Source organism: Bacillus sp. 105MF (genome assembly GCF_000374885.1).
Lineage (GTDB): Bacteria > Bacillota > Bacilli > Bacillales > Bacillaceae_G > Bacillus_A > Bacillus_A pseudomycoides.
Genome location: NZ_KB895565.1, coordinates 346,030 through 403,700, shown reverse-complemented (window position 1 = coordinate 403,700; position 57,671 = coordinate 346,030). Strand labels below are relative to the sequence as shown.

Annotated in this window: 61 protein-coding genes, 1 pseudogene and 1 riboswitch (2 of these 63 only partly in view); of the genes and pseudogenes, 10 read left to right on the top strand and 52 right to left on the bottom strand. The window is 35.6% G+C overall.

Annotation, left to right across the window (positions count from 1 at the left end):
* From aroB to C564_RS0102125, 17 genes and pseudogenes are all read right to left on the bottom strand, one after another.
* Positions 1-787, bottom strand: the 5' portion of a protein-coding gene (aroB, locus tag C564_RS0102205) for a 3-dehydroquinate synthase (RefSeq protein ID WP_018764276.1). The gene continues 305 nt to the left of window position 1, outside the view; 787 of the gene's 1,092 nt are visible here — the first part of the coding sequence; it begins with the start codon at positions 785-787; its stop codon lies beyond the left edge, outside the window.
* Complete coding sequence (aroC, locus tag C564_RS0102200; RefSeq protein WP_018764275.1) at positions 787-1,959, bottom strand: chorismate synthase; 1,173 nt, start codon at positions 1,957-1,959, stop codon at positions 787-789. Before aroC ends, aroB begins: the two co-directional genes overlap by 1 nt.
* A 517-nt stretch (positions 1,960-2,476) precedes the next feature.
* Positions 2,477-2,923 (bottom strand): nucleoside-diphosphate kinase, encoded by a 447-nt coding sequence (gene ndk / locus C564_RS0102195; protein ID WP_003206516.1) that lies wholly within the window; start codon positions 2,921-2,923, stop codon positions 2,477-2,479.
* Between the two features lie 125 nt (positions 2,924-3,048).
* Positions 3,049-4,011, bottom strand: a complete 963-nt coding sequence (gene hepT, locus C564_RS0102190) for a heptaprenyl diphosphate synthase component II (protein WP_003206518.1) — start codon at positions 4,009-4,011, stop codon at positions 3,049-3,051.
* A 32-nt stretch (positions 4,012-4,043) separates the two neighbouring features.
* Positions 4,044-4,757 carry a demethylmenaquinone methyltransferase gene (locus tag C564_RS0102185; protein WP_018764274.1) on the bottom strand — a complete coding sequence of 238 codons (714 nt, stop codon included), beginning with the start codon at positions 4,755-4,757 and terminating at the stop codon, positions 4,044-4,046.
* 30 nt (positions 4,758-4,787) lie between these two features.
* Positions 4,788-5,543 (bottom strand): heptaprenyl diphosphate synthase component 1, encoded by a 756-nt coding sequence (locus C564_RS0102180; protein WP_018764273.1) that lies wholly within the window; start codon positions 5,541-5,543, stop codon positions 4,788-4,790.
* A gap of 383 nt (positions 5,544-5,926) precedes the next feature.
* A complete protein-coding gene (gene folE, locus C564_RS0102175) occupies positions 5,927-6,496 on the bottom strand; it encodes a GTP cyclohydrolase I FolE (protein WP_003206523.1) in 570 nt (189 codons plus the stop codon).
* 122 nt (positions 6,497-6,618) lie between these two features.
* A complete protein-coding gene (locus C564_RS0102170) occupies positions 6,619-6,891 on the bottom strand; it encodes an HU family DNA-binding protein (protein WP_001043860.1) in 273 nt (90 codons plus the stop codon).
* Positions 6,892-7,243: 352 nt separating this feature from the next.
* A complete protein-coding gene (gene spoIVA / locus C564_RS0102165) occupies positions 7,244-8,722 on the bottom strand; it encodes a stage IV sporulation protein A (RefSeq protein ID WP_016114091.1) in 1,479 nt (492 codons plus the stop codon).
* A gap of 247 nt (positions 8,723-8,969) precedes the next feature.
* On the bottom strand, positions 8,970-9,680 hold the full coding sequence (locus tag C564_RS0102160; protein ID WP_026008435.1) for a hypothetical protein: 711 nt from the start codon (positions 9,678-9,680) through the stop codon (positions 8,970-8,972).
* A gap of 109 nt (positions 9,681-9,789) precedes the next feature.
* Positions 9,790-9,993 carry a DUF2768 domain-containing protein gene (locus C564_RS0102155; protein WP_016114089.1) on the bottom strand — a complete coding sequence of 68 codons (204 nt, stop codon included), beginning with the start codon at positions 9,991-9,993 and terminating at the stop codon, positions 9,790-9,792.
* Positions 9,994-10,374: 381 nt separating this feature from the next.
* A complete protein-coding gene (locus C564_RS0102150) occupies positions 10,375-10,626 on the bottom strand; it encodes a stage VI sporulation protein F (RefSeq protein ID WP_018764271.1) in 252 nt (83 codons plus the stop codon).
* Positions 10,627-10,741: 115 nt separating this feature from the next.
* A complete protein-coding gene (locus C564_RS0102145; RefSeq protein ID WP_003196326.1) occupies positions 10,742-11,764 on the bottom strand; it encodes an NAD(P)H-dependent glycerol-3-phosphate dehydrogenase in 1,023 nt (340 codons plus the stop codon).
* A gap of 18 nt (positions 11,765-11,782) precedes the next feature.
* Positions 11,783-13,093, bottom strand: a complete 1,311-nt coding sequence (gene der / locus C564_RS0102140) for a ribosome biogenesis GTPase Der (RefSeq protein ID WP_018764270.1) — start codon at positions 13,091-13,093, stop codon at positions 11,783-11,785.
* Between the two features lie 124 nt (positions 13,094-13,217).
* Positions 13,218-13,403, bottom strand: a complete 186-nt coding sequence (locus C564_RS0102135; RefSeq protein ID WP_016114087.1) for a capping complex subunit for YIEGIA — start codon at positions 13,401-13,403, stop codon at positions 13,218-13,220.
* Entirely contained in the window at positions 13,400-14,293 is an 894-nt protein-coding gene (locus C564_RS0102130; RefSeq protein ID WP_003196321.1) for a YIEGIA family protein, read from the bottom strand. Before C564_RS0102130 ends, C564_RS0102135 begins: the two co-directional genes overlap by 4 nt.
* A pseudogene (locus C564_RS0102125) lies at positions 14,286-14,896 on the bottom strand (YphA family membrane protein). The gene C564_RS0102130 and the pseudogene C564_RS0102125 overlap by 8 nt, the downstream one beginning before the upstream one ends.
* Positions 14,897-15,014: 118 nt before the next feature.
* Between C564_RS0102125 and C564_RS34265 the strand changes: the two are divergent.
* The gene (locus tag C564_RS34265; protein ID WP_003206535.1) at positions 15,015-15,149 is read left to right on the top strand and encodes a YpzI family protein; all 135 of its coding nucleotides are present in this window, start codon (positions 15,015-15,017) and stop codon (positions 15,147-15,149) included.
* Positions 15,150-15,202: 53 nt separating this feature from the next.
* Here the strand turns inward: C564_RS34265 and C564_RS0102115 are convergent, their stop codons facing one another.
* The 5 genes from C564_RS0102115 to C564_RS36645 form a co-directional block, all read right to left on the bottom strand.
* A complete protein-coding gene (locus C564_RS0102115) occupies positions 15,203-15,394 on the bottom strand; it encodes a response regulator transcription factor (RefSeq protein ID WP_080740238.1) in 192 nt (63 codons plus the stop codon).
* Between the two features lie 226 nt (positions 15,395-15,620).
* Complete coding sequence (gene fni, locus C564_RS0102105; RefSeq protein ID WP_006094255.1) at positions 15,621-16,670, bottom strand: type 2 isopentenyl-diphosphate Delta-isomerase; 1,050 nt, start codon at positions 16,668-16,670, stop codon at positions 15,621-15,623.
* A gap of 12 nt (positions 16,671-16,682) precedes the next feature.
* A complete protein-coding gene (gene rpsA, locus C564_RS0102100) occupies positions 16,683-17,831 on the bottom strand; it encodes a 30S ribosomal protein S1 (protein WP_006094253.1) in 1,149 nt (382 codons plus the stop codon).
* A gap of 355 nt (positions 17,832-18,186) precedes the next feature.
* Positions 18,187-18,864, bottom strand: coding sequence for a (d)CMP kinase (gene cmk, locus C564_RS0102090; protein ID WP_018764267.1), 678 nt, complete (start codon positions 18,862-18,864; stop codon positions 18,187-18,189).
* A 133-nt stretch (positions 18,865-18,997) separates the two neighbouring features.
* A complete protein-coding gene (locus C564_RS36645; RefSeq protein ID WP_003196311.1) occupies positions 18,998-19,171 on the bottom strand; it encodes a DUF5359 family protein in 174 nt (57 codons plus the stop codon).
* Positions 19,172-19,377: 206 nt separating this feature from the next.
* Between C564_RS36645 and C564_RS0102080 the strand changes: the two genes are divergently transcribed.
* Entirely contained in the window at positions 19,378-20,352 is a 975-nt protein-coding gene (locus C564_RS0102080; protein ID WP_003196313.1) for an asparaginase, read from the top strand.
* A 28-nt stretch (positions 20,353-20,380) separates the two neighbouring features.
* On the opposite strand, the gene C564_RS0102075 is transcribed toward C564_RS0102080, so the two are convergent.
* The 11 genes from C564_RS0102075 to C564_RS0102020 all read right to left on the bottom strand — a co-directional run bounded on the left by C564_RS0102075 (position 20,381) and on the right by C564_RS0102020 (position 30,489).
* Positions 20,381-21,364 carry a YpdA family putative bacillithiol disulfide reductase gene (locus C564_RS0102075; RefSeq protein ID WP_003206546.1) on the bottom strand — a complete coding sequence of 328 codons (984 nt, stop codon included), beginning with the start codon at positions 21,362-21,364 and terminating at the stop codon, positions 20,381-20,383.
* A gap of 112 nt (positions 21,365-21,476) precedes the next feature.
* Positions 21,477-22,007, bottom strand: coding sequence for a peptidoglycan recognition protein family protein (locus tag C564_RS0102070; RefSeq protein ID WP_018764266.1), 531 nt, complete (start codon positions 22,005-22,007; stop codon positions 21,477-21,479).
* A gap of 78 nt (positions 22,008-22,085) precedes the next feature.
* Entirely contained in the window at positions 22,086-22,322 is a 237-nt protein-coding gene (locus C564_RS0102065; RefSeq protein ID WP_026008432.1) for a DUF3961 domain-containing protein, read from the bottom strand.
* A gap of 456 nt (positions 22,323-22,778) precedes the next feature.
* The gene (gene gudB / locus C564_RS0102055) at positions 22,779-24,062 is read right to left on the bottom strand and encodes an NAD-specific glutamate dehydrogenase (RefSeq protein WP_003196304.1); all 1,284 of its coding nucleotides are present in this window, start codon (positions 24,060-24,062) and stop codon (positions 22,779-22,781) included.
* A gap of 259 nt (positions 24,063-24,321) precedes the next feature.
* Entirely contained in the window at positions 24,322-24,924 is a 603-nt protein-coding gene (locus C564_RS0102050; RefSeq protein WP_006094247.1) for a genetic competence negative regulator, read from the bottom strand.
* Between the two features lie 77 nt (positions 24,925-25,001).
* Positions 25,002-25,901, bottom strand: coding sequence for a MerR family transcriptional regulator (locus tag C564_RS0102045; protein ID WP_018764264.1), 900 nt, complete (start codon positions 25,899-25,901; stop codon positions 25,002-25,004).
* A gap of 29 nt (positions 25,902-25,930) precedes the next feature.
* On the bottom strand, positions 25,931-26,704 hold the full coding sequence (locus C564_RS0102040; RefSeq protein WP_006094245.1) for a metallophosphoesterase: 774 nt from the start codon (positions 26,702-26,704) through the stop codon (positions 25,931-25,933).
* A gap of 137 nt (positions 26,705-26,841) precedes the next feature.
* The gene (locus C564_RS0102035; protein ID WP_006094243.1) at positions 26,842-27,324 is read right to left on the bottom strand and encodes a LysM peptidoglycan-binding domain-containing protein; all 483 of its coding nucleotides are present in this window, start codon (positions 27,322-27,324) and stop codon (positions 26,842-26,844) included.
* 22 nt (positions 27,325-27,346) lie between these two features.
* Positions 27,347-27,910 carry a CPBP family intramembrane glutamic endopeptidase gene (locus tag C564_RS0102030; protein WP_018764262.1) on the bottom strand — a complete coding sequence of 188 codons (564 nt, stop codon included), beginning with the start codon at positions 27,908-27,910 and terminating at the stop codon, positions 27,347-27,349.
* Positions 27,891-29,438 carry a RecQ family ATP-dependent DNA helicase gene (locus C564_RS0102025; RefSeq protein WP_018764261.1) on the bottom strand — a complete coding sequence of 516 codons (1,548 nt, stop codon included), beginning with the start codon at positions 29,436-29,438 and terminating at the stop codon, positions 27,891-27,893. Before C564_RS0102025 ends, C564_RS0102030 begins: the two co-directional genes overlap by 20 nt.
* On the bottom strand, positions 29,428-30,489 hold the full coding sequence (locus C564_RS0102020; RefSeq protein ID WP_018764260.1) for a helix-turn-helix domain-containing protein: 1,062 nt from the start codon (positions 30,487-30,489) through the stop codon (positions 29,428-29,430). The genes C564_RS0102025 and C564_RS0102020 overlap by 11 nt, the downstream gene beginning before the upstream one ends.
* Positions 30,490-30,808: 319 nt before the next feature.
* Here C564_RS0102020 and C564_RS0102015 point away from each other — a divergent pair, with 319 nt between their 5' ends.
* Positions 30,809-31,057, top strand: a complete 249-nt coding sequence (locus C564_RS0102015) for a ferredoxin (protein WP_003206564.1) — start codon at positions 30,809-30,811, stop codon at positions 31,055-31,057.
* 117 nt (positions 31,058-31,174) lie between these two features.
* On the opposite strand, the gene C564_RS0102010 is transcribed toward C564_RS0102015, so the two are convergent.
* The gene (locus C564_RS0102010) at positions 31,175-31,753 is read right to left on the bottom strand and encodes an ECF transporter S component (RefSeq protein WP_018764259.1); all 579 of its coding nucleotides are present in this window, start codon (positions 31,751-31,753) and stop codon (positions 31,175-31,177) included.
* A 163-nt stretch (positions 31,754-31,916) separates the two neighbouring features.
* Positions 31,917-32,054, bottom strand: a riboswitch (FMN riboswitch).
* 257 nt (positions 32,055-32,311) lie between these two features.
* On the opposite strand from C564_RS0102010, the gene C564_RS0102000 reads away from it, so the two are divergent.
* Positions 32,312-32,995: a hypothetical protein gene (locus tag C564_RS0102000; protein WP_018764257.1), complete on the top strand. Its 684-nt coding sequence runs from the start codon at positions 32,312-32,314 to the stop codon at positions 32,993-32,995.
* A gap of 28 nt (positions 32,996-33,023) precedes the next feature.
* On the opposite strand, the gene C564_RS0101995 is transcribed toward C564_RS0102000, so the two are convergent.
* From C564_RS0101995 to C564_RS0101930, 14 genes are all read right to left on the bottom strand, one after another.
* On the bottom strand, positions 33,024-33,638 hold the full coding sequence (locus C564_RS0101995; RefSeq protein WP_018764256.1) for a peptidoglycan DD-metalloendopeptidase family protein: 615 nt from the start codon (positions 33,636-33,638) through the stop codon (positions 33,024-33,026).
* A gap of 83 nt (positions 33,639-33,721) precedes the next feature.
* A complete protein-coding gene (locus C564_RS0101990; protein WP_018764255.1) occupies positions 33,722-34,294 on the bottom strand; it encodes a cob(I)yrinic acid a,c-diamide adenosyltransferase in 573 nt (190 codons plus the stop codon).
* A 415-nt stretch (positions 34,295-34,709) separates the two neighbouring features.
* The gene (locus C564_RS0101985) at positions 34,710-36,485 is read right to left on the bottom strand and encodes an ATP-binding protein (protein ID WP_018764254.1); all 1,776 of its coding nucleotides are present in this window, start codon (positions 36,483-36,485) and stop codon (positions 34,710-34,712) included.
* The gene (resD, locus tag C564_RS0101980) at positions 36,485-37,201 is read right to left on the bottom strand and encodes a DNA-binding response regulator ResD (protein WP_026008430.1); all 717 of its coding nucleotides are present in this window, start codon (positions 37,199-37,201) and stop codon (positions 36,485-36,487) included. The genes C564_RS0101985 and resD overlap by 1 nt, the downstream gene beginning before the upstream one ends.
* Positions 37,202-37,556: 355 nt before the next feature.
* Positions 37,557-38,714, bottom strand: a complete 1,158-nt coding sequence (gene ccsB, locus C564_RS0101975) for a c-type cytochrome biogenesis protein CcsB (RefSeq protein WP_018764253.1) — start codon at positions 38,712-38,714, stop codon at positions 37,557-37,559.
* Between the two features lie 14 nt (positions 38,715-38,728).
* Positions 38,729-40,354 (bottom strand): cytochrome c biogenesis protein ResB, encoded by a 1,626-nt coding sequence (locus tag C564_RS0101970; RefSeq protein ID WP_026008429.1) that lies wholly within the window; start codon positions 40,352-40,354, stop codon positions 38,729-38,731.
* A 149-nt stretch (positions 40,355-40,503) separates the two neighbouring features.
* Complete coding sequence (gene resA / locus C564_RS0101965) at positions 40,504-41,025, bottom strand: thiol-disulfide oxidoreductase ResA (protein WP_003206580.1); 522 nt, start codon at positions 41,023-41,025, stop codon at positions 40,504-40,506.
* A 186-nt stretch (positions 41,026-41,211) separates the two neighbouring features.
* Positions 41,212-41,940, bottom strand: coding sequence for a 23S rRNA pseudouridine(2605) synthase RluB (rluB, locus tag C564_RS0101960; RefSeq protein WP_018764251.1), 729 nt, complete (start codon positions 41,938-41,940; stop codon positions 41,212-41,214).
* Between the two features lie 288 nt (positions 41,941-42,228).
* Complete coding sequence (spmB, locus tag C564_RS0101955) at positions 42,229-42,759, bottom strand: spore maturation protein SpmB (protein WP_018764250.1); 531 nt, start codon at positions 42,757-42,759, stop codon at positions 42,229-42,231.
* The gene (spmA, locus tag C564_RS0101950) at positions 42,756-43,352 is read right to left on the bottom strand and encodes a spore maturation protein SpmA (RefSeq protein WP_016114058.1); all 597 of its coding nucleotides are present in this window, start codon (positions 43,350-43,352) and stop codon (positions 42,756-42,758) included. The genes spmB and spmA overlap by 4 nt, the downstream gene beginning before the upstream one ends.
* Positions 43,345-44,466: a D-alanyl-D-alanine carboxypeptidase family protein gene (locus C564_RS0101945; RefSeq protein WP_018764249.1), complete on the bottom strand. Its 1,122-nt coding sequence runs from the start codon at positions 44,464-44,466 to the stop codon at positions 43,345-43,347. The genes spmA and C564_RS0101945 overlap by 8 nt, the downstream gene beginning before the upstream one ends.
* Before the next feature lie 109 nt (positions 44,467-44,575).
* Complete coding sequence (locus C564_RS0101940; RefSeq protein ID WP_018764248.1) at positions 44,576-45,490, bottom strand: superoxide dismutase; 915 nt, start codon at positions 45,488-45,490, stop codon at positions 44,576-44,578.
* Positions 45,491-45,840: 350 nt separating this feature from the next.
* Positions 45,841-46,332, bottom strand: coding sequence for a DUF3907 family protein (locus C564_RS0101935; protein ID WP_018764247.1), 492 nt, complete (start codon positions 46,330-46,332; stop codon positions 45,841-45,843).
* 23 nt (positions 46,333-46,355) lie between these two features.
* Complete coding sequence (locus C564_RS0101930) at positions 46,356-46,745, bottom strand: hypothetical protein (protein ID WP_018764246.1); 390 nt, start codon at positions 46,743-46,745, stop codon at positions 46,356-46,358.
* A 218-nt stretch (positions 46,746-46,963) separates the two neighbouring features.
* Between C564_RS0101930 and mprF the strand changes: the two genes are divergently transcribed.
* Positions 46,964-49,546 carry a bifunctional lysylphosphatidylglycerol flippase/synthetase MprF gene (gene mprF / locus C564_RS0101925; RefSeq protein ID WP_003206592.1) on the top strand — a complete coding sequence of 861 codons (2,583 nt, stop codon included), beginning with the start codon at positions 46,964-46,966 and terminating at the stop codon, positions 49,544-49,546.
* Between the two features lie 5 nt (positions 49,547-49,551).
* On the opposite strand, the gene C564_RS0101920 is transcribed toward mprF, so the two are convergent.
* Complete coding sequence (locus C564_RS0101920; protein WP_026008428.1) at positions 49,552-50,334, bottom strand: hypothetical protein; 783 nt, start codon at positions 50,332-50,334, stop codon at positions 49,552-49,554.
* A 429-nt stretch (positions 50,335-50,763) separates the two neighbouring features.
* Here C564_RS0101920 and deoD point away from each other — a divergent pair, with 429 nt between their 5' ends.
* The 4 genes from deoD to C564_RS0101900 all read left to right on the top strand — a co-directional run bounded on the left by deoD (position 50,764) and on the right by C564_RS0101900 (position 54,437).
* Positions 50,764-51,471, top strand: a complete 708-nt coding sequence (deoD, locus tag C564_RS0101915; RefSeq protein ID WP_000110708.1) for a purine-nucleoside phosphorylase — start codon at positions 50,764-50,766, stop codon at positions 51,469-51,471.
* A gap of 187 nt (positions 51,472-51,658) precedes the next feature.
* On the top strand, positions 51,659-53,473 hold the full coding sequence (locus C564_RS0101910) for a sensor histidine kinase (RefSeq protein WP_018764244.1): 1,815 nt from the start codon (positions 51,659-51,661) through the stop codon (positions 53,471-53,473).
* A gap of 107 nt (positions 53,474-53,580) precedes the next feature.
* Complete coding sequence (locus C564_RS0101905) at positions 53,581-54,111, top strand: tyrosine-type recombinase/integrase (protein ID WP_018764243.1); 531 nt, start codon at positions 53,581-53,583, stop codon at positions 54,109-54,111.
* Positions 54,112-54,242: 131 nt separating this feature from the next.
* The gene (locus C564_RS0101900) at positions 54,243-54,437 is read left to right on the top strand and encodes a DUF3924 family protein (RefSeq protein WP_003206602.1); all 195 of its coding nucleotides are present in this window, start codon (positions 54,243-54,245) and stop codon (positions 54,435-54,437) included.
* 156 nt (positions 54,438-54,593) lie between these two features.
* Here C564_RS0101900 and C564_RS36055 read toward each other — a convergent pair whose 3' ends face one another.
* The 3 genes from C564_RS36055 to C564_RS0101880 form a co-directional block, all read right to left on the bottom strand.
* The gene (locus C564_RS36055; RefSeq protein WP_018764242.1) at positions 54,594-54,803 is read right to left on the bottom strand and encodes a hypothetical protein; all 210 of its coding nucleotides are present in this window, start codon (positions 54,801-54,803) and stop codon (positions 54,594-54,596) included.
* A gap of 64 nt (positions 54,804-54,867) precedes the next feature.
* Entirely contained in the window at positions 54,868-56,001 is a 1,134-nt protein-coding gene (locus C564_RS0101890; protein ID WP_026008427.1) for an RNA-guided endonuclease InsQ/TnpB family protein, read from the bottom strand.
* Positions 56,002-56,428: 427 nt separating this feature from the next.
* Positions 56,429-57,274 (bottom strand): DUF72 domain-containing protein, encoded by an 846-nt coding sequence (locus tag C564_RS0101880; RefSeq protein WP_006094213.1) that lies wholly within the window; start codon positions 57,272-57,274, stop codon positions 56,429-56,431.
* A 134-nt stretch (positions 57,275-57,408) separates the two neighbouring features.
* Between C564_RS0101880 and C564_RS0101875 the strand changes: the two genes are divergently transcribed.
* A protein-coding gene (locus tag C564_RS0101875; RefSeq protein WP_006094211.1) for an ATP-binding protein crosses the window boundary here: on the top strand, positions 57,409-57,671 show its beginning. Its footprint extends 991 nt past the window's final position; the window shows 263 of its 1,254 coding nt (coding positions 1-263); the start codon lies at positions 57,409-57,411; its stop codon lies off the right edge, out of view.

Genomic DNA, 57,671 nt, shown 5'->3' with positions numbered 1-57,671 from the left:
TAATTTTCCCATACCCCAACTCTTTTTCAAGAGCATGTCCTAATGTATGTCCAAAATTCAAGTGAGCACGCACACCTTTTTCAGTTTCGTCTTGCGCTACAATATTTGCTTTTACAGGAATTGCTCGCTGTAATATATAAATTAATTTTTCATCCCGTACATCTTCTAATGTTTTCACTTCTCGCTTTAACCAATGATATAATTCAACATCACCGATAAAAGCATGTTTAATCGCTTCAGCAAATCCTGAACGCCACTCTTTTTCCGGTAATGAATTTAAAAATGGTGTATGATATAGAACTGCTTCTGGCTGATGAAACGCTCCGATCATATTTTTTCCTAGAGGGTGATTAATGGCAACTTTTCCACCAACTGCGCTGTCATGTGCCAGTAACGTTGTTGGAACTTGAATAAAGCGAATACCGCGCATAAATGTCGCCGCAACAAAACCAGCTAAATCACCGATCATTCCTCCTCCAAGTGCAACAACTAAAGAATGTCGATCCATCCCATTTTCAAGCGCTGACGTATGAGCCGCATAAAAGTTTTCAAATGATTTTTCTTTCTCTCCACTTGGAACAACAAATGAAAAAACATGTTTTTCTACTTGCAATGCATCCATAACTTCTTCTAAATGAAATGATGCGACAGATTCATCAGAAATGACCATTACATTAGAAACAGTCGGTTCCATATTTCGAACAAGCGCTGTCAAATGTGACAACGCATCTTTTCCTACATATACATCATACTCTTTAGACTGCGTCTGAATATGTATTTTCTCCATTAAAATTCCCTCGCATATTCATTATGTTTCTTAATATTTTCACGAATACAATCCATACGATCCGCTCCAAATTGTTCCACTAAAGCTACTGCTAGTTCCCATGCAACAACTGCTTCCGCCACAACACTAGCTGCTGGTACAGCACAACTATCAGAGCGTTCAATGCTTGCTGAAAAAGATTCTTTCGTATCAATATCAACACTTTGAAGCGGCTTATATAGCGTTGGAATGGGTTTCATGACGCCGCGTACGACAACCGGCATACCTGTTGTCATGCCACCTTCTAATCCACCAGCATGATTTGTTCGTCTCGTATACCCTTTTTCTTGATCCCAAAGAATTTCATCGTGCACTTGACTTCCTGGCTTATGTGCCGCTTCAAATCCAATGCCAATTTCCACACCTTTAAAAGCATTTATACTCATTACTGCCGCTGCTAATTTCGCATCGAGTTTTCGGTCATAATGCACATAACTCCCTACTCCAATTGGCATTCCCTCTACAATCACTTCAACAATTCCACCAATAGAATCTCCACTTGTTTTTGCATCATCAATTGCCTGCATCATCTTTTTAGATGCTTCCTCATCTAAGCAACGAACCGGGGATGCTTCTGTAATTTCTTGTAGTTGTTCTATTGAGTCATATGTAAGCTTTTCTGCCTGCACACCGCCAATTTCAATTACATGTCCAGCAACCTTTACACCTAACTCTGCTAAAAGTCTTTTCGCAACAGCTCCTGCTGCAACTCGAACTGTTGTTTCACGTGCTGAAGAGCGTTCAAGTACATTTCTCATATCACGGTGTCCATATTTAATTGCACCATTTAAATCAGCATGACCAGGTCTCGGTCTTGTAATTTGTCTTTTCATTTCTTTTGCTTCTTGTTCAGTTAACGGATCTACTCCCATAATCTTTGTCCAATGGGAAAAATCTCGATTTTCGACAACGAGTGCAATTGGAGACCCAAGCGTAAGTCCATGTCTAACACCACTGACAATTTGTGCTTGATCTTTTTCAATCTGCATACGTCTGCCACGTCCGTAACCTTTCTGCCTTCTTGCTAATTCTTCATTTATATCATCTGCTACTAAAGATAACCCTGCTGGAATACCTTCTAAAATTGTCGTAAGCTGCGAACCATGAGATTCACCCGCTGTGATGTATCGCATCGGATATTCCCCTTTTCTTGTAATTATTTTATCCCACATTAATGATAGGATGAGGATTTGACCGCTTCTACGCATGAGCGGATGCTCTCTCCCACCTAAAAAGAAAGGTTTTATGTCGTCTTTCAAGTTGTATGTATATATAGTGAAGATATAGGATTTCCCTATTTTCTACTATATAACTCCATTTTGTTTTTTCAACATATAACTCGTTGCTATGAAAAACTAAAGGTGACCCGCACTTCTCGCTTTGTTTTCACTTGGCATGGAGCACAAAGAGGGGCTGACCGCTTCTACGCATGAGCGGATGCTCTCTCCCACCTAAAAAGAAAGATTTTATGTCTTGTTCAAAAGTTATTCTTCCTTCATAGAGGTTTTACTTTATGTATCAATATATCATACCGAGCCTTACTTCGTAACTATTTGAAACTAAAAAAGTGCAAGAAGAGTATTCACACTCTCCTTGCACTTTTCACTATTACCACAGTAATTAAAGCGTTTACAAATTATTTTAAAATAATTAGTAAATCCATTGATTCATTAATTTTGAGTAGTCTACTAATTCTTCTTCTTTAAAGAAAATACCAATCTCACGTTCTGCACTTTCTAGAGAATCAGAACCATGGATAATATTTTTCGCAACTGTTACACCAAAATCGCCACGAATTGTACCTAGTGCTGCTTCATGAGGTCTTGTTTTACCCATCATATTACGAGCAGTATCTACTACACCTTCCCCTTGCCATACCATTGCAAAAACAGGACCAGATGTAATGAAATCTACTAATTCACCAAAGAAAGGTTTTTCTGTGTGCTCAGCGTAATGTTTTCCTGCAATTTCTGGAGTAACTTGCATTAATTTCGCACCAACTAATTGAAAGCCCTTTTTCTCAAAGCGAGCTACAATTTCCCCAATGAAGGCACGTTGTACGCCGTCTGGTTTTACCATTAGAAATGTTTTTTCCATAAAAAATCTCTCCACTTCTGAATTATGTATGTAATTGTATATCCCCACACACATATTAACACCCTTATCACAATTGTGCAATAGTTTTGAAATAGAGAGATTTTTTTATTTGTAAAAGAAAGTCATTAAAATTTTCGTTTTCCAATATACTTTGCAACATTTTGCAACGCATATTTTGCCTGTCCACGTGGCAAAGGTTTTATTACCTCTAACGCTTTATGTAAATAACGTTCACTAAATGCAAATGCCCGATCAATTGCTGGACTTGTTTTAATATCGTGAATAATTTCTTTCATCTCACTTGCAGTTGTATTTTCATGTACGGATACAATTTTTGCACGAAGCTTTGGATCTTCCATTGCATACAAAGCTGGAAGTGTGACATTTCCTTGCAATAAATCTCCACCAGCAGGTTTTCCTAATTTTTCTTCTGTTGAAACGAAATCTAAAATATCATCAATAATTTGATACGACATTCCAACAAAATAACCATACCAAAACAAACGATTTACAGTATCACGACTTGCCCCAGAAGCAATAGCTCCCAACTGACAACTAGCCGCAATCAACAATGCTGTTTTTCTCTTAATCCGTCGTAAATACGTTCTTAAATTTTGATTATAATCATACTTATCCTTAATTTGTTCGATTTCACCCTTACACACTTCCAAAATTGTATACGATAATGCCTGGTGAGCCTCTGGAACTTCTAAATTCGTAATGCACTCTAGAGACTTTGCAAACAAATAATCTCCCGTATACATCGCAATACGATCTCCCCATTTTGCATTTACAGTTGCACTACTTCTTCGTAAGAGCGCTGCGTCAATTACATCATCATGAACAAGCGAAGCCATATGGATGAGCTCTAGAGCAACTGCAACATGTTTAATTGCATCTAACTTGTAGTCTCCGAATTTCCCCGCAAGTAGCACAAATACAGGACGAATTCGTTTACCACCAGCTTCGATAAGCTGTAATGCCGCATCTTCTATTAGTTGTTGCTCTGAGGCAACAACCTTTTTTAATTCTTTTTCTATTACATCAATATCCGATCGTAAAAAAGAGTACATAAGTTGTAACTTCATATTGTTCACCTTAACCTAAAAACGTCTTTTTTCTATTTTAATTTCGGTTTTAATCCTAAGTGCATAGCTGCTACACCAAAAGTAAATGGTTTCACTTGCACATGCTCAAGTCCTGCTGATTCAAACATCTTCACTAATTCTTTCATCCCTGGGAATGTGCTAGCAGACTCCTGAAGCCATGAATATTCCTTATAGCTTTTTGCAAACATTTTGCCAAACAAAGGCATAATGTATTTGAAATACAAAATATACATCTGGCGAAAACCAATCATCGTTGGTTGAGATGTTTCTAAACAAATCACTTTCCCGCCTGGCTTTACTACTCGCGCCATTTCTTTTAATACATGCATATAATCAGGAACATTACGTAATCCAAACCCAATTGTTACATAGTCAAATGTATTATCTTCAAATGGAAGTTCCATTGCATTTCCATGCAGAAGCTCCACTTGCGTCAATCCTAATGCCTTTACCTTTTCTTTACCGACAGATAGCATATTTTCACTGAAGTCTAAACCATGTACCTCTCCGTTTGGACCAACAGCATTAGCAAGTGCAATTGTCCAATCAGCAGTCCCACAACACACATCTAACGCCTTACTTCCAGGTTGTACATCCATAATTCGCATCGTTTCTTTTCGCCATGCTTTATGCCTTTGAAAACTTATAACTGAATTCATTACATCGTATTTATCAGAGATTTTTTCAAATACGTCATGTACTCTTTCTTCTTTTGATTGTTGCATGCGCTTACCCTTCTTCCAATATAAAATTGCTTATGTTTTCAATTTATCTTTTAAAGCGGAAACTATCTCATCAATTTCTTTATGGCTTTGAAGAAATGATTTTTCTTGTTCATCCATTTTTTTCAACCACTCTGTAAAGACCGCTTCCACATTTCTGTCATCATCATTTGATAGAGTTGCTTGAACCGCTTGAAAAACAGGTGCAGTTTTTCTTTTAACATGCAATTGATACTCTTTTTGAAGACGCTTATTCCCTAGCATATATGCTATAAACGGTTTCCAATGTGATAAATGAAAATGATCACATGTTTTTTGTAAAAGTGCCGATTCGATTGTCATAACACTTTTGACTACTTCATCAGCTGTTTCATATGCCCTCTGATATAACATAATTTTATGTTCATTAATTTCTTTAATCCCTTCGGCAAGTGCACGAATTAATACAATATCACAATTCATTGAAAGTAAATAATAATACAGTCCACTATAGTAATCACCTGCAAGTACTGTAAGCTGACGACGCTTATGAAATCCACTTGTTTCTTCATCTGCTTTGTTTGATACTTTTTCATGTGTATCAAGAGCGATTTGTACAAGCATAATCGTTAAAACATAGTGATCAATCTGTTCTTTATGTAAATTTGCATTTTTTAAAGCAGCGTATAAAAGCACTACCTTTTCTTCATCAATAAATGGTTCTTCAATATAGTTTATAAAATAAGGATGGCGCAGTTTTGATAGCAACTGCTCCTTTATATCCGCATACCCTCCGTAGATGTCACACACAAAAAATCACCCTTGTTTTCTAATTCATAAAACCTATTATAACACATACATTCTATTTTCTATAACCAAAACTTGGGGAATCAAGATAAACTATATGTTAGATTTCTATTCATACAATACGCATAAAAAACAAAAACTCATTCACCTATAAGTTTATGGACAGCTATCAAAATATATGTAATTTTTTAAAGACTATATCTCTCACTCCATAAACACACATTAAAATGGAATTCTCATTTCTCCTTGCTCATTATAAGAATTTAGATTTCACAGGCAGTAATCCCCACCTAGTTTTGTTGGATACAGACAGTATTTCCTACAAACAACCGGAATCAAAAGTAAAATAATATAAATAAAAAAGAAAAGCAGTTTCCCGCTTTCCTTTACTTTGCCTTAATAAAAGACAAAATTTCGCTACGTGCCGCTGCATCATTTTCTAACACACCGCGCACTGCTGTAGTTACCGTTTTTGCACCAGGCTTTTTCACACCGCGCATTGTCATACACATATGCTCCGCTTCAACAACTACCATAACACCATGTGGTTCTAGCACTTCCATAATAGAATTAGCCACTGTTGACGTAATACGTTCTTGAAGTTGTGGACGACGTGCAATTGTATCTACAGTACGAGCTAATTTACTTAAACCTGTTACTTTTCCACCACGTGGAATATATGCAACATGAGCAACTCCGTAAAACGGAACAAGATGGTGCTCACACATCGAATAAAATGGAATATCTTTTACTAATACAAGCTCCTCGTGCTCTTCTCCAAACACTTTATGCAAATGCTCCTTTGGATCTTCATGCATACCTGAAAATACTTCTGCATACATTTTCGCAACACGTTTCGGTGTATCAAGTACTCCCTCACGATTTGGATCGTCTCCAATTGCCTCTAGAATAAGACGCACTGCTTGCTCGATTTGTTCTAAGTTAACTTTTGCCATCCGCTTAACCCTCCCGAAAAACCTAAAAGTGATACGAACACATTCTAGCATATTTATGATTTTAAAAGCAAAAAGAAGAGTTTCCAAAAAGGAAACTCTTCTTCCCTGTTAATATGTAAGGATTATTTAACCGCATCTTTTAACGCTTTACCAGGTTTGAATGCAGGTACTTTACTTGCAGCGATTTCAATTTCCTCACCAGTTTGTGGGTTGCGTCCTTTACGAGCCGCACGCTCACGAACTTCGAAGTTACCGAATCCGATCAATTGTACTTTATCACCTTGTTTTAAAGCTTCTAAGATAGAATCAAAAACAGCGTCAACTGCTTTTGTTGCGTCCTTTTTAGAAAGGGAACTTGCTTCTGCAACAGCATTGATTAAATCTGTCTTGTTCATGCCATTCACCTCCTCCCAAAGATAAGACTGTATAATGATCATAAAATGAGTCTTACTTTCATTTGTAGGCAATTTTTACAAATTCTATACTACAAAGATGTAGATAAATCATTATCAACGCCTATATTATACGATTCTCCTGTATAATTCAATATTTTTAAAGAAATTGTTACCTCGAAAATGTGAAAAAACGATGAAACTTGACAATATGCTACAAAATATTAGATAATGGCTATTTCTTTTCTCCTCTCCACCTATCTTCCTCACTTTTCTCTGAATCTTGAGACTGGAGTCTTACAGCCTGCAAATAGCGGGATAAAAAAGCAAAAACCCCCTGCTCGCAGGGGGGTCCTTATAAAATAATGGCAATCAATCCGCCAGATCCTTCGTTAATAATTCTTTCTAGCGTTTCTTTTAATTTGTAACGAGCATTTTCAGGCATTAAAGACAATTTTGCTTGAATTCCTTCTCGAACAATTGAACTAAGCGAGCGTCCAAAGATATCAGAATTCCATATAGAAAGCGGATCATCCTCAAAATCTTGCATTAAATAGCGGACAAGCTCTTCACTTTGCTTTTCAGTACCAATAATTGGCTCAAATGTAGATTCAACATCAACTTTAATCATATGAATAGACGGTGCAACCGCCTTTAATTTCACACCGAATCGCGATCCATGACGAATAATTTCTGGCTCATCTAGGCTCATATCAGCTAAGGCCGGCGCAGCTACGCCATATCCTGTTTGTTTGACCATTCTTAAAGCCTCTGAAACTTGATCATACTCCGTTTTTGCATGAGAAAAATCAAGCATAAGCTTTAATAAATGATCTTTCCCTCTAATTTCTACACCTACAACTTCTTTTAATATTTGATCGTACAATTCATCTGGTGCATATAAATCAATCTCTGCAACGCCTTGCCCCATATCAATCCCAGCTAAACTCGCTCGATCAATAAACTCATATTGACTAAATTGCCAAACAACACGATCTACATCACGAAGCCTTTTTATATCTTTAACTGTCTCTTGAACAGCTTCTTGATAACTTTGACGTAACCAATGTCCCTCATTTAATACCATAACCCAGCTTGGTAGATTCACATTCACTTCCAAAACAGGGAATTCAAATAAAGCTTCACGAAGTACATTGTAAACATCTGTTTCTCTTAAACTCTCCACACTCATTGCTAATACAGGAATATCATGCTCCTCTGATAAACTTTGACGTAACTGTTCTGTATCTGGATGATACGGCTGTACTGTATTAATAATCATGATAAACGGTTTACCCACTTCTTTTAACTCATTGATAACACGTTCTTCTGCTTCTATATAATCTCGTCTTGGAATTTCTCCAATCGTTCCATCAGTTGTAATGACAACCCCAATAGTAGAATGTTCTTGAATCACCTTACGCGTTCCAATTTCAGCAGCCTCATGAAACGGGATGGGTTCTTCATACCAAGGTGTATTAATCATGCGTGGGCCATTCTCATCTTCATAACCTTTCGCTCCAGGAACCGTATAACCAACACAATCTACTAATCGAATATTTACTTCAAGACCGTCATCAACATGGATGGAAACCGCTTGGTTTGGAACAAATTTCGGTTCTGTTGTCATAATTGTACGTCCAGCAGCACTTTGAGGTAATTCATCTTGTGCTCGCTGACGATCTGAATCATTTTCGATATTTGGAATAACAACAAGCTCCATAAATTTTTTAATAAACGTTGATTTTCCTGTTCGAACAGCTCCTACAACCCCTAAATAAATATCACCGCCTGTGCGCTCAGCAATATCTTTAAAAATATCGACCTTTTCCAAGTGATTCCCTCCCTCAAAATTTTTGGGAATAATCCAATTTGTATTCACATACAATATCCTTCACTGATGTCTCCTATCATATGAAATAACATAAAAATATTCTAGAAGTGTGGACAATATATCATATGATTTTGTCCTAAATTCATATGACTATTTAAAAAAAACTTTTTGTTTGCATCATAAGTTGTAATACATGAAAAAACCTTTCTTCTAGAACTTATTCGCTAGAAGAAAGGTTCATGACTTATCATTTAAAAAAAATTGGTTCTCCGTTTCTTACTGTATACGGTAAAGAGTATGCGGGCACAAATGGTGTATCTTTTAAAAGCATATTACGAATATCTTCCCCCTCTTTCAACTTTTCTCCGTTTTTTTGTAACATTTCATATAAATCCATTCGATAATCAACAAAAATTTCCCCTTTTTCATTAATTACAAGCGGTAATCCTTTTCCAGAATATGGGCTTGTCACTTGAGGCACATCTTTATATCCCATCTTTTTGAAATCTAGCTCATAAACACCATCTGCAATAACCTTTTTAAAGGGAGGATATTGATGTTCATCACGATACATTTGCAATTTCAACTTAACATCCCGAATTTGTTCTGCCATTCTTACATCGATTAATTTTACCGTTGGATTTGTTTCTACATCTACTAATACATATTGATATACACCACCACTTTCATATGCATTTCCAGGTGCTTCTTGTATATAACGTGGTGCAATTTTTTGAAAATCAATTGGATATTTTTGATAAATTGGTGTGCTCATATCACGCGTTTTAATTGGCAATAAACCATTATTTTGTTCCTTATATGTATTGACTGCCTTTTGTACAGCTTGCAGCTGATCTTCATAAGGGACAGCATTCTGTTTCATATTTTCTCTAGGATACATACATCCTGACAAAAGGCTTATACAACAAAATATTAAAATAATATAGTTTTTTTTCACAGTCAATCCATCCTTTATTTTCTCGCTCATATCTATTAAATCTTGTTTATTCATTTCCACCTACCTCCCCACAATCTATTTGAAAACAAAGAGTGGCGATTATTCATTCTTATTGTTCGACTGGCCCACTAAATACAACGAGGAAAATAACAATCCCAGATACAACCATAAGTGTATAAGCAACCAGCGCTGTAATACCTTTCAAAATTTTATTCTTTATTTTATGCCTACTTAATAAAATAAAAGCTACTGCAATAAACATGAATCCCATTGCTCCTAAAGAAAACCACATTTTTATAAGTCCTTCAGACATATACCCACCCCTTAATTATCAATCTATTTTTATACTATTTTAACAAATTAAAAATTTTAAACAAATAGAAAAATAATATAAGACCATTCTTTTTAGCTGGTAGAGAGCATCCGGCCATACATAGAAACGGTTAGATCCTTTTCCTGCCCCATGCCAATTGAAAACAAATAAATAAAATGAGTGTAGGTCACCTTTCGTTCTTCATAATGGCGAATTATATATTCGAAAATCAAAATGGATAAATGTAAATAAAAAACAAAAATAAAACCGAAGCGAATGTATCATCTTCGCTTCGGTTGACCAAATACGCCCACAAACAGCTCCAATCCCATTTCTTCATAGCTATCGTATGCAATCCTCGAACCCTTTGTTTCTCATGCTTTATTTTTTAAACATTTTACTTAACGAGCTAAAGTCTGTTGGCATATTATTATTAATAATCGCTTTTACAATTTGATCTTCTTGCTCTTTTGGTACCTCTCGCCCTGCCATTACTGCGACCTGATGGATTAATTGGCGTAGTATTTTCTCATCGCGTAAATTTGCATTTTGTACAGATGATGCTAATTTAAAAATATCGTCTTTATTTACTTTCGCTTCTTTTTCAATATTATTGAAAATGTTATTATCCATTTTCTTCACCCTCTCTTCAAGTTACAATCCATCGTATGCAAAAAGAAATAAATGGTGAAAAAACCCAGAAAAATAAAAAGCTGTATACGTGTTTTTTCACGCATACAGCTTTTATTTACAATAAATCAGGTATCGCTTCAACTTCATGTTTACGAACACGCCCCATCAATGACCCTACTGCATCTTTCACATTATTTCCATTGAATAGTACATCATATAAGGCTGCCGTAATTGGCATTTCAACTTTCATTTTCTCAGCCATCTCATATGCAGCTTTCGTTGTTCGTACACCTTCAACTACCATACCCATACTATCTAATACTTCTTCTAATGAATATCCTTTTCCAAGCATATTTCCCGCACGCCAATTTCGACTATGGACACTTGTACAAGTTACAATCAAGTCACCCATTCCCGTTAAACCAGCAAATGTTAACGGATTACCACCCATCTTTCTTCCTAAACGAGCAATTTCCGTTAAACCACGTGTCATAAGAGCTGCTTTTGCATTATCACCTAATCCAAGGCCATCCGTTATACCCGCGGCTAGTGCAATAATATTTTTTAATGCCCCACCGAGCTCTACTCCGACAATATCAGGATTCGTATATACTCGGAAATAACTATTCATAAACAAGTCTTGTACTTCTTCAGCTGCTTCCATACGTTTAGCAGCTGAAGTAACAGTTGTCGCTTGACGAAGCCCTACCTCTTCCGCATGGCTTGGTCCTGATAGGACAACAACATCACGAATAAGATGCGCTGGAATTTCTTCTTCAATCATTTCTGAAATACGTTTTGAAGTTCCCGGTTCAATCCCTTTACTTGCATGAATCCAAGTAATTGGCTGTGAAACAATATCTTTCATATTTTTCAATACTTCTCGATACGCTTTCGTTGGCACGACTAAAAGTACTATATCTACATCTACTAATGCCTCTTCTAAAGAAGAGTAGGCTACGATTGTGCTTGGCAATGTAATTCCTGGGAGATACCGGCTGTTCTCATGTTTCATATTGATTTCATCCATGAGCTCCGAACGATTTCCCCAAATACGTACATCATGACCATTGTCAGCTAATACCATCGCTAACGCTGTGCCCCAGCTACCTGCTCCTACTACTGTGATTTTTTTCATAAAATCACATCCTCTCCATTAGTCTCTTGCTCTAGAAATAATTCGAATTGGCGTTCCTACGAAGCCAAACGACTCACGCAAACGATTCTTTAAGAAGCGCTCATATGAAAAGTGCATTAATTCTGGATCATTTACAAATACAACAAATGTTGGTGGTTTCACCGCGACTTGCGTTGCGTAGAAGATTTTCAAACGTTGTCCATTATGCGTTGGTGTTGGATTCATTGCAACAGCATCCATAATCACGTCGTTTAATACGTTTGTTTGTACACGAATACTATGACTTTCATTAACTTCATTAATAACTGGTAATAATGTCTGTGTACGTTTTTTCGTTTTCGCAGATAAGAATACAACCGGTGCATAATCCAAGAATTGGAAATGCGCACGAATATTTTCTTCAAATGCTTTCATTGTCTTTTCATCTTTTTTAACTGCATCCCATTTATTCACAACAATAATTACTGCTCTTCCTGAGTCATGTGCATAACCAGCAATTTTTTTATCTTGTTCAATAATTCCTTCTTCACCATCTAAAACGACTAAAACAACGTCAGATCGTTCAATCGCTCTCAATGCACGAAGTACACTATACTTTTCAGTACTCTCGTATACTTTCCCTTTTTTACGCATCCCCGCTGTATCAATAATAACGTAATCTTGACCATCTTTACTATATGGTGTATCAACAGCATCACGGGTCGTTCCTGCTACGTTACTTACAATTACACGCTCTTGACCAAGCAATGCATTTACAAGTGATGATTTCCCTACATTTGGACGCCCAATTAATGAGAAACGAATTGTTTCGTCATCATATGCCTCTTCTTCAATCTTAGGGAAATGCTTTGCTGCTTCATCTAATAAATCACCTAAACCTAATCCGTGTGTACCTGAAATTGGGAATGGCTCACCAAATCCTAATGCATAGAAATCATAAATATCATTACGCATCTCTGGATTATCAACCTTATTCACCGCTAGTACAACCGGCTTTTTAGAACGATATAAAATCTTTGCTACTTCTTCATCTGCAGCTGTTACACCATCACGGCCATTTGTCATAAAAATGATAACATCCGCTTCATCAATCGCAACTTCTGCTTGTTGACGAATTTGTGTCAAAAACGGCTCGTCTCCAATATCAATTCCACCTGTATCAATAATGTTAAATTCATGATTTAACCATTCTCCCGCACTATAAATACGATCTCGCGTTACGCCTGGGATATCTTCTACAATTGAAACTCTCTCTCCAACAATTCTATTGAAAATAGTAGATTTCCCTACGTTCGGGCGTCCTACTATTGCCACTACTGGTTTCGGCATATAATTTCATCCTTTCAACTTGCTTCTGTTTATTATGTAAAAAACCCTTCTTTGTGCAAGAAGGGATTTGCATTCCAGAATATTTCTCATCGTATCAAAACATCTCATATTATAGCACACGTTACTAATGTTTCACAATAATATATACATTCTCTTGTAAGCGGTGTGCGATACCGTCTAAAATCGCTTCTAAATTATTTGCTACAAATTCCATTTCTTCTTTTGAGTCACAAGTAAATAAAGGTGCCCCCCCAGCAAACTTTTCTGGCGTCGTTGTAATTACAGCAAGAATATAGCTTTCTAACATCATCGTATATCTCCCCTTCCTTTTGGGGCCTCTGATGACATATGAACCGCACTTTCTAATGTTGGTACATTCCCTATTACTGCAATCGCTTTTTTTACATCTTGATCTTGCGGGAGTACAAATACCCCTACTCTTCCATCTTCTAAATCGCGCTTAGCTAAGGGGACTAACGCCGGGGTTCCAGAATCTCTAAATATGCCTAATGCAACCGATACATCATGTAAGATTGCTTGTCGTTGTCCAAGATTGGAAATTGTTATTCTTGCGTCAATAGACTTAGGCTTTAAAATAAAGCCCATTCCATACTTCATAATTTCTTCTTGCCTTGCGGGCAATCCAATATTCATAATATAAATATTATCAATATATAGTCCTGCTCCCTCAAAGCGGAGAGGGACATGCTCAATGTCTACAAGATCACGTAACCTTTTACCAGACATCAATATTTTGGCAATAAAGAATCCCGCTGTGCCAGCAACTACACCAGCTATCCACGAATGAAACCCTATATATGTAAATGTTGTCACAAATGCTGTTAACATCGCTAAATAGTTGCGACTTTCAAATACAAGAGCTATTCCCTCAATATATGTGTTTCCACGCGGTACAAGCTCATACCCATCTAATTGCTGCAGTGTATTCCTTTCCATATTTCGAACATCTCGAAATTGAGACGCAGCTAATGTTAAGAAAGTAATCGCTGAAAAATCCTTCTTCAAAATGGATGGAATAGCAATTGCTCCTAAAGCTGCTGCAATTAATCCCATAGCAATGTGAATAATTTTTCCATGTAAACGTGTCGGATACTGCCTCGTATCTGTACGAAGCATCAAAATTCGCGTTACTGTTCCAGCAATGACGCCACATAAAATGGCTGGTGTATATTCAGTCATGTATTACCCTTGCCTTTCTTTTACATGTTTTTTTCTAAATTGTCCTCTATACGCCGATAATTTTGCGATATAAGACATCATCATAACCAGTAGTGTAGAAACAGCAATGATATCAAAGAATGTCAAACCACCAAATTCGTATGGAAAATGAAGCCTGCGAAAAATAAATGTTACCAATATTTCTCCTTGTAGTGCTCCGGCATATAAAGAACATAGACGCAATAAACGATCTCGATGTAATAAAATTGATGCATATACAAGAGCACCGCTTAACATAAAAATCCGATCAATAACAATCCAAATCGGATCATACACCTCTAATAAATGAAAGCTTGTATATAGCATAGCAATGATAAGTGCCGACAATAAGGCATACATTTTTTCCCACACAGAATATAGAGCAATCCCCAAAAAGGAAATAATACCGAGTATAAGAGCGTTTAATGATACAGTGAAAGAAGCAATAGATACCGTTATCTGTGAACAAATAATAAATATTAATATAGCAGCACTAACTTTCCAACGAATTTCATCTTTTTTCAAAAAAAACGTTGTAACAACCCAGCCCACCCACGCTAAAAAATAAAAATAACTTCCATCCATATTTTCTCCTCCTATCATTTCCATTATGGGAACTTTTTATGAAAACTAATCCTTTTCTTCTTTTTGCATAGTTTTTCTTATAACAGCAACACTTTCTATTAAGGAGGTGTAGATAACGATGGGAAAAGACCGCCAAGAAAAGAAACTAAAACAATCGCGCCGTGTCGAGTCTGACCGCGACCAATCGCTGCAATATCCTGGAGCAACTGGGCTTGATACACCAGAGCAAGCTCGCAAGCAAAATCAGCATTAAACAAAATGAAAAAACAGCCGACATCGGCTGTTTTTTCATTTTCCCACAATTCATTATGTTATTAATCCATGCTCCAACGCTTTCTTTATTGCTTCTACACGATTAGAAACTTGGAGCTTAGTATATATATTAATAATGTGTGTTTTAACCGTTGAAATTGAAATAAAGAGTTTCTCACCAATCTCTTTATTTGTCGCTCCAGTAGCTAGAACAATTAACACCTCTAATTCTCTCTGACTTAGCACTGTATTTGTTACTTCTTCACTTTTAAAGATAGTGCTTTAAAAGTTTCATAGCACTTCGTTACTTTATCCACTTCAATAATCTTATTCATTTCATCTTCCCCTTTCCTCTTCATTGTACGAGGCGGGTACATAAAAAAAATCAACCGAACGGTTGATTCTTTCGGTTGATTTTTTATTCTTATCTTATTCTGATTTATAAATAACCTGCAAAAAAACTTAAAAAACATTACCTATTGCTATAGCACGTCGTATCAATCCCGCGTTGCGATAACCAATGATACGTGTCACCCTTCACAATAAGCGGCACTCGCTGAAGCTCAGAGAGTGTTCTCGCTCCAAGAGCCGTCATTATAAATTGTAAATCCGTATGTAAAAGTTCTATTTCATCCATTAATTTCTGGGTACCATCATTCATCAATATACGTAAAAAATACCCAGCAAAAGCAGTCGCCCGTGCCCCTAATGCAATTGCTTTTGCTACATCAAGCGCAGTTTGTATACCGCCAGATGCAATAAGAGAGAGGTTTTTATTTGTAGAGGATGCTTCTATGATCGAAGCTACCGTCTGAATGCCCCAATCATTAAAATAAGAAAGCATTCGCTTCCTTCGCTCATTTTCAACTGCAGCAAAATTTGTGCCACCATAACCACCAACATCTACAGCCGTAACACCAACATTAGTTAGCTGCTGTACCGTTTCTTTACTCATACCAAAACCTACTTCTTTTACTATAACTGGAACCGGAGAACTTGTAACAATTTGTTCAATCCGCTCTAATACGCCTGTAAAATCCCGATCACCTTCTGGCATCGTTAGTTCTTGAATGACATTCAAATGAATTTGCAAAGCATTCGCTTCAATCATATCAACCGCTCGTTTTGCCTGTTCAACGCTCGCTTCACTACCCAAATTTGCAAAAACGATTCCATTTGGATTTACCTTTCGAACAATTCGATAAGAAGATGCTTCTTTTTCATCTTTTAACGCAGCCATTTGAGAACCGACAGCCATCGCAAGGTTATGCTGCTTAGCCACGTGTGCTAACTGTTCATTAATATGTAATGTGTGATCTCCACCACCACCAGTCATCGCATTGATAAAAATCGGCGAACTTAATGAAAGTTCGCCGATTTCCGTTTCAAATGTAATGCTTTCATAACTTGAATTTGGCAAGCTTTGATGGACAAAAGCAATGTCATGAAAGCCATGTATACGAGACTGTCCGGTGGAAAGAGCGTATTCAATATGTTCTAATTTTCGTTTTGCCCTTACCACTTGTACCCCTCTTTATTTCTTTAATTTTTTCAGTTGTTCACCAATAATATCACTAAATTGGAAAGTTGCAGACTCAGAAGTCGGCTCATATTGGCTATAATCTTCTGTTTCATTATTTTCTTCAACAGCTTCTTTTATACTTAAAGAAATACGTTTTTCTGCTGCATGTACTTCAAGTACTTTCACTTTCACTTCTTGTCCCATTTCTAATACTTCATTTGGATTTTTCACGTGACGATTTGCAATTTGCGATACATGCACAAGTCCTTCTACACCTGGTAAAATTTCAACGAAAGCACCAAATGTAACAATTCGTTTCACTATACCTTCTCGAATATCACCCGCTTTAACTTCAGCAGAAACGTTTTCCCAAGGTCCTGGCTGAGCCGCTTTAATCGATAAAGAAATACGCTGCGTATCTGCATCAACCGATAATACTTTGACTTTTACACTTTGTCCTTGTGTTAACACATCAGAAGGCTGTTCAACGCGGTCATGAGAAATTTGTGAAATGTGTACTAAACCATCTACATTACCAACATTCACAAAAGCACCAAAGTCAGTTAATCGTTGAACTGTACCTTCCACAACGTCTCCTTCTTTTAAAGAAGAAATCGCTTCTTTTTTCTTTGATTCTAATTCCTGTTCTACAACTGCTTTATGTGAAAGAATAACACGATTTTTTTCACGATCTAATTCAACAATTTTCACCGCTAATGTTTTTCCTTTATAATCAGTAAAATCTTCTACATAGTGCATTTCTACAAGTGAAGCTGGAATAAATCCACGGACACCAAGATCCACAACTAAACCACCATTCACAATATCTTTTACAGTAACATCAAAAACTTCACCTGAAGTGAATTTTTCTTGCAACTCTACCCATGCTTTTTCTGCATCAACAGCACGTTTCGATAATACAAGATCATCATCTTCTAATTTAATAACTTTTAATTCAAGATTTTGATCTAATTTTACAACATCGCTCGCTTTTTCAATATGAACGTTAGCTAATTCACTAATCGGAATAACGCCATCTGTTTTGTATCCAACATTTACAAGAACTTGTTTTTCTTCAACCTTTGTTACAGAACCTGTAACAACGTCACCCACTTGTAATGCTTTTGAATCCACAACTTCTTCATTCATTTTTTCTACCATGGAAATACCTCCCTACAGAATTGACAAAGCTTTTTTATGTATATACGAAATGAAAACAAATGTTTTCATTTGCATGTTATAAGAAATTTTTAGCATATACTCGCTTCCAATACATACAATAACCTATTTTTTGCTATACACTTCATAGAAGATATAGAAGCCTATATAAATAGTATACAGCAAAATCTCCTTGAATAAAGTATGTTTTAAAATATAATAGCGAATATATTCTGACAGTTTCTCTTCTTTTACTAACTTCTTACAAATTGACTTATTTGTCAAGGGAAGTGTTTCACTATTCTCTGTTATACTAATATTTTTAAAATAAAAAAAAGAAAGAGGATTCCCTCTTTCTTTATTTTGCAAACGCTCCAGAAACAATATCCATGATTTTTTGGACAACTTCTTCAATTGATAAAGAAGTTGTGTCTAACTCCAATGCATCATCCGCTTTTTTTAACGGAGAAACTTCGCGCTCTGAATCTAATTTATCACGCTTGGCAATTTCTTTTTTCAATTGCTCCAAACTAGAAGCGAAGCCTTTCTTCGCATTTTCAAGGTGTCTACGCTCCGCTCTCTCTTGAACAGAAGCAAGCATAAAAATCTTCACTTCCGCATTAGGTAGCACATGCGTACCAATATCACGACCATCCATTACCACCCCGCCCTTTTCTGCTAGAGCTTGTTGGCGGCGCACCATCTCTTCGCGAACAAGACGATGCTTGGCAACAATTGATACGCGATTTGTTACATTCGGTGTACGAATCGCTTCAGATACATCCTTGCCGTTTAAGAAAACTAGTTGTGTATTTTCACCTTGCTGAAAATCAATATTCAGATTTTTTAAAACTTCCATTAAACTTTCTTCATTTTCAATATCTACATTTTGTTCCAGAGCAGCGTATGTAAGCGTACGATACATTGCACCTGTGTCAATATAGACATAAGAAAGTTCTTTCGCAACAACCTTTGCAACTGTGCTTTTTCCAGCAGCTGCTGGACCATCTATCGCAATTGAAATTCGTTTATCCACTGTAACACCTCATTTTTTTCACTTATAAAACAAAATGAAAAGCAGGTACAAATCCCCTGCTTCTCTACGCTTGTTTCATACCGATTAAACCCTCAATTATTGTAGCACAATCCTTACTAGAAGAAAATGAAAACTACTTATTGACTTGTAAAATATCAGTTATATTTTCACTTGTAACTCCTTCATAATAAACGATTTTTGATAAATATTTCACTGTGGATTCTTGCATGAAAAGCAATTGAATAATGCAGAGACAAATAAATTGAATCAATAATATACGAATTAAAGCTCCCTCAATTTTTTTCAAAGAAATATCCTCTTTTCATTTTTCTCACTCATTCTAACAACTCACGATAAAAAAATTAAGAATCCATTCCCTTCAATTATTTCCAAAATAAAGTAGTCAACTTTATTTTCATTTCTAATACAAACTTTTATACATTTCCATTGTCGAATCTAGTAAAAACATGGTATGTTCTAAATGTATTTTTTGACTAGAAAGGGGTATAAGCATTGAAAAAAATCCTAGTTTTACACACAGGTGGAACAATCGCAATGGAAGAAGATAAAGAAACTGGGGTTGTACAACCAGGGGAACAAAATCCTCTTTTAAAATTCATTCCAAATTTAGCGGATGATATTGATTTAATCGTTGAAGATGTCTTTCATCTTCCATCTCCTCATATGACTCCTAGCGAGATGTTACAATTACAAATCATCATTGACGAAAGAGTAAAACATGAAGATATCCATGGCGTTGTCATTACACATGGTACAGATACATTAGAGGAAACTGCATACTTTTTAGATTTAACTGTACAAGCGAACATTCCAATCGTTGTAACAGGTGCAATGCGCTCTAGCAATGAATTGGGTGCTGACGGTTTATATAACTTTTTATCAGCTGTAAAGGTTGCAAGTAGCAGCGAAGCGCTTGGAAAAGGTGTTCTTGTCGTGTTAAACGACGAAATTCACTGTGCAACAAATGTAACAAAAACACATACAAGTAATGTTGCAACATTCCAAAGCCCTCAATACGGACCAATCGGTATGGTGACAAAACGCGGCGTTGTCTTCCATCACGCTCTCGTAAATCATGAAACATACATGATTGGGCAAATTTCTAAAAATGTTGTTGTGTTAAAGGCATACGCTGGTATGGATGATACATTATTAGCAGCAATTGAAAACCTACCGGTCGATGGGATTGTAATCGAAGCACTTGGTCAAGGTAATTTACCACCACGAACGCTTTCTAGTTTACAACGCTTAATAATTAAAGGGATTCCAATTGTTCTCGTTTCTCGCTGCTTTAATGGAATTGTCCAAGACGTATATTCCTATGAGGGTGGAGGAAAACAATTAAAAGATATGGGAATTGTTTTCACATACGGTTTAAATGCCCAAAAAGCTCGTATTAAACTACTTGTTGCTTTAGAATGTACTCATTCTCAAGATAAAATCCAACAAATGTTTATGCACGATTAAAAAATAAGCTGTCGAAAAATTCGACAGCTTATTTTTGTTCTCTTGATACAACTGTTTGTGTAATTGCTCCACCATGAAATCTTCCATTCTCAATAAAAATTTCATTCGCATTATTTCCAGCTGCAATAACACCCGCAATAAAGATATTCTCCACATTCGTTTCCATTGTTTCTTCTGTAAATATCGGACGCCCTGTTTCTTTATCAATTTCTACTCCCATTTTTGTTAGGAAACTATGATCCGGGTGGTATCCCGTCATCGCAAATACAAAGTCATTTTGAATTGTAAATAACTCTCCGTTGCTTGTATACGTAAGCGTATGTTCGGTAATTTCTTTTACGTGAGCATGAAACTGCATTTGAATCGTACCATTACGTACTAACGCTTCAAATTCAGGTAAAATCCACGGCTTAATACTCTGCGAATATTCTCCCCCGCGATATAACACCGTTACACGTGCTCCAGCTTTTACAAGTTCTAACGCAGCATCTACACTTGAATTTTTCCCTCCTATTACAACTACATCTCGGTCAAAATAAGGATGTCCCTCTTTAAAATAATGAGATACTTTCTCCAATTTTTCTCCAGGAACGTTCATATAGTTTGGATTATCATAATATCCCGTTGCCACTACGATATATTTCGCAGCGTATGTTTCCGTATTTCCATCACGCTTCGTCGTACTTACTCTAAAGAAGTTCCCATCCTTTTGCACTTGTTCTACGCGTTCAAATGCATTTACTCGCACACCTTTACGCTTTACCACTTCACGATAGTACGCAAGCGCTTGATTACGAACTGGTTTGCGGTTTTCTGTAATAAAAGCAACATCACCAATCTCTAACTTTTCACTAGAGGAAAAAAACGTTTGATGAGTCGGATAATGATAAATCGCATTCACAATATTTCCTTTTTCAATTACTAGTGGATTGATTCCCTGTTGCTGCAGTGAAATCGCTGCTGCTAATCCACACGGTCCGCCCCCAATTATAATAGCTGTTTCTTTTTGCATACTCGGTTCACTCCTAGTCTTCTGCCTCAATCTCTATTTATTACAAAACAAGAAAAAACCTACTTTCAGCAGTAGGCACCTATCTTTATTGTATTCATTTTTCATATATTTGTCATCTAAACGATACGTACATTCGATAGACGTCCGCTAAAAATTGCCTAAATCGTATTCCTTGTTGTCCCAATACATTTTCTGGATCAATCTTCCTCGTAGGATCAAGTGTTTTATGAGATACAATATCCTTTTTAGGATTTAAATTGAATGTATGACATAAATAAGCATGGTACCATGTAAACCGCGTGTAAGAATCCCAAAAGTTAACATTACCTCCATAACACATTTCAACACCAATTGCTGCTTTGTTCGCATCATAACCAAACAAATCATTGTCTGTTGGTACATTATATCTTACATGATACGCTACCTCATCAATTGGGATAATTTCTAAAATGGTTGTATCATCTATAAAAGTATGCGCCGATGCTTTCGGTTGTATTTCGTTAAAGTAATCTCGATTTCCTATCGCATTGCTGCCAGGATTCCCCGTATCATGGCTTACAATGAACCTCACCTTCGAAAGGCGGATTCCTGGTCGGGAGCTTCCGTACCCAATATAATTTCGCTCTATAGGGAACATCACCATGTCTATCAACTCCGCTCTAGAAAATTACCTTTCTTCTTTATATATGTATTCAACCTCGATATCTATATAGCACATTTCTTACACAAAGAGAAAATCAAAAATATTCGAAGTAAATACCATAAATAATAAAATACTTACAGCCGTTCCATAAAACCCATAAAACCAAACACAGTCTTCTTTTGTATCTAAACCGAAAAATTTATTTACGGATTGTAACAAAGAGGAACGTTTTACATGTTTTTTTCGTAAAACCTCTACCCGTTCCATAACATCTGTTGGCATCATAAATCTTTGGTCTGCTGTCATTTTCATTATTAATCTCTCCTTATCTTGTTTCCGTTTTGTTTATCTAAAGAGAGTATAGCACAAGCGTTCTGTTGGAACAAGTGTTCTTTTTTATTTTTTGTAATCGATCATCCACTTTTAACAATATTACACCTATTAACAGTAATTATTTAACCGAACCACTTTAAAAGTAATATTATAATTCCCCAGACGATAGCTATCACTGGCCCAACAATACATACTCCAAACAACAAAGACATAATTCCTTCTCCAAATATTTGCAGTACACTCGCCCTTTCACTAGAATTCCTTTTCTTTAACCTTTCTTCTAAATATACGATTCTCTTTTCCAATTCATCCACTCACTCACATCAATCTTCATTTGCAATTTTATCTCCACCTTTTCTATGATCCTTATTATGTACTTCAATAAAAAAACGTGGTTTCCTTGAAGGAAACCACGTTCTCTCTAAACTCTTTATTCTATTATACCCAGCCTCTAAAGCGGCTAGCTTCTGCCATTTTACGTACACCAACCATATAGGCTGCTAAACGCATGTTTACTTTACGAACTTGTGATGTTTCGTAAATAGAATCGAATGATCTTACCATTACTTTTTCTAAACGTTGTTCTACTTCTTCTTCTGACCAGTAGTAACCTTGGTTATTTTGCACCCATTCGAAGTAAGATACAGTAACACCACCAGCACTTGCTAATACATCAGGAACAAGTAAAATACCGCGTTCTGTTAAAATTTTAGTTGCTTCTAATGTAGTTGGACCATTTGCTGCTTCTACAACAATTTTCGCTTTAATATCCGCAGCATTCTCTTCTGTAATTTGGTTCTCGATTGCAGCTGGAACTAAAATATCACAATCAAGTTCTAATAGCTCTTTGTTTGAAATTGTATTGTTGAACAATTTCGTTACTGTTCCGAAGCTGTCACGACGATCTAGTAAGTAGTCGATATCCAATCCATTTGGATCATGTAGTGCACCGTAAGCATCAGAAATCGCAATTACTTTTGCACCAGCATCATGCATAAACTTAGCTAAGAAGCTACCAGCGTTCCCAAACCCTTGGACAACAACGCGAGCGCCTTTAATATCGATACCGCGTTTTTTCGCAGCTTCGCGAATACAGATTGTTACACCTTTTGCAGTTGCTGTTTCACGCCCATGAGATCCACCTAATACAAGCGGTTTCCCTGTAATAAATCCAGGCGAATTAAATTCATCGATGCGGCTATATTCATCCATCATCCATGCCATAATTTGTGAGTTTGTAAATACATCTGGAGCAGGAATATCTTTTGTTGGACCAACAATTTGGCTAATTGCTCGTACATATCCACGGCTTAATCTTTCTAATTCACGGAAAGACATTTCACGTGGATCACAAATGATACCACCTTTACCTCCACCATATGGTAAATCAACAATACCACATTTTAAACTCATCCAAATAGAAAGTGCTTTCACTTCGTTTTCTGTTACGTTTGGATGGAAGCGAATTCCACCTTTCGTTGGACCAACAGCATCATTGTGCTGTGCGCGATATCCTGTAAATATTTTAACAGTCCCGTCATCCATACGAACTGGAATTTTCACTGTCATCATACGAATTGGTTCTTTCAGTAATTCATATACCTCGTTTGGATAACCCAACTTTTCTAGGGCTTCGTTAATAACAATTTGTGTTGAATTCAACAATTCAAAATGTTGCTCCCTTTGTTGTGTTTGTGTTTGAGCTCCCTTTTCGGCTACCATAGTAAGTAAACCCCCTGTAATTTCACTTGTTTAGTAAACCTTCATTGCCTAGTATACACCGTTAAATTTGGAATGCAATAGAAAACGCTAACAAATGTATACAAACTATTCTTTATTGCAAGCGTTTTCACTATTATTATAGTCCTTTTATCGCTTTTAGAAAAGTAAAATACTTAAATATTTAAATGTTTTTTATATCACAATGTATTTTAGTCTATCTAATATCGCAAAATACTAACAAAACCTCAAGCTATTTCTACTAGCTGAGGTTTTGTTTTAAGACAAAATACTTGTATATTTGCTGAATTGCTTGAGAATCCATTAATTCTTTTCCATATTCCATAATACGATAAATTGTTGCTGTAGAAGAATTACCGTATTCTGCCAAAATCGCAATAATATCTGCCTTTAATAATGGTGTTTCTTCTTCCATCCAAAGATAAAAACGCCCATCCCATGTGTAGAGTTTCCCTCCGGTTACACCGAGATTATACAAACGATTTGCCAACGTAATCACATCTTCAAACGTTGCAAATTCATACAATATATGTTCACTCTCATCTAGAGTTACTTGCATCTCGATAAACTCATCACGAAACTCATCTTCTGTATCGGTTTCGTGATTTTCTTTTGTGACAATTACAACCATTCCTTGTGCTTGTAAAGAAAAAACTTCAACCGCAATTGGACCATCCGCTTCAAATCCAAGTTCTTTATTTGCTTCTTGCATCATATCGCGAAATAATTGTTGCACTTTCGGAGCATTTTTCCATAAATCCTCCTTCGTCAATCCTCGCTCAGATAAATCGTCAAACGTTAGGAAAATTTTGATTTTATTATAATTTAAACGTTCCAGCCTCATCTTGTAACCTCCCTACGTAACCGTTGTATCTAATTTTTATTATATGAAATAGAAAATAGATGGTTCTTTTCGAACAACTATTCCGACGTATTTAACCATTTATCCCATTCTTTTTTTGTATCACCAACGAACACATTTTGAAGTCCAATCTTGTCTTCATCTGAAACAAACTGACTTGCAAATCCAACAAGCCCTATGCAGATCTTTGAATTCTGACTTTGCAACTTCTTAATCAAATTTAGTGCGCCTTTCAAATATCGCTCTTTTGAACATGATATAAACACATATTTGGGTGCAAATTGCTTAATAACTGTATGAATCTCATCTTCCTCTAAGCCTGTCCCAAAATATGTTGCTTGATAGCCTTTCAAACGTAAATATATTGTGAAAACAAAAAGGTTTAATGTATTCAATTCTCCTGGTGCGCATATAGCCAAAGCTTTTGGCAAAATAAAATTAGTATGCGTATTATGATAAATCATTCCAATGCGTGAACATAAAAATGAATCTATATACCGCTCTTGTACAGCTGTTATCTCATCATTTCTCCGCATAGTCTCCAATTTATCAATAATCTTAACAAATATATGAGTGATTACTTTTTCTGTTGTATAAATAACAAATGCCTCGTTTAATAATTCACGGGCATGCTTTTCATCAAATTTTAACAAATAATGAAGGATATCGTCTACTAAAAACACTTCTGTACTGTATGCTACTTCAACTAAATTGTGATTTTGCAATCGATTGCTCTCTAATAACTGGACTGCTTGACCAATCGTAAATCCTTCATTCACTTTATACATTAACCATTTTAAAATTCTCACATGCTCTTCTGTATATAGGCGATGCCCAGCATCATTGCGCTTTGGAGCAATAATATGATATCGTCTCTCCCAAGCCCGCAGCGTACTCGGCTGAATTCCAAGCATATTCGAAACAGCTTTTATATTATATTTCCCTTTTAAAGTTGGCATGTTTTTCCCACCTTTAAACCGAACATCTCTTATTTTTTTCCTTGCAACGTAATTAAGTGCGTTTGGGCTGGAGCTCGAAAACGTAGTGGTATCAATGTCGTTCCATACCCATTACTCACAAATAAAGTTGTATTCGGATACTTATATACGCCGCCTTTTAGATATCGTTTAAAATGAAATAGACGAATTTGTCCCCCATGGGTATGACCACTTAATACGAGGGAAATTTGTTCTTGTCCAGACATTTTGTTTACAATAACAGGATTGTGACTAATAAGAATACGAAAGCCATTTTCTTGACAATCTGCTAGTGCCAAGTCTAATCGATCCCGTTCTAATCCAACATCATCCACCCCTAATAAGCAAAGCTTGTCGCCAGAATCTGATTCAAACAGCACTCTTGTATTATCTAAAATTTTCACACCATGTTCTAGTAATAACGCATCTAGTTCATGATAGTCAATTTCATAATCATTATTTCCCCATACAAAATATATAGGACCAATTTTACTTAATGTTTGAACATTAGCAGCAATTTGTGATAACGATACACCTTTCTCAGCTAAATCACCGCCAATAATAACAAAATCAGCTTTTCCTTTTACATTTTCAATTAAAGAAGGCGAAACAATTCTCCTATGAATATCTGAAATGAAAAATATCCTGACCTTTCCAAAGCTTTCCGGGAAATTTACAAATGATAAAGTGTGTTCTAACAATGTATTACGCAATGCTTCTCTATACATCATAAAAAGACAAATAAAGCCAATACATATGAACGTGCCACCTAAAATCCACAACATATATTTTTCTCAACTTCCCTCTCAACAAAATGTAATTTTATCAAGCTATATTGCAATAAAGATGAATAAAATCTCATCCGATACAAAAGACTTCATTCACCTTTTCAACCACTCATATAACCATTATTTTACAGCTACTATTCCTTCTCCGTTTTCTTTTTGACAGGAATTTTCAATTCTTTTCCCACTTCTAACTGATTGTCTTGTAAATTGTTATAGCGTTTAATGATTGTAGCCCCATCTTCATTGGGAAAATACTGTTTCCCAATACTTTCAAATGTCTCACCTGCTTTTACAATATGCGTTTCAAATTTTTCTGGCTGCTTCTTTTTTCCTTCACCATGTTTATTTGAATCGAAAAAAATCACTTCAAACGCATTTGTTCCAGGGACATCATTCTCTTTTGCACTTTTTACTTCGATATACTTATCCGTATACCATAAAATACTAAGTGGTAACAAAATAAATAAAAATGTTAAAACTCGAACAAAAAAGTGGTTAATCTTAAATTTAGATTTTTTCTTTTCTTTATTTCTATGAACCTCACTTCGCGGCGGTAAACCTTCTTCTGTTTGCTCTTCTTCCAATTCTTCTTCAAAATCGGGAATTTGTTTCCTCATGCTGTTCACCACCACCTTTCATTTATTTTCTTAATTGAAGTCCCATTATAAAATCAACAAGAAAGTGTGCAAAAATTGTTATAAACAAATTTCCTGTCCATTGAAACACATATCCAAATACAAAACTAATCATACATACAAAGCAAAATAAGAATGGCTTCATCACATATCGAATATGTAAAACAGCAAAAATAAGGCTAGCAATTACAAGTCCGAAATGCGTCTGTAACACACCCCGAAATAAAAATTCTTCAGCAAATCCAATAACAAACGTAATAACTAATAATTGTATAACAGAAATCCCTTGGAACATCCGCTCATTAATTCCACCATCATCAAACCACGATTCTGGGAACACTTGCATTGCAATATAATCATATAAGATGACACCACCCGCAACTCCACTACCTATTATAAGGATGGAAACAGGTTCCCATTTCCACAAATCATAAAATTCATTCCTATTTGGAAATAATATATAGGCTAATGCGCAGCCAACACCTATAATTATTAATTGTGTTATATAGAGGTTAAGCCGTATTTCTTTCGGACCTATGTCTTCAATACTACGCCTTTGAATGTCCATCATTCCTCCGTTCTCTCATACCAAAGAGCAATTGTAACTCCGCTTCCCAATTATAGTCGAAAATTGATTGTCTTGCTCGTCTTTTTTTATAATCTTCTTTGGAAATACCGCAGTAGTCACAGCAGTTTTTTATCTCAGCTTCCTTCTTATATCCAAATTGATGTAGCATTTGTTCCCGTCTACACCCTTTAAACTGGAGCCACGATTTCATATTTTCTAATTGCCTATATTTATTCCGAAGACGCCCGTCCACTTCTAACATCAATTTTTTCATTTTCTCATCTGACAAGGATTGCATAATGAGCTTCTTCTGTTGTATGATTTTCATCTTTTCTAAATGATAACGTACAAAACGCCAATGCTGCTCACTAAACCTTGCGGCATTATAACAAATTTCTTCCACATCTTCCATTGGCAATACTTTCGTTTGGAACATCTTCTCTTGTAGTAAGGAAAATAAAAATTGAATTTGCTGTTTATTTGGTAATTCATCCTCAATGATAGAAACTGGTAGATCATGATCCAATGGACTACAAAGTAGAATCGCAATACTCATCTCTCCATCTCTTCCCGCTCTACCGATTTCTTGTAAATAAGAAGCAATATTTGCTGGATAATGAAAATGAATAATATATCTTGTATTCGGCTTGTTTACCCCCATACCAAATGCACTTGTACATATAACAAGCTGCAGTTGATCATTCATAAATTGTTGCTGAATTAACATCCGCTCTTCATGTTCCATTCCACCATGATAAAATGCAACATCTGCTATACCTTTACTCCTTAAATATTCTGTCAGGCGCTCCGTCCAAGCCCTGCTAGAACAATAAATAATTCCTGGTCCTTGTAAATAAGTAACTTGCGTGAGAAGCGCTTCCTTTTTTTCTTCTATTGTTTGTACAAATTGTACTTCCATTGCAATATTTGGACGATCAATCGAATACACATGCTCTGCTACATTCGTAAGTTTTAAACTTTCTATAATATCTTGTAATACTTCTTTTGTTGCAGTAGCTGTTAATGCTAATACCGTAGGATGTCCAATAGCCGCTATAACTTGATCTAATTTTTTATAGTCTGTTCGAAAATCGTAACCCCATTGTGAAATACAATGTGCTTCATCAACGACAAATAGCGAAATATGAATCTTTTTTAGTTCTCTTATTATTGCTTCAGTTTGCAGCATTTCAGGCGAGACAAAGACAAATTTATAAGAAGATAATCTTTTTATCGCTTCTTTTTTCTCAGTTAATGTACGGAAACTATTAAACGCAATCACACGATCCTTTACTATATATTTAAGCTGCGCTACCTGATCTTCCATTAAGGATAGTAATGGAGAAACAATCAGTACTGTTCCATCTCGCATAAGACCTGGAAGTTGATAGCACATTGATTTTCCTCTTCCAGTTGGAAGCATCGCCACAACATCTTTTCCTTGCAACAAATCCACAATAACATCTTTCTGTCCTTGACGAAATTCGTTATAACCAAACCACTTATACAGATAATCCTCAAGTCTCATTTACACCCTCCATCTGTGCTAACACAAGACGAATTTCAAAATAAGAAACTGTTTCTCCTACCGCTTGCTTTAATACACGCAACTTACGTGTTTGTAATGTTTCAATAATGCGCTGCACATGCTTAATTTTATTTTTCCCCATGAACATTTCAATAGAAAAATCTCGTTCTCGTAATGCAATTTCAACAAAATGATCCTCTATTGTTGCAACCTTTAAATTTCTAATCGTTGCAATTTCATCTAAAGAGAGCCCTTGTCTCCAAAGCTGATATGTTTTCTGCGTGGATAAACTAAACAAATCTGCCCTTTCATTCGGATAAGAAATAATTTTTGTTAATAACGGAAACTCTTTTTCATTCTCTCGAACAGATTGAATAAAGAAATGAATGGTACCCCAAAATAAGAGATAGATGCGAAATACATCTTGGTTTGTAATTTCTGCAAGTTGTTTTAATGTATATCCAATCCGTTCATACCCAGTTAGTCGATATGTAAAAATCGTTGCTTCTATTGGCAAAGTATCTTTCAACAGCATATGTATCTCTTTCCACAAACCTGCCGCAAGTTCACTTCTTGTATACGGTATCCCGATGAGGAACTGCTTGACCCACATCATGATCTCTGTATCTTGTTGAATAGGAATAAATTTCGCATTTTGCTGTTGTAAATTTGACACAGTTTGAATAATTAATGAAAGTCGTTTCCAAAAAAGCTCGCCAAGATCACCATAGTGTAAACCATGTAAATACTGTGGAAAAGAAAGTGTTTTTTTCCAAGTTTCCAGTTGCTCCTTTCCAGCATCAGTTAAAATGTACGTATTTTCATGTACATTCTGAATCCATTCTTTATGCAATACATGTTCAATTTCCTGATCATAATCAGAACGTTGTAATGATTTGTATATTCCAAACAGAAAAGAAATGTGAAATATATTTCCGTCTTGTAGTGTTTGTGAAGAACGTTTTCCTTTTAAAAGGTGATAAATGGAAGAAACAGTTCGTTCACCATTTAATTGTTTTATGCAATATAGTAAAGTATATTGTAACTGCATCACCGCTTCCACCTTTCAATTACATTTATCCCGCTATTTGCTGACAGTAAAAGCCCGATTGGTGAAAGCTTTCTATCGATAGGGATGAAGAGAACCCCACTGATAGAAGTTTCACTTTATATTTTCTATTGTATCAAACTGTACAGCATTTAGGCATTTTGAAAATCTTGTGAAATAAATCAAAAATAAGTTGACACTCTAATTGATAAGCATTATCATTATAATTTTATGTTGAAAAGTTTGAAAAACCGTTTTACAATAAGGTTATAATTTTTATAGCGAATATTTTCACATACATATTATCAGGAGGGAAAAGAATATGGCAAAATATACAATTGTTGATAAAGACACTTGCATCGCATGCGGAGCTTGCGGAGCTGCTGCACCAGACATTTATGATTACGATGATGAAGGTATTGCATTTGTAACATTAGATGATAACCAAGGTATCGTTGAAATTCCAGATGTATTAATTGACGACATGATGGACGCATTTGAAGGTTGTCCAACTGACTCAATTAAAGTTGCTGACGAATCATTCGATGGCGACGCTTTAAAATTCGAATAGTCTTTTTATTAACTTCAAAAAATCCCCCTCATTTTATGAGGGGGATTTTTTGTTATTCATCTAACTTACAATTTAAAAAGCCATCAGCGATATCCTCTCCTCTGATGGCCAAAATTTCTATGCATTTTTCATTTTTGCAAATACCCATACTTTTAAACGTGAAAACAGCGCTACAAACACAACTGTTACAACAATTCCTTTAATTAAATTAAATGGTAGAATTGCCGCTACAATCATTTGTCGCATACCACTGCTAGACATAGCAGGCTGATTTAAAAACCAAGTGTACGCTGGTAAAATAATGAAATAATTTAACACACTCATAATGATAGACATTGCAACCGTTCCTAACATTAACCCTGTTGTTAAACTTTTTACTGTGCGATGCTTACGAAATAAGAATGCCGCTGGACCAATAAATAGACATCCCGCAATGAAATTAGCTACCTCTCCAACCGGAACTCCGGTTAAACTTCCTTGAATCCCATAGTGAAGGATATTTTTTATCCCTTCTACAACTACACCTGCAATCGGACTAAAAATAATCGCTGCAATTAAAGCTGGCACATCACTAAAGTCAATTTTTAAAAATGGCGGAAGTCCTGGAAATGGAAAATCCAACATCATAAGCAAATACGCAATACTACTAAGCATCGCTACACTCACCATTTGTACTACATTGTTTTTTTGTTTCATCATTCTCTCTCCTTTTCCATCGATCATCTCATGGAAAGTGGAAAGGTTCTGCTATGCCTATTTTTTCATGATACGAAAAAACCCTTTGTGGTTTACACAAAGGGAGAATTTTTAGGCACATCAAACAGACGTTCAAAGAGCTATCTTTTTTGAACGCTTGAACCTCCATCTTCTCCCATCCAGACTGTACTGTCGGCTTTGGAATCTCACCAAATCCTGCCTTAACGGCTCGCGGGCTTAGAACGAAAAGCAACTGTTCATCACCGCCGGTCGGGATTTTCACCCTGCCCCGAAGATAGACCGATATTCTATTTTCTTCACCATTATACAACAACATCATACAGTTGTGAATAAAAATGTTTATAACTTACGAATAGTAAGCATCATTCTATATAAGATTAATACTCAATAAAAAAGCTATCGAATTATTTGACAACACAATCCATATTTTTTACAATCTGACTTTTTCCTGCGTAATTCCCTAGTCATTCATACAGAAAAGTGATAAGATGTTGAATTGTTAAGATAAGAGCATTTTCTTAATACGGAGGAAATGTCATGAAGAAAGAAAAAAGACACTCTATTCAAGAAACGATGAAAAAAAACTTAAGAAAAGAATACTTTTATTTAAAAAAGGAATTACTTTTCTACTGTCCAATTGATTTAGGCACATTTTCAAGAGAAACATACTATGCTACTTTTGACAAAGAAGGAATTAGTGTATATCAGTATGATAAAACAACAGAAAGTAAACTAAAGCTACACGAGCGTCATCTGTGGAAAAGTTGGGGTAAAGTGAAAATTGATCACTATTTAACAACATCACAATTTGTTTTCCAAGGAAAACGAAATTGGATTCTCTCTCTCTTTCATAAAGGGAAAGAGGCCCAAAAAATAATTAAAGAACATACTTCTTTACAAACAGAAGTTGTTTCCCGATCCTTTTTGAAAAAGCTTCCTGGTTTTCGTTCCAATACAACTTTAAACAAATATATAGGCAGCATTTGTTATACAGCACTTATTGCATTTTTATTAAAGTGGATAATTCCATTTCAAGTACAAGTTGCCTTGTATTCGTTTTCTATCGGCTGTATGCTCCTTGGTCTACTTTGCTTTACAATTGGACTAATCGAACCAACCATTGTATTATTTCGAACGAAGGAAAAAACAAGGACAAAGGTCTTTTATTATTATAGCTATTTAGCCATTTCTGGATTTATATGTGTCTTTATTTTTTGGTAAAAAAAGAGCTAGTCCTACTAGCCCTTTTTTAATTCATATATAATTTTTGATTTGGATAAATTCGATCTTGTTGTAATGCATTTTTTACTTTTATCTCATGAACAGTCATGCCAAACTTACGGGCAATACTGACCAATGTATCCCCTTTTTGCACAATATACATCGATGATGAAACCACTTGATCCCTTTCTTCATTTAAAACAAACAATGGATTCATTGCATTTCTTTTCCCAAATGTCCAAGCACCTTTATGAACTTCTAAGTGCAGATGTGCACCTCGTGATTCACCTGTGTTTCCCACTTCACCAATTACCTCACCTCTTGTAATATGATTCCCTTGAAATACATATCTCTTATTTAGATGGGCGTAAACGGCCTCATATTCTCCATGCTTAATAAACACTACATTTCCATAACTATTTGAAAAATAGGATTTTGTCACCGTTCCACCTCGAATAGCTGCAATCGGTGTTCCGATTGGAGCAGCTATATCAATACCATAGTGTTTTCCATTTCTTGTTCCAAAATAGTCACTAATTCTTCCATCTACCGGCCATGTCCATCGTCCGTCCTCAGCATAACCATATAATTGAGAACTAAAAAACAATCCAAAGACAAGTATCCCGACTTTTAAGCCTTTCATATACATCCTCCGTTTTTTAATAACCGCCACACTTTCTCTATTGTGGTATATTACGGAAAAAAGTATACAAAAAAGAAAGTGAATTACTCCACTTCCTTTTTACGAAAAACAATTGCACTTCGTTTATATTCAACATCTTTCACCATAAGGCGAGCATTTATCACCCTAGCTATCGCGAATAAATAATCAGATAATCGATTGACATATCGTAATACAACTTCATTTATTTCCTCTTGCTTTCCTAATGATACAATATAGCGCTCAGCTCTCCGCGTTACCGTACGTGCAACATGGGTCACCGCAGATGCTGGGCTCCCGCCAGGTAAAATAAAACACTCTAATGGCGGCGCTTCTTCTATGTAGTGATCAATTCGTCCCTCTAAATATATGACCATTTCTTCTGTTACTTTATAAGGTAATTTTTGCTGCACAATTGCTAAATCCCCACCGCAATCAAACAATTCATGCTGAATCTTTTCAAGCTCCTCATGTATGTCTTGAAAGCATTCTTCTTGAAGCATAGTCATCGCATATCCAATATGAGAATTCGCCTCATCAATTGTTCCATATGCTTCTACACGAATATGATCTTTATCAACTCGTCCACCTATAATACTCGTTTGTCCTTTATCTCCTGTTTTCGTATATAGTTTCAAATATTCTACACCTCTCTTTTTAATTTTTATTCATTACACGATCCATCAAATGTAAGTATACATTGAAAAAACGACTTAAACCTTTCTTTTTTTGATGGGAGAGAGCATCCGACCATGCGTAGAAACGGTCAGTACCTTTTAGCCCCATGCCATGTGAGAACAGAAGGAGAAAATGAGCGGAGACCTTCTTTTATTTTCATAGCCGTGAGTTATATGCCAGCAAATCAAGATGGATTTATTCTTTCCTTAGTCTAAGCTTCTTGTCTTTCAATCAACTTTCATAGAGAGACTACCATCTACAAATAGTACAATAAAACAAAAAGCTCTAATATTCTTCATTCCATTGAGAAAATATTATAAACTCAAAAAGAATAAAAAATACTAGAACTTCAGTATTCACTCACAACAATATCACTTATATTGATTGACCTGGTAAATATACAGAGAATATTGTTCCTTCTCCAACGACACTTGATATAGAAATTTTACCATTATGCCCTTGTACAATGTTTTTAGCAATTGCAAGCCCTAAACCAGTACCACCTGTTTTCCCACGTGTTCTTGCTTTATCAGCTTTATAAAAACGATCAAACAAGAACGGAATGTCTTCTTCAGGAATACCAGCACCTGAATCTTGCACTTCAAACATGAGTCCATTATTTTTCGTATCAATAATAAGCTCAACATGACCACCTGCATTTGTATGCCTGATTGCATTGTCAATTAAGTTCGTTAATACTTGCTCCATACGATCTGGATCAAGCGAATGTTGCTCAATTGGATTACGGAAATCAACTGTTAACCGCACATTTTTTTCTTTTGCAATCCCTTGAAATTTGCGTCCAATCTTCTCAACAAATGGATGAATATCCACTTCAGATATATGCAATTCAACATGACCACTTTCCATACGCGCTAAATCTAAAAGCTCATTCACAAGGCGACCTAAACGAACTGACTCATCATAAATAATTTGTACAAATTCATTTATTTCTTCTTTTGTTTGAACAATATCATCCAAGATTGCCTCACTATACCCTTGGAGCATAACCATCGGTGTGCGCAATTCATGAGACACATTCGCAATAAAATCTTGACGCATTTTTTCAAGGCGACGCTCTTCTGTCATATCACGAAGCACCGCCACAGCACCGCGAATTTTCGTTTGATTATATAGCGGCGTCATAAGGACAACGTAGTTACCCTTTTGTAAATTAATTTCAATGACTTGCTGTTGCTCACTTTCTACTACAAGATGAAACAACTCAACAAGTTCCGGCGGTAAATTCCTACTTAATTCCAACTCTTTTTCTTCTTGCCAAACTTGTAAAAAATGCTCCGCCGGCGGATTGATAACAACAACCTCACACTCTTGATCCAGCGTTACAACTCCATCTGCCATACTGCTTAAGATACTAGAAAGTTGTTCTTTTTCTTGCTGTAGTGCATTAATATTAAACTTTAATTGTTTTCCCATTTGATTTAACGCCGTTGCTAGCTCTCCTATTTCGTCTTGCGAAACCATAGGTGCTTTCGTATCAAATTTCCCGCGCGCTACTTCAAAGGCCACTTCACGCATTTTACGAAGTGGAGCTGTAATTCGTGTCGATAAGAAAAATGCAAAGAACGTTGTTAAAATAATCGCAATTCCCGCTGATAAAAAAATAAAATCTGTCGCTTTTTCCATACCTTGTTTCGGAACTTGCAATGATTGATACACAAACACCGCACTATGACTTGATGATTGCAGCGGCTTGCCAACAATCATAATATCATTTTCAGAGTTCTTCTTCGTTTTGTCATCAGACACTTTTTTTATTTTTTCTTTATTTTCTTTTTTATCTATAAAAACAGCTGCTAAATCTTTATCCTTTTTCAGATCTTCTATTGTAAGATCTACCAATCCTTCTTGTTTCGGTGAAGAAGAAACTTCATGATCCCCCTTCACAATAATAATCCGTGAGAGCGGATCAGCAAACTTATACGCGATATTCTCAATCGTTTGTTCGTCTGCACCTTCTTCAATTAATTCCGAAACACTTGTCGCTACTTTTGTAAGCCTGTTTTCACTCATTTCAATATAGTAATTATCAAAAAACTGCGAAAGCAAAATGGCAACAAAGCCAAGAACAAATGAAACAAGAAGCAATATGGTCATCCATAGCTTTCCTACTACACTTCTCCAAAGCATCAGTCGTTCACAACCTCAAACTTATAACCAACACCCCATACAGTTACGATCATCTTCGCTGCATCAGCTGATTTTTTACTTAATTTTTCACGTAAACGCTTTACGTGCGTATCTACTGTACGCAGGTCTCCAAAGAATTCATATTGCCATACCTCTTTTAATAATTGCTCACGATCAAATACTTTATCAGGAGCCTTTGCTAAAAATAGTAACAATTCATATTCCTTTGGTGTTAAATTGACTTCATCACCATCAGCAGTAACGCGATGCGCATCGTTATCAATTGTTAAATGCGGGAATACAATAATATCTTTTGTTGTTGTATCTTGTGTAAAGAATGTTGTTGTCACAGAACGTCGCAAGACCGCTTTTACACGAAGGACTACTTCACGTGGACTAAACGGCTTTACGATATAATCATCCGAGCCAACTTCAAATCCTTGCACCCTGTTTACTTCTTCACCTTTAGCTGTCAGCATAATAATTGGTGTCGCTTTTTTCTCGCGAATCCCTTTACACACTTCAATTCCATCTTTTCCAGGCATCATGATATCCAATAAGATTAAATCATAGTCATTTTGCAATGCTTTTTCTAAGGCTGTATCACCATTGTCAGCCTCATCGATTGTATATTGTTCTCTTTCTAAATACATTTTTAATAAACGACGAATACGATCTTCATCATCCACAATTAAAATTCTTGGTTCATTTTCCATTGCTTCCCGCTGCCCGAAAAAAACATGACAACGGTTCACACCTACCCTTCTACGATATAATACTGTTTTTACTTTTATCTCATAATAGATAATTCTAAAGCGTCCAACTTCCACCTTAACAATTATACTTCACAAGAATAATAAAGTTTGTTCATTTCTTTTCCAAAAATATGTATTTTTTTTGAACAGGACATTTAGTCCTCGACATCATTTTACAAAATCAACCTTTATTTTGCCATGTTTTTCTCAAAAAAGAAAAGAAATTGACAAAAATAAAATAGGAAAGTGACAACCACTTTCCTATTTTATTACGCTTAACTGAACGGTATGCCCCCTCTAAAAAAGAGAAAAAACCTTACGCATATGAGTGTAAACCAGCAATAATTAAGTTTACAGCTATAAAGTTAAACATTATAATGGCAAATCCAATTACCGCAAGCCATGCCGACTTCTCACCATGCCAACCTTTAGATAGACGTAAATGTAAAACTGCAGCATAAAAGAGCCATGTAATGAGTGCCCATACCTCTTTTGGATCCCACCCCCAAAAGCGCGTCCATGCAATTTGTGCCCAAATCATCGCAAAAATTAACGCTCCTAACGTAAAGACTGGAAATCCAATTGCAATAGATCGATATCCAATTTCATCAAGTAAATCACTGTTAACATTTTTCACTACTGGCTGAAGGGCCGCTGATACTCTTTTTCGTAAAATTAATCTTAATACAAGATATAGTCCCGTTCCAACAAGCAGTGACCAAATTACTGTATTTAATTTCTTTGCATTTATTATAGCAGGCATTTCTGCAATCGGTTCAAGTTTTCCAGTTGTTATTAACTTCCCTTCATGGGGTCCAACTAGTGCAGGCAGATTATATTTCATCTCGACTTTTTGTTCATTTTTATCCACCCATTGAAACTTTGCTTCATATTTCGTTGCCGAATAAACTGTTGTTACCGCTATGAATCCGACAGCGCAAACGAGTGTAAACACAACTGTTTCTAACCAAAATGTCCGTTTCGTCCTTTTTGACTGATCTACATTTTTAAGCAAATATATGACACCTGTAATAAAACTAATTGCTAAAATAGCTTGTCCAGCTGCGGCCGTTGTTACATGAATATGTAGCCAATTACTTTTCAACGATGGAATAAGCGGTGAAATTTCTCTCGGAAACATACTTGCATATGCAATTAACAAAAGGGCTACTGGTAAAGCGAATAATCCGACTATGCTTACACGATACATGAAATACATAACAATAAAAGCACCAACAAGCATCATGCCGAAGAATGTACCAAACTCAAAGAAATTACTTACTGGTGCATGCCCTGAAGCGATCCACCTTGTTACAAAGTATACAGTTTGAGCGACAAATCCTAAAATTGTTATGGTTATACCTATATTTGCCCACTTCCGACCTTTTTCTTTAATCGCCCCCCCGAAGAACAGTGTTGCAATTAAATAGAAGATGAAAGCGGCAAATAAGAAATTACTGCTGATTTGCACCATATATTCTCCCCACCTTAACTAATTTTTTGATCATTTACTTTGTCGTATGGTTGTGGAATTGTTGTTCCTTCAAGCACTTTCTCAATATCTTTCCGCAAGCCAAACCAGTTTTTATTTGTATGGCCAGCAATCCACCATTCATCTTTAACACGTTGTATCCAGATACGACGATGATTCCAATACATCCCTTGAATCACACCAACCATGAAGATAAATCCTCCAATTCCAAGAATCCATAGTGTCAAATCTTTTCTCACAATAAGCCCCGTTGCATTTCGCATTTCTACTCCTGCAAAGGTCATTTTATATTGATTATTTCCTTCTGGTTCTATGTTTTGTTGTATACCTACAAAACTCACTTCTCCTTCTGGCGTCTCTGGTGTAAACATTTTAAAAACGAAAGCTGGGTTGTTCGGAATCTTTGTTTTTGTATTGGGCTGACCATTCTCATCAAAATAAAAATCAGGAAAATAACTTAATAATTTTATAGAATACCCATCTCCTAAATCGTATGTTTCTTTTGGATTTTCTAAGTTAACTTTAATGGGTTTCCATTTTTTCTGATTGTCTTTTTTCTGTAAAGAAAAAGACATACTACCAAATTCATTTTCTTTAAAATCTAGTTGATATAGAGCAAACTGATCAAATTTTAACGGTTCATTCACTTTAATTTTAGATTCCTTTACCTTTTCTAACTTTGGTTTTTGTCCAGCTATATTTTCTTCTACAGCTTTATACAATACAGCATTTGTTTGGTAGTTTTTAGCGATCATTTTATCGCCTACACGCTCAATCGCATCATTAAATACTTTATCATCTTTACTCTTGTCATAAACTTCTTTTATAAACTTTTCATTCTTTAAATAATATTTCCCATCAGTTCCTGGGATCTCTTTTGTTTCCCCATCACGTAGCCACAGTGCTTCATCCACATACATACTCGGAAGAAAACGTAGCATTGCTCCGAATAGAAAAATGATAAGACCGATATGATTCACATATGGACCCCAGCGAGAAAATCTTCCTTTTTCCGCTAAAATATTTTCGCCTTCGACTCTTACATTGTAATTTTTTTTCTTTAAATTAGCTTGAATCTGTTCTAAATCCCCCTCTTTTGGAGAACCTGTCCCATACAATCGTTGTCTCTTTAAAAAACTTGGGTGTCTTTTTACACCCTGCTTTTTTAAAGCTTTATAAAGCGGAATTACACGATCTAAACTACATATCACAAGTGACACACCAATCGACGCAATTAAAATTATATACCACCATGAGCTATATAATTTATTAAAACCCAATTGGTAATATAGTTGTCCAAGAAAACCATATTCCTGTTCATAATATTCACTTGGTGTAACACCTGGAGGTATATACATTTCTTGCGGAAATATGGTTCCAACTGCTGATGCTAATAGAGTGATAACAATGAGCCATACCCCCACCTTTACGGAAGAAAAAAAACTCCAAACTTTATCTACTATCGTTCTCGTATGAATAAGAGAGCGCCGGGCACCCCCCTCATATCGCATATCTAATAACCTCGTATCTTCCTTGTTTTCAAAAGGTTTCCCGCAAGCTTCACAAAAAATTGTGCCTATTGGATTTACATGTCCACATTCACACTTTATCTGTTCCAATATTCTCACCGCCTCTTGTTTCTATTTATCATTGTATCTTCCAAACATGAGTTACCGCAATACTCAGAATTTTCAAGATAGGTACTAAGACGAAGCAAAGCACCTTCATCTATCAAACTCTTTTACTATTCGTTATGTAAAGGCTTTCTTTACTAAGGAGTAATTTTCTTTAAATATTCCTCCATTTGTTCCTTTGTTTGTGTACCAGTAATTTTCTCGATTACATTTCCTTCTTTATCAATTAAAAATGTTGTTGGCAGTGGACCAACGCCATATGTACCAATTATTTCTTGCCCTTTATCAATCGCAACAGGGAACTTTAATCCATATTGATTCACAAAATTTTTCACCGCAATATTCGTTTCATCTGCATCTAATGCGATGATTTCAACGCCTTTTTCTTTATATTTAGGATATAATTCATTCATATAAGGCATCTCTTTTTCACACGGTTTGCACCACGTTCCCCAAAAATTCAAAAATATCCCTTTTCCTTTCAGGTCATTTAGCTCGATTTTTTTTCCTTCTAAATCTGAAACAACAAAGTTAGGTGCTTTTTTCCCGATTTGCATTTTTTCCTTATCAACAAAAAAACCTTGATAAAGTGTGAATCCTACTGCCACGCTTAAAATAAGCAAAATGAGAATGCGAAATAGTAAGCGATTCTTCTTCATACTCTCTCCCCTCTCTTTGATGAATTTATATGTAAAAAATTTCTGTAACTACTAACTTGTCCTTTATTTCAAGCATTTGTTTATTTTAATATATATGCCTCCATAATCACTCACCAAAACGGTCGGTTCAACTAATCATCCATAGGGGATAAAACTCCCCCACGGATGGAAGTTTCACTTTACCACTTATCTCGGCTTTGTAGAAGCAAGCGCACGTAATTGTTTTACTTCATGAGGTGATAACTCTCTTGCATCACCAGGGCGTAGACTTCCTACTTCTAAGAAAGCATAACGTTCACGTTTTAATTTCATTACTTTACAGCCAAGCGCTTCAAACATACGACGAACTTGACGATTACGTCCTTCATGAATCGTTAATTGTACAATTGCCATCTCTTTACGCTTATCCCAAGAAAGGATTTTCACACGTGCTGGTGCTGTCTTTCCATCTTCTAATACAACACCTTTTTCTAGCATGCGAATTTTCTCTCCTGTTAATGGGCCTTTTACTTTTGCAACATATGTTTTCTCAACTTTATATTTTGGATGCATCAATATGTTTGCAAAATCACCATCGTTTGTCATAAGAAGTACGCCAGACGTATCATAGTCTAAACGACCAATTGGGAATAGGCGCTGTGTGATTTCAGGGAAAAAGTCTGTAACAACTTTTCTTCCTTTGTCATCTGATACGCTCGAAATTACGCCAGTTGGTTTATATAGTAAGAAATAAATAGGTTCTTCTTTTTCAAGAGGGATATTATTTACTTCTACTTTATCTTGAGGAGTTACCTTCGTTCCTAACTCAGTCACTACTTTACCGTTAACTTTAACTTTTCCTTGCTGAATAAGTTCTTCAGCTTTTCTTCTTGATGCAATTCCTGCTTGCGCAATCACTTTTTGTAATCGTTCCATTTCCATTATTCACCTCAAATTTATCTTACCTTCATTAGAAGGAGTTGGCAACCGCCAGAACATATAGCAGCCAGCCTAACATATCGTAAACAACATAGCTATGTTTCTAAACTTATAAAGGCCGAATTCGGTTTCAATTCTTTTTTATTGTTTACCCTCATATAGTTGTTCACAACAAAAGTTCATTATTTTGTCAAAAATATTCCACAAAAAAACCACTATTAAGCCTACCCTTAATAGTGGTCGTATACGTATTATAAGCGAATTAACTCAAAAAATGAATACCGATTACTGAAACAATAAAGAAACAAACACAATAGAACAAATAATCCCAATTAAATCTGCAAACAACCCTACCTTTAAAGCATCACCCATTTTACGAATACCAACAGCTCCAAAGTACACTGTTAAAATATAAAACGTTGTATCTGTACTTCCTTGCATTGTGGAAGCGAGCCTACCAATCAATGAATCTGGTCCATATGTAGCAATTAAATCTGTAGTAATACTTAATCCTGCCGAACCAGAAATGGGGCGTATGAGCGCAAGTGGTACAATTTCTGCTGGCACGTGAATCATATCCAACACTGGCTTCATTACAGAAATCATGGCATCTAAAGCCCCAGATGCCCTGAAAATAGAAATGGATACGAGCATCCCCACCATAAATGGTAAAATAGAAATAGCAATTTGGATTCCTTCTTTCCCACCTTCTACAAATGATTCGTACGTTGGAACTTTTTTTATCGTGCCATATAATAGAATAAAACCAATCACACAAGGTATCACCCATAATGAAATTGTATTAACAATACTCACTTTTTCCGCCCCTTTCTACTCCGTCTGCGGTAAAAATAGCGGTCAATCCAAATAGCCCCAATCATCGATAGTACTTGTGCAATAAACGTAACACCAACAATTTCAGTCGGATTCGCCGATTCATACGTCATTCGGATTGAAATCACAGTAGTCGGTATCAATGTAATTGCGGATGTATTCAAAGCTAAAAATGTCACCATAGAACGACTTGCTGAATCCTTTCCTCCATTCAGTTCCTTAAGTTGTTCCATTGCTTTAATACCAAGTGGCGTCGCTGCATTTCCTAACCCAAAAAAGTTTGCCATCATATTTGACAAAATAAATCCCATCGAAGGATGATCCTTTGGTACTTCTGGAAACAATCTTTTTACAACTGGCATAAAAAATGAGACTAATTTCTTTAATAAGCCCGCTTCTTCAGCAATCTTCATTAACCCTAGCCAAAAGACTAAAACACTAATCAGCCCAATACAAATGGTTACTGCATCTTTTGACCCTTCAAAGACTGCTTTATTCACTTCCTCCATCGTTCCGTTTATCATCGCATATACAATCCCAATAACCGCCATCGCCACCCATACGAGGTTAACCATCTGTTCCAACACCTAACATATGAGAGAAGATTTCTATCACATCATTCCAATATACTCCAGTTGTAGCAACCAACTTTCGCTTACTATAAAACAAATTACGTTCCCCTACTTTTTCTTCATTAATATAAACTATTGTCTTACCGACTTTCTCTCCATCTACTAATTTTGCACTCCTATCAAGTTCAACCTTTAGGATAACCTGTTTCTTCTCATCTTTCGTTAGCGGTATAGCGAAATCATTTTTTATATAAACATGATTTGTATACTTCTTTTCCTGCAGTCCAGAGAGCGCTCCTTGCCCTAGAACCTTCGTTAACTCATATTGCTTAAACCCTTGATCAAACAAATACATATGGTCGTCCCAATCATTAGACGCATTAAGTGTCACTACAATTAAATCTAATCCATCTTTCGAAGCTGTTGTAACAAGTGTACGCCCTGCTTTTTTTGTAAATCCCGTCTTGCCTCCTGTTGCAAATTCATAATAAGAAGTTACAAGTTTATGCTTGTTTTTCCATGGATAATCCCACATTTTCGATTGATATGTTTTTGTTCCAAAAATTTTCCGAAACGTTTCATTTCCCATTGCATAACGTGTTAAAAGTGCCATATCATATGCAGACGAATAGTGCGTTCCATCCCCATCTAGACCATGTGGATTTGAAAAATGTGTATCTTTCATTCCTATTTGTTTCGCTTTTTCGTTCATCAAATAAACAAACCCCTCTATGCTTCCCCCAACATTTTCAGCAATTGCTTGTGCTGCATCATTACCGGAACGAAGCATTAAACCATAAACTAAATCCTCTAGCGGTACTTTTTTTCCAGGTTGTAAATAAATTGCCGACCCCTCTACTCGAACAGCCTTATCGCTAATAGGTACAACTTCTTTCATTTTCCCTGATTCGGCAGCGAGTAAGGCAGTCATAATTTTCGTGATGCTAGCAATTTTTTGTGATTCATGTTCTAACTTTCCATATAACACACGTCCTGAATGTTCTTCCATCAATATGGCATTATGGGCGCTTACATCATTCATTTGTGCATATGTATGAATCGGTATAACACTTGCACACATTATAATAAGTGCAATTACAATCCAAGTTCGTCTCATATTCCCCCACGTCCTTTTGGCACTTTTTGTACAAGTGTATGCTTGGCCCCTTAAAATATGAACGAAATATTCTTTTCTATACCAGCAAAAAAGACGCACAAATATGCGTCTAATACGGTGTCCACTCAAGCTGTTTCGCACTTTCAAATCGCTTTTCCACATCGGACCAATTCACAACATTCCACCAATTTTTAATGTACTCATCTTTCCGATTTTGGTATTGCAAATAATATGCATGTTCCCATACATCAAGCACAAGTAACGGTATCGTATCCCACTGTGTGAATAATTGATGAAGGGTACTTTGTAAAATTTCTAATCTTCCCGAACGAGGCACCCACACAAGAATAGCCCAGCCAGATCCTTCTACCTTCGATGCAGCTTCTGTAAAATGCTTTTGAAAACGTAAAAAACCCCCAAAATCTTTCTCGATTTCTCGAGATAATGCACCTCTTGGACTTCCCCCTCCATCTTTTTTCATGTTATTCCAAAATATCGTGTGCAAATAATGACCTGAACCGTGAAAAGCCGCTTCTCTTTCCCAATGCTTGATTAAATCAAACTTATTTGTTTTCCTTGCTTCTTCCATCATTTTTTCTGCTTTATTCAGCCCTTCCACATAACTCCGATGATGTTTATCATGATGTAGCATCATAATCTCTCGAGAAATATATGGTTCCAGCGCATTATATGGATAGGGTAACGGAGGAAGCGTGTGACCCCCAATTGGAACAGATCTCTCAGTATACGTTCTTTCATATAACTCATATTGCTCATTTTCTTGTATAAATACTTCTTGTAAATGATTCTGGATGTGTTCCACATCATCACTTATCTCATACAGGAATTCAGCATCTGTTTCATACTCATTTTCTTTCATACGGTCTAATAGCATTTGAATTTTATAAGCAAGCATATGGACGTCATAAACTTCAGTTGCACGACTATCTAATACGTGAAGAACGCTTTCACACCAATTTTCTACTTCATGAAAATAATCCGTAAATACACCTTGCTGATTCATACGACACCTCCTCTATGCTATCCACTTTAACTATATTCAGCGCCCGCATCTTATATACCGTACAAAACAGCAAAAGAAGCTAGTCTTTCTCTAGCTTCTTTGAGTATTCTCTAATACTTATATAAAACATATACTAGAGCTATTCATCCCTACAATCAAAGACAGTAGTTCCCTCATCTTATTATATACATCCATTTTAATTCCCCAACATATAAGTCGCGGCTATAAAAATAAAAAGGAACCCCTACTCACTTTCTCCTTTTGTTCTCACTTCGCATGGGGCTGAAAAAGGATCTGACCACTTCCATCCATGGCCGGATCCTCTCTCACACCTAAAGAAAATGGTTTTATTAATACTTGTGTAACATCTTTGTTTGATAGTCCGTTTCGTAATATTCCAGCTCCTCACGCATTGTTTGAAACTTTCCTTCTAATTCTTGCATTACTTTTTCAATTGAGCTAGGCGGTATTTGTTGAAAAGCAATGGAATTTTTCCCTGTATATGCCGAGCGACTATTTTCATACCACTGATCACTTTTTGGCGAAAAGAATTCAGCAATTACTTGATGATAGATTTTATATAATGTTCTCTCAGCAGCCGTTTTTCGAAATGGTTGACTACTCAATAAAACAAGGCACGCATCCAAGCCTTCTTCACAAAATACAAGGAGTCGTCTTAATGATGATAATAAACCTTCATAATAATGTTTATTCCCTTCTGGTGACTCTTCTAATAAAGAAGGTAATGTATGATAATTAACAAAATCAGTCATTAAATCAATAACTTCTTCTAAAAATTCAGAAACTTGATGCGTTTGATTTTCAACCATTGAATTAGACATATCCTTTTCTCTCCTTTTCCATTTTACGCTATTTCTACTTTTTTATTTTTATGTAACTCAGCCATTATGTCTTGTACTTTTACCACTGTTTTATCATCAAAATTTTTTTGAAAATCTTCTATCCTGTTAATATATACACGCTTTTGCCCACGAAATTCTTTATTTTTAATAAAACAAGCTAGAGCAACGATATCACGTAAATATATGTCTTGTTCTTCTATTTTAAAAACTGGATTTCCTTCAAACGGAGTAATTCCTTGTAAAATTCCTTCAAAATAACGGACATATAATACAGAAAATGTTTTTTCTTGTTCACCCAAAATATAAGTTACTTCGGATCGATTAAAGAAATCTTCTGATGTATTAGGTTGTGCTTTTTCTAGCTCATGGCCTGCGTAACCTACTATAACCATCCGCTTTCCCCCTCTTCCTTATTTCGTTCTATTTTAACTCACTTTTCTGAATAAACAAAACTTTAATTTATTATTAATTCTTAGCAAAAAATATATAACATTTCTATATTTATATAAAAAATAGTTTTTATATCCTGCAATTTACCTTTTTATTTTTCATGAAGTTTGTCATAATAAGAATATTGTCTCAGTTTTCTTATGCAAGGAGAGTTGTATTTATGTCGTTTTCGTGGAAACGTTTCTTACAAATCGGAAAAATTATTTTCCCATTTGTTGTCTTGACAATTGTATTCTTTCAAGCTCGAAAAGAATTGTCAGGTATTTCATTTCGAGAAGCAATTGAAACAATTAAAAACATTCCGACTGGAGGAGTCTTTTTAGCTATTACGCTCGGTGCGTTTGCTGTTTCAACAATGTTCTTTTATGACTTTGTTATGCTCCGCTATTTAAAAGCAGATGTACCTGTTCAAAAGATTTTCCGTGTTTCTTGGATTGCTAACACCTTAAATGGATTTATCGGTTTTGGTGGACTTGTTGGAGCAGGTATACGGACAATGTTATATCGGCCTCACGTAAAAGAGAATGGTAAACTTATCAAAAGCATCGCTTGGATGACAACTGCTTTTATAAATGGATTATCCCTTCTCTCATTCCTCGGTCTTATAGGAATACTAGATACAAGTTTTATTTTACATGAAAAACCTTGGCTATGGCCTGTCCTCATCTTTTTTGCTCTTTTTGTACCGCTATATATTGGATTTTCCAAAATTAAAAATCGAAAAAAGCAACACATAGAAGGACAGGAAGAAATCAAAGAGAAGAACCCAACCGTTCTATATTCACTTGTTTCATTAGTGGAATGGCTTTCTGCCGGCATCGTCATGTATGTTATTTTAATATTATTTGGAATTGACATCGATTTCCGGAAATTTTTAGGGGTTTATGTTATTGCAGCATTAGCAGGGGTTGTTAGTCTTGTACCCGGTGGTCTTGGTTCCTTTGACCTTGTCTTTTTAACTGGATTAGGACAATACGGTATCGATACAGGCGTATTATTACCTGCCATGTTATTATACCGCCTCGTATACTATATTTTACCATTTTGTCTCGGGTTAATTTTTGCCGCTTTTGAAATGACCGGAGCTGCCCTAAAAAAGATTGAAGATAAACCATTTATTGCACCCGCCTTAGAAACAACAGGTGTCATTTGGACATTACAACGTGATTTTTTAGGAAAGCTAGGTCCATGGGCATCAGCTGCTTTAACAGTCTTTACCGGCCTAATGGTCATCTTATCGACCATTTTACCGACGAGTATAAATCGTGCTCACGCATTACACATTTTAGCTCCAAAACATCTTATTCAATTTTCTTTTAGCTTATCATTAACATTTGGAATTCTGCTCCTTATTCTATCAAGAGGTATTTATTATGGAACAAAACGTTCCTACTATATGACTATTGTTTCTTTAATTGGAGCAGCCATTTTTAATACACTGAAAGGAATCGATATTGAAGAAACCTTTATTTTACTAATTGTGCTAGCCGTATTATATATGCTTCGCAAAAGATTTGTACGTGAAAAAATGTCAGTTTCGCTTTCCGATGTAGTAAAAGTATTTATATTTTTACTACTAACATTATACTTGTATAAAAACTTAGGCATCCTATTCGCAGGAGCAAAAGAAGCTTTCAAGCCCGATTTTGTCGTTCGTAATATTACGCAAGTAAAGAGAAGTGCACTTGCAGCTGCTTTCTTTGTTCCAACTTTTTTACTCATCGGTTCTCTTATCGCGAATCGCTATCGTAGTGTATTCCCTGAGCAATCAGCAAACGATAAACGTCTGCAAAACTTCTTAGATGAATATGGCGGAAATGTACTAAGTCATTTAGGTTTTTTAGGAGATAAACAATTCTTCTTTAGTAGTGATGGAAAAGCACTTCTTTTATTTTCAACAACAGGAAAACGACTTGTTGTACTCGGCGATCCAATTGGGGATCCGTCTTCTTTCCGTAACGTACTACAAGAATTTTTAGCTGAAGCGGATCGATTTGGATATATTTGCGTTTTCTATCAAATTGAAAGCAAATGGATGAGTTTATACCATGATTTTGGCTATAACTTCTTTAAACTTGGTGAAGAAGCTGTTGTTGATTTAAATACATTTACTATATCAGGGAAAAAGCGTGCTGGATTACGTGCAACTTTTAACCGTTTTGAACGTGAAGGTTATACCTTTTCCATTCATCAACCACCATTTTCAGACGAGTTATATGAAGAATTAAAAAATGTTTCAGACGCTTGGCTTGGGGGAAAAAAAGAAAAAGGCTTTTCTCTTGGATACTTTGATCGTGAGTATATAAGTCGCGCCCCTATTGCAACTTTATCTGATGCTGAGGGAAAAATCATTGCATTTACAACGTTTATGCCTGTTTATCAAACTGGTGAACTTTCTATCGATTTAATGCGTTATTATCCAGATGCACCTGGCGGGATTATGGATGCAATCTTTATTCATTTATTCCAATGGGCAAAAGAAAACAGTTATCATTCCTTTAACATCGGTATGGCCCCGCTCTCTAATGTTGGTTTATCCACACAATCCTTTTGGTCTGAGCGCGTCGCTGCAGCAATTTTCAATAACGTTCGTTATACATATAGTTTTAGTGGTTTACGGCATTTTAAAGAAAAATATAAACCGGCGTGGAGTGGAAAATATTTAGCATTCCGGAAAAATCATTCCTTGCCAATTACAATGCTTGCCGTAACAAAATTAATAGGAAAACGAAAAAGCAGCTAGCATCACTAGCTGCTTTTTCGTTTCTGAACTTGGAGTATAAACTCTTTTTCATACTTTTTTCCGTTTATATAAAATGTTCCCCATATTTTATACGTCCCTTGCTCTGGGAATGTAATACGATATTGCAATTGCTCTTCTTCATTTACAGGGACTGCATATAAAAAATGTTCTCGTTTTTCATCGATTATATAAAGCGTCGCTTGTTCTCCAGTATTGGAATTAAATTTCACACTTTCTCCTTTTTTTATTTGCAGCTGAAATGTCAATGTAGCTGCTTCATTTGGATGTAGCGCTCCAAATAAAAGCGACATTTGGTAATCACCAATTTTTTTGGTGAGCACTGTATCTTCTATTACATTCTTTTGTTTCTTCTCTTTTTCCTCTTCCCCAAAATTCTTCCTAGAAAAGAACTGTTCTGTTTTACCATGATCCTCATATAAGAAAATCGTATATGCTTTATCTTTCGTTTTACCTGAGGATAGCTTATATGAACCATTTCCAGCAAATGCAGGAGTGATTCGCTGAATTCCCTTTAACTGCTCGTCCACGATAATAGCTCTAATACGATCATTAACTCCACGAATTTCGTTGTTATTTTTATTAAACAGTTGAAATGTAATATCTATTTTTTCATTTCCCTTTCTATTTTTTATATCCCATTTTACCTCTCGAATGTCCCCTGCTGTTTCTGTCGTTCCTTTATACTTTTGCATGTAAAATCCACCAGCTACAATAAATAGTAACGCAATTAGCCCAATGACAAGATTTTTCAAACAATCACCTGCCATACTTTTTTTATAAATTGTAACACAATTCTGACTATTGCACCTATAAAAAGAACATTGCTACATCTTCTTTCTACATATGTCCATTTTGATTTTCCAACATATAAGTAGTTGCTATGAAGAATAAAAGGTGACCCGCACTCGTTTTCTCTCTTTGTTTTTACTTGGCATGGAGCAGGAAGAGGGTCTGACCGCTTCTATGCATGGTCGGATGCTCTCTCCCCCCTAAAAAGAAAAGGTTTATATCGGTTTTTCAACTTGTATTTATATATTTCTTTTTTACAAAAACCCGCTATGTAATAAATAACAACCTATTGAAAACGTTGAATCTTGCATATACTACAAATAAGAAAAAGATTTTAATTGGTAGGATTCCTAGTGTATAATGCAGGTGATGTTGATTTATATCTATACATAACAAGGAGGATTTTTATGAGCGTTCATATTGAAGCAAAACAAGGTGAAATTGCTGAATCTATTTTACTACCTGGTGATCCACTACGTGCAAAATATATTGCAGAAACATTTTTAGAAGATGTAACTTGCTATAACAATGTACGTGGTATGTTAGGATTCACTGGAACTTATAAAGGAAAACGTGTCTCTGTTCAAGGGACAGGCATGGGTGTTCCTTCTATTTCTATCTATGTTAACGAATTAATCCAAAGCTATGGAGTGAAAAACTTAATTCGCGTAGGTACATGTGGCGCGATTCAAAAAGATGTAAAAGTACGTGACGTAATTATTGCAATGACGGCTTGTACAGACTCTAACATGAACCGTTTAACATTCCCTGGATTTGATTTTGCACCAGCTGCAAACTTTGATCTTTTAAAGAAAGCATATGATGCAGGAACAGAAAAAGGATTACATGTTCGCGTTGGTAATGTTTTAACGGCAGATGTATTCTATCGTGAAAGCATGGACATGGTGAAAAAACTTGGTGAATACGGTGTGTTAGCTGTAGAAATGGAAACAACTGCTCTTTATACATTAGCAGCGAAATACGGTGTAAATGCATTATCTGTATTAACAGTAAGTGACCACATCTTCACTGGAGAAGAAACAACATCTGAAGAGCGTCAAACTACATTTAATGAAATGATTGAAATCGCTTTAGACGCGGCAATTCAACAATAATACACAAAAGAACTTGTCATACGTCTGGCGAGTTCTTTTTATTGTTTTCTAAATCAAATAATTACTTTATATGACTTTTAATAAAAAACTATTTCAGATAGAGACAGATTTTCAGCATCTACTTTCTTTTATCGTTTGTTATAATAGAGAAAATATTTATGCGAGTATTCTTTTATGAGGTGAAGAAGTGAAAAAAAGAAGCATTGTCTTTAAACTATTTTTATTAACATCAACATTATTTACTGTTACCTTCCTCCTTTTTTTCGTTGGGCAATCATTGTTTTTAGAAACATTTTATATTAATAAAAAGGTTCAAACTGTCCAAACTGCCTTTGAAAAGTTTTTATCAAGTTATGAAAAAAGTGAGGGAACATTTGAGGAAATAAGAAAACTCAAACAAGAATTTCATGAAAAAACAAACGCTGACGTCGTTTTATTAGATCCAAATGGAATTATAAAAGATGAAAATAATTACTATATTGAGATTGTGGATAAATCAAATAAATCGTATTCCATTCCACTCAACAATATTTTAACAATCGATGAATATACGAAGTTTATGAATTTACAGTTAAAAAGTAATGATGTTATTCTCATAGATGGAATTTTCAAAAAAGATATAGTTATACCTGTTAAGATTACGACTCGTTATAATACATGGAAAAATGATAACATCATTTCTGACTTTGAATTATTCAATATTGATTGGACAAACGCTAAGAAAAATAAATATGCAAAAGACACAAAACCTGTCGTCCATACATTTGAAGGGATTGTATCCAAAATACACCTTCCTTCCAAAAACGACCTTCGTCTCGCAAATAATTTAGAGACATTGCAAGGAATTCAGCGCTGGGAACTATCTGTGATACTAGGTAAAACAAATTCAAATGAATTGACAACATTTACAATCGGAGAAGAGGAGAATGGAAAAAGTCAAGTTTTTGTAAAGCCAGTTATTGAAAAAGGTAAAATTAAAGAATTTGCTTTTACGATGACCTCCTTACAGCCTGTTAATGAAGCAATGCTCGTTTTAAAAGATTATTACGTTTATGCCTTAATTGTCGTATTTCTCGTCATTATTTTATTATCCTTTTATTATTCAAAAATCATTGTTAAACCGCTTATTAAAATGAACCGAGTCACAAAAAAAATGGCTAATTTTGATTTCACCGAAAAGTTACCCGTTTCAGTAGATGATGAAATTGGCGGTTTATCTAGTAGTATTAATACATTATCAGTAAACTTAAAAGATCGAATCGATCGATTAAACATTGCGAATACAAAATTACAGCAAGATATCGAACGAGAACGCCAATTAGAAAAAACTAGAAAAGAATTTATTTCTGGCGTATCTCATGAATTAAAAACACCACTGAGTGTTATTAGAAGCTTTGCAGAAGGTATTAAAGATGGCGTCAGCAAAGATAACACATACTATACGGATGTTATTTTAGAAGAAACAGAAAACATGAATCGACTCATCGTAGAAATGCTAGAATTAGCAAAACTAGAATCTGGCACGTATAAACTAGAAATGAATACTTTTTCACTTGGTGAACTTGTCCAACAAGTGTATACGAAGCTATTATTTAGTATGGAAGAAAAACAATTACAAGTAGAAATCGATGCAAATCCCTCTATATATGTTGAAGCAAATCGCAATCGCATTGAGCAAGTTGTTGTGAATTTACTCAGCAATGCAATTCGCTATACACCTGATGGTAAAGAAATTCGTATTCGTGTTATAGAAAATGAAGAAAAAGTAAAAGTGGAAATTGAGAATACCGGTAATCCAATCCCAGAGGAAAGTTTACAAAAGATATGGGATCGCTTCTATCGTCTAGACGCTTCCCGTAGCCGCCATACTGGAGGAACTGGACTTGGTTTATCAATTGTAAAAAACATTTTGGAACTACACCATGCCAAATATGGTGTATATAATACCAATGATAGTGTCGTCTTTTATTTTGATTTACAAAAAATAAAAGAAGTCAAATAATTTGTCTTAATTTCACGAGGAGTTCACATGAAATTCACACTCTCCCTTTATAGTAGTAAACAAGTTAATCCTTTCCTTTACACATATAAAAGAGGAGAGTGCGTGAAATGAAACAAGCAGGACAACCTATTCAAAACGAAAAACAATTAGAAAAAATCAAAAATATACTTTTACAATCTTCGAAACGTGATGGCTTATTATTCGTATTAGCTGTAAATTCCGGTCTAAAAGTAAGCGAGATTTTACAATTAAAAGTTGGTGATGTCATCGATGAGAATGAAAATGTTCGTCACTCCATTTTATTTTACAATGAAAAAGTTAAAAAACATAAATGGTTCGCTGTAAACGAAGACTTACAGCATGCAATCGAAGATTATATGAGAGAACGTAAAACATGGAAACGAAATGAACCATTATTAAAGTCTCAAAAAGGAACAAAATCCATTACAAGACAGCATGCATGGTATATTTTAAACAAAGCTGCAAAAGAAGTTGGTTTAGAAGGGATTAGCTCACATACACTTCGAAAAACTTGGGGATATTGTGCATATAAATCTGGTGTTGATATTGCATTTTTACAACACTTCTTTGATCATAGTACCCCATCAAAAACTTTAAAATATATCGGTATTGCATAAAAAACAGCCATGGTTCTTATACATAAAAAAGGTTACCAACTTTAAACTTGGTAACCTTTTTTATGTTTCATATTCTCTTTTCTTGTTTCTCCTATATTGTAGTGGTACTCTAATAACAAGGGGGAGAAATTATGAACACATTAACAATTGAATTACCAAAAGAAATAGCAGAAAAACTTGGTTTATTAAAACAGGCTTATCAAAAGAAAACAGGTGCTACAATCTCAGAAAGTACACTCGTTCAATCACTTATCTCGAAGGAGTTTATTCAAGAAATCACTCCTTTTGATTTACAACAATATGTAATAAAAAAGGAACAGCGCTAATCGCTGTTCTTTTTTATAAACCATACAACTTTATTGCAAACGGTTAAGCTTTGTTTTAAATACACATTAAGCGTACCAATACTTCTTATATACACCAGGACCATCTATTTCAACTTTTAAACTTTTAAACTTTTAAACTTTTAAACTTTTAAACTTTTAAACTTTTAAACTTTTCGATGCGTTGACGCTCCAAAATGGATTTACTAATAAAGGCCTTCCGGTTGCTATTACGTCTGCACGTTGATTCCTTAATATTTCTTCAGCTTGTTTACCACTTTCAAGTGAATGACCCCTCCTTAACACTCTTACGAGTCGTTTGAAGAAGGGGCTTCCTGTTTCATAGAGTGTTGCTGCTTGAGAATCCAAGCAGTCTTACATACTCTCCACAGGCGTCGTTTATACTGTTTGGACACAACCTTGCCCTACAGTTTCAGTCTTCAGTCGTTCTCACAAGTAATTGTTCTAACCCTTTTCGCAAAATGTTTAGACTTGCATTATGATCCCTGTCTAATACCGTTCCACACTTTGCACAAATATGCGTCCGAATAGAAAGTGATTTTTTCACACGATTTCCACAACCAGAACAATCTTGCGATGTGTATGCTGGATCTACTTTCACAAGTAGGCCTCCAAATTTCTTGCACTTATACAAAAGCATCCTGCGAAAAGCACCCCAGCCCGCATCCGAAATCGACTTCGATACTTTCCGATTCCGAACCATATTTCGGATATCGAGATTTTCTATACAAATCACCGAATACACTTGCGTTAGATGATAACTTAATTTATGCAAAAAATCTTTTCTTTGGTTCGTTACCTTTTCGTGAAGGTTCCGAATCCGTTCTATTTGTTTCTTATAGTTCGCAGAGCCTTTCTTTTTCTTCGAAAGGTTACGCTGCGCTTTCTTCAGTAGCTTTTCTTTTTGCAGAAGAAATCTTGGATTTTCAAATACAGTTTCATTGGAAAGAGCAGCATATTTATTCAGACCCACATCTATACCAATCGCACTTTCTATCGTAATAGAGGAAGGTACAACTTGTCTTTCGACACTAAAAATAGCGTACCATCTCTTAGATTGGCGTTTTATAATCAATTGTTTAATGGTTCCTTCTATTGGACGATGCAGATGGATATCCATTTCCCCTAATCGTTTGTTATATAATTTTCCGTTCTCTGCAAATGACATCGCAAAGCGGTGTTTCCCATTCGGTTTGAATCCAAATCGAGGGAAAGTGAGACTATTATAGTCTTTATACTGTTTCAATTTTGGATAACCCACATCCCCACGAAAAAAGCCATCATATGCCTTTTCCAATCGTAAAAATACTTCTTGTAAAGGCTGTGATGGCACTTCTTTTAGAAAAGGATACCTCTTCTTATCGATGACTTGTTGTTTTTGCATGTCAGAACGTGTATACAATTGTTTGTTTTCCTTATATTTTCTTTGTTTATCTAAAAAAGCAGAGTTATAAGCTTGACGACAATATTGTAGCCAACGATCTAACGTTTCTTTTTGTTCTTTGGTTGGGAAAATCTCGTATTTTTGGCTTAGCAACATTGTCATCCCCTCCCCCTTTTTTCGATATAGTTTTTCAGATTCCTAAACACGAAATAGAATGTACGTTCCTTTTTCTGCTAGTATACACAAAGTTACATAAAAAGGAAATAGAAACTTCGTGCTATGCACGACCAACATTCATCCCCTCCCTACCACCTGGGCTATGCCCTACACGTGCTTGAGGAATGGGACTTCTGTTGGAGTACTGTTAAACTTTATTCAAAACCCACACCAGGCTATTTCCACATAAACATCAAGTTTTTTATTTTATTTACGAAAAAATATTGACAACGATAATGATAACTATTATCATTTATTAAGAAGCCAACAATTGATGAATCAACCAAACGCTCAGTAACATTGTTACCCTCTTTTTCATATAGAAAAACACTGTACATTCCCCCTGTTTGTACAGTGTTTTTCTTTTTTGCGTTTATTCAAATAAATTGAGTTGCTCCGGTTTTGGTTCGCCGTATGTAATATGCATCATCTCCATGAGTTGTTTTGCATTATCAGCAGCATCCCCGCCTGAATTATTATTAAATAGTACATATATGTTTTTTGTCTTTTTCTGCAATGTATGTAATCGCTCTGTCCATTCTTCTAGCTCTTGTTTATTATAACGATATAAGCAGCGAACTGCTCGCCAATTTTCTCCTTTATCAAGCCATCCATGAATATTACGACCATGAAAGCGTATCAGTGCCATTTCAGGATGAGTTGCTTCTAATACAAGTGGAACAGAACCAATGCCAGCTTGTGGTTCATCACAGATCGTATGAATCCATTCTTCCTGTTCTAAAAATTGCAACGTTTTATCATGCATACTAGGATGAAACCACGTTTGATTTCGGAACTCTATGGCACACGGTAAGCCTTCCATCTTTTCTTTTGTATAACGAAGTAAATCTACATTTTTCTTCTGACAATCAAACCAAGGTGGATATTGGAATAATATCGCCTTTAATTTATGCGCTTCTTGAAGCGGAATAATCGATTGTTTAAATATTTCAAACATCTCATCAATATTTGAAAATGGAATCTCTCCTTGCATATGTCCCGTCATCCCTTGATACGCTTTAACAACAAACGAAAAATTTTTTGGCGTTTCCCCCGCCCATTTCATATAATTTCGAACCGGTTGCATAGCATAAAATGAACTATCTACTTCAACAATAGGGAAATACTCACTATATGTTCGCAATTTATTTCTATTTTCATAGGAATCTGCATATAAAGAATCATGATCTCCCCATCCTGTTAATCCAATAGAAATCACCTTTCCCCCTCCTTATCCCATTTCTATAAATCTATACACACCTAATTAACAAAGTTTCAATCTTCTTCAAGAGCATCTTTATAAAATATGATATACTAGATGGAAGAATTTTTAAATTGAGGAGTTATTTATTTATGATTCAAGAGGATACTACTTTATCTCATGAAAAGCAAATAAAAGAATTAGAAAGAAAAGTACAGTTTTATGAGCAGTTGGTGAATCAACTACCACATCATTTTACATATAAAAACTCACAACTAGGTTTACAGTTACATAAAAAAGGGACTTCTCATTCCATCAATCGCATACCAAAGCAAGAGAGAGAATCAAACCTTGTACTAACTTGCGATTCCTTATTTCTATTTGAGCAACTTGAAAAGCACTTTGTTCATATTTT

Bases quoted from the DNA above. Each gene is read 5' to 3' on its own strand.
- ndk (WP_003206516.1), bottom strand. From the start codon at position 2,923: ATGGAAAAAACATTTCTAATGGTAAAACCAGACGGCGTACAACGTGCC.
- deoD (WP_000110708.1), top strand. From the start codon at position 50,764: ATGAGCGTTCATATTGAAGCAAAACAAGGTGAAATTGCTGAATCTATT.
- C564_RS0102010 (WP_018764259.1), bottom strand. From the start codon at position 31,753: ATGAAACAAAAAAACAATGTAGTACAAATGGTGAGTGTAGCGATGCTT.
- rluB (WP_018764251.1), bottom strand. From the start codon at position 41,940: ATGGAACGATTACAAAAAGTGATTGCGCAAGCAGGAATTGCATCAAGA.
- C564_RS0101890 (WP_026008427.1), bottom strand. From the start codon at position 56,001: ATGACAATGTTGCTAAGCCAAAAATACGAGATTTTCCCAACCAAAGAA.
- C564_RS0102045 (WP_018764264.1), bottom strand. From the start codon at position 25,901: ATGCCAACTTTAAAAGGGAAATATAATATAAAAGCTGTTTCGAATATG.
- C564_RS34265 (WP_003206535.1), top strand. From the start codon at position 15,015: ATGGGAAAAGACCGCCAAGAAAAGAAACTAAAACAATCGCGCCGTGTC.
- C564_RS0102025 (WP_018764261.1), bottom strand. From the start codon at position 29,438: ATGAGACTTGAGGATTATCTGTATAAGTGGTTTGGTTATAACGAATTT.
- C564_RS0102150 (WP_018764271.1), bottom strand. From the start codon at position 10,626: ATGGATAATAACATTTTCAATAATATTGAAAAAGAAGCGAAAGTAAAT.
- C564_RS0101935 (WP_018764247.1), bottom strand. From the start codon at position 46,332: ATGTCTAATTCAATGGTTGAAAATCAAACGCATCAAGTTTCTGAATTT.
- C564_RS0102030 (WP_018764262.1), bottom strand. From the start codon at position 27,910: ATGGACATTCAAAGGCGTAGTATTGAAGACATAGGTCCGAAAGAAATA.
- C564_RS0102020 (WP_018764260.1), bottom strand. From the start codon at position 30,489: ATGCAGTTACAATATACTTTACTATATTGCATAAAACAATTAAATGGT.
- C564_RS0102170 (WP_001043860.1), bottom strand. From the start codon at position 6,891: ATGAACAAGACAGATTTAATCAATGCTGTTGCAGAAGCAAGTTCCCTT.
- C564_RS0101905 (WP_018764243.1), top strand. From the start codon at position 53,581: ATGAAACAAGCAGGACAACCTATTCAAAACGAAAAACAATTAGAAAAA.
- C564_RS0102000 (WP_018764257.1), top strand. From the start codon at position 32,312: ATGAAGAAAGAAAAAAGACACTCTATTCAAGAAACGATGAAAAAAAAC.
- C564_RS0102035 (WP_006094243.1), bottom strand. From the start codon at position 27,324: ATGAGGAAACAAATTCCCGATTTTGAAGAAGAATTGGAAGAAGAGCAA.
- C564_RS0101930 (WP_018764246.1), bottom strand. From the start codon at position 46,745: ATGGTTATAGTAGGTTACGCAGGCCATGAGCTAGAAAAAGCACAACCT.
- C564_RS0102050 (WP_006094247.1), bottom strand. From the start codon at position 24,924: ATGAGGCTGGAACGTTTAAATTATAATAAAATCAAAATTTTCCTAACG.
- rpsA (WP_006094253.1), bottom strand. From the start codon at position 17,831: ATGGTAGAAAAAATGAATGAAGAAGTTGTGGATTCAAAAGCATTACAA.
- der (WP_018764270.1), bottom strand. From the start codon at position 13,093: ATGCCGAAACCAGTAGTGGCAATAGTAGGACGCCCGAACGTAGGGAAA.
- C564_RS0102015 (WP_003206564.1), top strand. From the start codon at position 30,809: ATGGCAAAATATACAATTGTTGATAAAGACACTTGCATCGCATGCGGA.
- C564_RS0102185 (WP_018764274.1), bottom strand. From the start codon at position 4,757: ATGCAACAATCAAAAGAAGAAAGAGTACATGACGTATTTGAAAAAATC.
- C564_RS0102155 (WP_016114089.1), bottom strand. From the start codon at position 9,993: ATGTCTGAAGGACTTATAAAAATGTGGTTTTCTTTAGGAGCAATGGGA.
- mprF (WP_003206592.1), top strand. From the start codon at position 46,964: ATGTCGTTTTCGTGGAAACGTTTCTTACAAATCGGAAAAATTATTTTC.
- aroC (WP_018764275.1), bottom strand. From the start codon at position 1,959: ATGCGATACATCACAGCGGGTGAATCTCATGGTTCGCAGCTTACGACA.
- C564_RS0102075 (WP_003206546.1), bottom strand. From the start codon at position 21,364: ATGCAAAAAGAAACAGCTATTATAATTGGGGGCGGACCGTGTGGATTA.
- C564_RS0101945 (WP_018764249.1), bottom strand. From the start codon at position 44,466: ATGAGACGAACTTGGATTGTAATTGCACTTATTATAATGTGTGCAAGT.
- hepT (WP_003206518.1), bottom strand. From the start codon at position 4,011: ATGAAGTTACAACTTATGTACTCTTTTTTACGATCGGATATTGATGTA.
- C564_RS0102070 (WP_018764266.1), bottom strand. From the start codon at position 22,007: ATGGTGATGTTCCCTATAGAGCGAAATTATATTGGGTACGGAAGCTCC.
- resD (WP_026008430.1), bottom strand. From the start codon at position 37,201: ATGGAAAATGAACCAAGAATTTTAATTGTGGATGATGAAGATCGTATT.
- C564_RS0102040 (WP_006094245.1), bottom strand. From the start codon at position 26,704: ATGTTGTGGATTTTAGGTGGCACGTTCATATGTATTGGCTTTATTTGT.
- C564_RS0102145 (WP_003196326.1), bottom strand. From the start codon at position 11,764: ATGAAAAAAATCACAGTAGTAGGAGCAGGTAGCTGGGGCACAGCGTTA.
- gudB (WP_003196304.1), bottom strand. From the start codon at position 24,062: ATGGTAGCCGAAAAGGGAGCTCAAACACAAACACAACAAAGGGAGCAA.
- spmA (WP_016114058.1), bottom strand. From the start codon at position 43,352: ATGGTTAACCTCGTATGGGTGGCGATGGCGGTTATTGGGATTGTATAT.
- C564_RS0101940 (WP_018764248.1), bottom strand. From the start codon at position 45,490: ATGAATCAGCAAGGTGTATTTACGGATTATTTTCATGAAGTAGAAAAT.
- ccsB (WP_018764253.1), bottom strand. From the start codon at position 38,714: ATGGTGCAAATCAGCAGTAATTTCTTATTTGCCGCTTTCATCTTCTAT.
- C564_RS0101920 (WP_026008428.1), bottom strand. From the start codon at position 50,334: ATGGCAGGTGATTGTTTGAAAAATCTTGTCATTGGGCTAATTGCGTTA.
- C564_RS0101995 (WP_018764256.1), bottom strand. From the start codon at position 33,638: ATGAAAGGCTTAAAAGTCGGGATACTTGTCTTTGGATTGTTTTTTAGT.
- C564_RS0101900 (WP_003206602.1), top strand. From the start codon at position 54,243: ATGAACACATTAACAATTGAATTACCAAAAGAAATAGCAGAAAAACTT.
- C564_RS0101985 (WP_018764254.1), bottom strand. From the start codon at position 36,485: ATGCTTTGGAGAAGTGTAGTAGGAAAGCTATGGATGACCATATTGCTT.
- folE (WP_003206523.1), bottom strand. From the start codon at position 6,496: ATGGCAAAAGTTAACTTAGAACAAATCGAGCAAGCAGTGCGTCTTATT.
- C564_RS0102130 (WP_003196321.1), bottom strand. From the start codon at position 14,293: ATGACTGAATATACACCAGCCATTTTATGTGGCGTCATTGCTGGAACA.
- resA (WP_003206580.1), bottom strand. From the start codon at position 41,025: ATGAAGAAGAATCGCTTACTATTTCGCATTCTCATTTTGCTTATTTTA.
- C564_RS0102135 (WP_016114087.1), bottom strand. From the start codon at position 13,403: ATGATGTTAGAAAGCTATATTCTTGCTGTAATTACAACGACGCCAGAA.